This window comes from Phenylobacterium sp. (assembly GCF_020253645.1).
Taxonomy (GTDB): domain Bacteria; phylum Pseudomonadota; class Alphaproteobacteria; order Caulobacterales; family Caulobacteraceae; genus Phenylobacterium.
Map to the genome: position 1 here is coordinate 1 of NZ_JADCBG010000141.1, position 51,081 is coordinate 51,081.

At 66.3% G+C, this 51,081-nt stretch carries 57 protein-coding genes and 1 tRNA gene; 29 read left to right on the forward strand and 29 right to left on the reverse strand.

From position 1 onward, the window contains the following. Positions 1-382 (reverse strand): TetR family transcriptional regulator (locus tag INE98_RS09660; RefSeq protein ID WP_293538552.1); only part of this gene is annotated, 382 nt, incomplete at its 3' end. A 70-nt stretch (positions 383-452) separates the two neighbouring features. Between INE98_RS09660 and INE98_RS09665 the strand changes: the two genes are divergently transcribed. The 4 genes from INE98_RS09665 (at position 453) to INE98_RS09680 (ending at position 2,094) form a co-directional block, all read left to right on the forward strand. After that, positions 453-791, forward strand: coding sequence for a hypothetical protein (locus INE98_RS09665; RefSeq protein ID WP_293538554.1), 339 nt, complete (start codon positions 453-455; stop codon positions 789-791). A 24-nt stretch (positions 792-815) separates the two neighbouring features. Then, complete coding sequence (locus INE98_RS09670) at positions 816-1,199, forward strand: limonene-1,2-epoxide hydrolase family protein (RefSeq protein ID WP_293538556.1); 384 nt, start codon at positions 816-818, stop codon at positions 1,197-1,199. Between the two features lie 61 nt (positions 1,200-1,260). Continuing rightward, positions 1,261-1,650 carry a DUF983 domain-containing protein gene (locus tag INE98_RS09675; RefSeq protein ID WP_365768895.1) on the forward strand — a complete coding sequence of 130 codons (390 nt, stop codon included), beginning with the start codon at positions 1,261-1,263 and terminating at the stop codon, positions 1,648-1,650. Positions 1,651-1,683: 33 nt separating this feature from the next. Continuing rightward, on the forward strand, positions 1,684-2,094 hold the full coding sequence (locus INE98_RS09680; protein WP_293520010.1) for a hypothetical protein: 411 nt from the start codon (positions 1,684-1,686) through the stop codon (positions 2,092-2,094). 12 nt (positions 2,095-2,106) lie between these two features. Here INE98_RS09680 and INE98_RS09685 read toward each other — a convergent pair. The 3 genes from INE98_RS09685 to msrA form a co-directional block, all read right to left on the reverse strand. Continuing rightward, positions 2,107-3,053 (reverse strand): IS630 family transposase gene (locus tag INE98_RS09685; RefSeq protein WP_293538557.1). Its coding sequence is split into 2 segments (ribosomal slippage): positions 2,107-2,717 and positions 2,717-3,053, totalling 948 coding nucleotides; the frame shifts between segments, so codons are not numbered across the junction. Between the two features lie 69 nt (positions 3,054-3,122). Then, positions 3,123-3,482, reverse strand: a complete 360-nt coding sequence (locus INE98_RS09690) for an MmcQ/YjbR family DNA-binding protein (protein WP_293538559.1) — start codon at positions 3,480-3,482, stop codon at positions 3,123-3,125. Further along, positions 3,479-4,132, reverse strand: a complete 654-nt coding sequence (gene msrA / locus INE98_RS09695; RefSeq protein WP_293516384.1) for a peptide-methionine (S)-S-oxide reductase MsrA — start codon at positions 4,130-4,132, stop codon at positions 3,479-3,481. The genes INE98_RS09690 and msrA overlap by 4 nt, the downstream gene beginning before the upstream one ends. A gap of 140 nt (positions 4,133-4,272) precedes the next feature. Here msrA and INE98_RS09700 point away from each other — a divergent pair. Beyond that, a tRNA-Ser gene (locus INE98_RS09700) sits at positions 4,273-4,362 on the forward strand. Between the two features lie 140 nt (positions 4,363-4,502). Here the strand turns inward: INE98_RS09700 and INE98_RS09705 are convergent. The 9 genes from INE98_RS09705 to INE98_RS09735 form a co-directional block, all read right to left on the reverse strand. Beyond that, on the reverse strand, positions 4,503-4,754 hold the full coding sequence (locus INE98_RS09705) for a hypothetical protein (protein ID WP_293538561.1): 252 nt from the start codon (positions 4,752-4,754) through the stop codon (positions 4,503-4,505). Positions 4,755-4,881: 127 nt separating this feature from the next. Then, positions 4,882-5,106 carry an HGGxSTG domain-containing protein gene (locus INE98_RS14555; RefSeq protein WP_367120182.1) on the reverse strand — a complete coding sequence of 75 codons (225 nt, stop codon included), beginning with the start codon at positions 5,104-5,106 and terminating at the stop codon, positions 4,882-4,884. A gap of 681 nt (positions 5,107-5,787) precedes the next feature. Then, entirely contained in the window at positions 5,788-6,300 is a 513-nt protein-coding gene (locus INE98_RS14560; RefSeq protein WP_367120183.1) for a helix-turn-helix domain-containing protein, read from the reverse strand. A gap of 80 nt (positions 6,301-6,380) precedes the next feature. Next, positions 6,381-6,716, reverse strand: coding sequence for a MarR family winged helix-turn-helix transcriptional regulator (locus INE98_RS09710; RefSeq protein WP_293538563.1), 336 nt, complete (start codon positions 6,714-6,716; stop codon positions 6,381-6,383). Further along, the gene (locus INE98_RS09715) at positions 6,709-6,903 is read right to left on the reverse strand and encodes a hypothetical protein (protein ID WP_293538564.1); all 195 of its coding nucleotides are present in this window, start codon (positions 6,901-6,903) and stop codon (positions 6,709-6,711) included. Before INE98_RS09715 ends, INE98_RS09710 begins: the two co-directional genes overlap by 8 nt. After that, on the reverse strand, positions 6,896-7,078 hold the full coding sequence (locus INE98_RS09720; RefSeq protein ID WP_293538566.1) for a hypothetical protein: 183 nt from the start codon (positions 7,076-7,078) through the stop codon (positions 6,896-6,898). Before INE98_RS09720 ends, INE98_RS09715 begins: the two co-directional genes overlap by 8 nt. Position 7,079: 1 nt before the next feature. Continuing rightward, positions 7,080-7,271 carry a helix-turn-helix domain-containing protein gene (locus tag INE98_RS09725; RefSeq protein ID WP_293538567.1) on the reverse strand — a complete coding sequence of 64 codons (192 nt, stop codon included), beginning with the start codon at positions 7,269-7,271 and terminating at the stop codon, positions 7,080-7,082. Positions 7,272-8,293: 1,022 nt separating this feature from the next. Further along, on the reverse strand, positions 8,294-9,079 hold the full coding sequence (locus INE98_RS09730) for an NYN domain-containing protein (protein WP_293538568.1): 786 nt from the start codon (positions 9,077-9,079) through the stop codon (positions 8,294-8,296). 255 nt (positions 9,080-9,334) lie between these two features. Next, the gene (locus INE98_RS09735) at positions 9,335-10,588 is read right to left on the reverse strand and encodes a site-specific integrase (protein WP_293538569.1); all 1,254 of its coding nucleotides are present in this window, start codon (positions 10,586-10,588) and stop codon (positions 9,335-9,337) included. 733 nt (positions 10,589-11,321) lie between these two features. On the opposite strand from INE98_RS09735, the gene INE98_RS09740 reads away from it, so the two are divergent. Further along, positions 11,322-11,711 (forward strand): hypothetical protein, encoded by a 390-nt coding sequence (locus INE98_RS09740; protein ID WP_293538571.1) that lies wholly within the window; start codon positions 11,322-11,324, stop codon positions 11,709-11,711. Positions 11,712-11,803: 92 nt separating this feature from the next. On the opposite strand, the gene INE98_RS09745 is transcribed toward INE98_RS09740, so the two are convergent. Next, a complete protein-coding gene (locus INE98_RS09745; RefSeq protein ID WP_293538572.1) occupies positions 11,804-12,043 on the reverse strand; it encodes a hypothetical protein in 240 nt (79 codons plus the stop codon). Positions 12,044-12,328: 285 nt separating this feature from the next. On the opposite strand from INE98_RS09745, the gene INE98_RS09750 reads away from it, so the two are divergent. Together INE98_RS09750 and INE98_RS09755 are read left to right on the forward strand one after the other, a co-directional pair. Continuing rightward, a complete protein-coding gene (locus INE98_RS09750) occupies positions 12,329-13,264 on the forward strand; it encodes an HNH endonuclease (protein ID WP_293538573.1) in 936 nt (311 codons plus the stop codon). An 8-nt stretch (positions 13,265-13,272) separates the two neighbouring features. Next, on the forward strand, positions 13,273-14,265 hold the full coding sequence (locus INE98_RS09755; protein WP_293538574.1) for an HNH endonuclease signature motif containing protein: 993 nt from the start codon (positions 13,273-13,275) through the stop codon (positions 14,263-14,265). Positions 14,266-14,291: 26 nt separating this feature from the next. On the opposite strand, the gene INE98_RS09760 is transcribed toward INE98_RS09755, so the two are convergent. After that, positions 14,292-14,687: a hypothetical protein gene (locus tag INE98_RS09760; RefSeq protein WP_293538575.1), complete on the reverse strand. Its 396-nt coding sequence runs from the start codon at positions 14,685-14,687 to the stop codon at positions 14,292-14,294. A 5-nt stretch (positions 14,688-14,692) separates the two neighbouring features. Further along, positions 14,693-15,763 (reverse strand): Tox-REase-5 domain-containing protein, encoded by a 1,071-nt coding sequence (locus INE98_RS09765; protein WP_293538577.1) that lies wholly within the window; start codon positions 15,761-15,763, stop codon positions 14,693-14,695. 157 nt (positions 15,764-15,920) lie between these two features. On the opposite strand from INE98_RS09765, the gene INE98_RS09770 reads away from it, so the two are divergent. From INE98_RS09770 to INE98_RS09850, 17 genes are all read left to right on the forward strand, one after another. Continuing rightward, a complete protein-coding gene (locus INE98_RS09770; RefSeq protein WP_293538579.1) occupies positions 15,921-17,147 on the forward strand; it encodes an FAD-dependent oxidoreductase in 1,227 nt (408 codons plus the stop codon). Between the two features lie 174 nt (positions 17,148-17,321). Beyond that, entirely contained in the window at positions 17,322-17,558 is a 237-nt protein-coding gene (locus INE98_RS09775) for a hypothetical protein (RefSeq protein WP_293538581.1), read from the forward strand. 50 nt (positions 17,559-17,608) lie between these two features. After that, entirely contained in the window at positions 17,609-18,211 is a 603-nt protein-coding gene (locus tag INE98_RS09780) for a glutathione S-transferase family protein (RefSeq protein ID WP_293538583.1), read from the forward strand. A 658-nt stretch (positions 18,212-18,869) separates the two neighbouring features. Then, entirely contained in the window at positions 18,870-21,149 is a 2,280-nt protein-coding gene (locus INE98_RS09785) for a methyl-accepting chemotaxis protein (protein ID WP_293538585.1), read from the forward strand. Between the two features lie 3 nt (positions 21,150-21,152). Then, positions 21,153-21,443: an STAS domain-containing protein gene (locus tag INE98_RS09790; protein ID WP_293538587.1), complete on the forward strand. Its 291-nt coding sequence runs from the start codon at positions 21,153-21,155 to the stop codon at positions 21,441-21,443. Between the two features lie 32 nt (positions 21,444-21,475). After that, positions 21,476-21,802, forward strand: coding sequence for a response regulator (locus tag INE98_RS09795; protein WP_293538635.1), 327 nt, complete (start codon positions 21,476-21,478; stop codon positions 21,800-21,802). 4 nt (positions 21,803-21,806) lie between these two features. Continuing rightward, positions 21,807-24,014, forward strand: a complete 2,208-nt coding sequence (locus INE98_RS09800; RefSeq protein WP_293538588.1) for a chemotaxis protein CheA — start codon at positions 21,807-21,809, stop codon at positions 24,012-24,014. 2 nt (positions 24,015-24,016) lie between these two features. Beyond that, positions 24,017-24,484 (forward strand): chemotaxis protein CheW, encoded by a 468-nt coding sequence (locus tag INE98_RS09805; protein WP_293538590.1) that lies wholly within the window; start codon positions 24,017-24,019, stop codon positions 24,482-24,484. Beyond that, entirely contained in the window at positions 24,481-25,368 is an 888-nt protein-coding gene (locus INE98_RS09810; protein WP_293538592.1) for a protein-glutamate O-methyltransferase CheR, read from the forward strand. The genes INE98_RS09805 and INE98_RS09810 overlap by 4 nt, the downstream gene beginning before the upstream one ends. Next, complete coding sequence (locus INE98_RS09815) at positions 25,365-26,393, forward strand: chemotaxis response regulator protein-glutamate methylesterase (protein ID WP_293538593.1); 1,029 nt, start codon at positions 25,365-25,367, stop codon at positions 26,391-26,393. The genes INE98_RS09810 and INE98_RS09815 overlap by 4 nt, the downstream gene beginning before the upstream one ends. Then, the gene (locus INE98_RS09820) at positions 26,394-26,783 is read left to right on the forward strand and encodes a response regulator (RefSeq protein WP_293538595.1); all 390 of its coding nucleotides are present in this window, start codon (positions 26,394-26,396) and stop codon (positions 26,781-26,783) included. It begins immediately after the preceding gene. Continuing rightward, positions 26,783-27,322, forward strand: a complete 540-nt coding sequence (locus INE98_RS09825) for a chemotaxis protein CheD (RefSeq protein ID WP_367120184.1) — start codon at positions 26,783-26,785, stop codon at positions 27,320-27,322. Before INE98_RS09820 ends, INE98_RS09825 begins: the two co-directional genes overlap by 1 nt. Before the next feature lie 35 nt (positions 27,323-27,357). After that, positions 27,358-27,699 carry a hypothetical protein gene (locus INE98_RS09830; protein ID WP_293538597.1) on the forward strand — a complete coding sequence of 114 codons (342 nt, stop codon included), beginning with the start codon at positions 27,358-27,360 and terminating at the stop codon, positions 27,697-27,699. Positions 27,700-27,708: 9 nt separating this feature from the next. After that, a complete protein-coding gene (locus tag INE98_RS09835; protein WP_293538599.1) occupies positions 27,709-28,317 on the forward strand; it encodes a response regulator in 609 nt (202 codons plus the stop codon). 20 nt (positions 28,318-28,337) lie between these two features. Then, on the forward strand, positions 28,338-28,787 hold the full coding sequence (locus tag INE98_RS09840; RefSeq protein WP_293538601.1) for a hypothetical protein: 450 nt from the start codon (positions 28,338-28,340) through the stop codon (positions 28,785-28,787). Positions 28,788-29,091: 304 nt separating this feature from the next. Beyond that, the gene (locus INE98_RS09845; RefSeq protein WP_293538603.1) at positions 29,092-30,183 is read left to right on the forward strand and encodes a M14 family metallopeptidase; all 1,092 of its coding nucleotides are present in this window, start codon (positions 29,092-29,094) and stop codon (positions 30,181-30,183) included. 624 nt (positions 30,184-30,807) lie between these two features. After that, positions 30,808-33,390, forward strand: coding sequence for a cation-translocating P-type ATPase (locus INE98_RS09850; protein WP_293538605.1), 2,583 nt, complete (start codon positions 30,808-30,810; stop codon positions 33,388-33,390). Between the two features lie 114 nt (positions 33,391-33,504). Here INE98_RS09850 and INE98_RS09855 read toward each other — a convergent pair whose 3' ends face one another. From INE98_RS09855 to pyrC, 5 genes are all read right to left on the reverse strand, one after another. Then, positions 33,505-34,242: a hypothetical protein gene (locus tag INE98_RS09855; protein ID WP_293538607.1), complete on the reverse strand. Its 738-nt coding sequence runs from the start codon at positions 34,240-34,242 to the stop codon at positions 33,505-33,507. After that, a complete protein-coding gene (locus tag INE98_RS09860; RefSeq protein WP_293538609.1) occupies positions 34,239-34,715 on the reverse strand; it encodes a hypothetical protein in 477 nt (158 codons plus the stop codon). Before INE98_RS09860 ends, INE98_RS09855 begins: the two co-directional genes overlap by 4 nt. A gap of 198 nt (positions 34,716-34,913) precedes the next feature. Beyond that, positions 34,914-35,606 carry a hypothetical protein gene (locus tag INE98_RS09865; RefSeq protein WP_293538611.1) on the reverse strand — a complete coding sequence of 231 codons (693 nt, stop codon included), beginning with the start codon at positions 35,604-35,606 and terminating at the stop codon, positions 34,914-34,916. Between the two features lie 106 nt (positions 35,607-35,712). Then, positions 35,713-36,231 (reverse strand): hypothetical protein, encoded by a 519-nt coding sequence (locus tag INE98_RS09870; protein ID WP_293538613.1) that lies wholly within the window; start codon positions 36,229-36,231, stop codon positions 35,713-35,715. 300 nt (positions 36,232-36,531) lie between these two features. Beyond that, the gene (gene pyrC, locus INE98_RS09875; protein WP_293538614.1) at positions 36,532-37,620 is read right to left on the reverse strand and encodes a dihydroorotase; all 1,089 of its coding nucleotides are present in this window, start codon (positions 37,618-37,620) and stop codon (positions 36,532-36,534) included. A gap of 172 nt (positions 37,621-37,792) precedes the next feature. On the opposite strand from pyrC, the gene INE98_RS09880 reads away from it, so the two are divergent. Both INE98_RS09880 and INE98_RS09885 read left to right on the forward strand, forming a co-directional pair. Further along, positions 37,793-38,509: a TVP38/TMEM64 family protein gene (locus tag INE98_RS09880; protein WP_293538616.1), complete on the forward strand. Its 717-nt coding sequence runs from the start codon at positions 37,793-37,795 to the stop codon at positions 38,507-38,509. A gap of 5 nt (positions 38,510-38,514) precedes the next feature. Further along, positions 38,515-39,924, forward strand: coding sequence for an FAD-dependent oxidoreductase (locus INE98_RS09885; protein ID WP_293538637.1), 1,410 nt, complete (start codon positions 38,515-38,517; stop codon positions 39,922-39,924). Here INE98_RS09885 and INE98_RS09890 read toward each other — a convergent pair. Genes INE98_RS09890 through INE98_RS09905 form a run of 4 tightly spaced genes read right to left on the reverse strand, consistent with a single transcriptional unit; the run spans position 39,901 to position 43,795 of the window. Beyond that, positions 39,901-41,034, reverse strand: coding sequence for an FAD-dependent oxidoreductase (locus tag INE98_RS09890; protein WP_293538618.1), 1,134 nt, complete (start codon positions 41,032-41,034; stop codon positions 39,901-39,903). The genes INE98_RS09885 and INE98_RS09890 overlap by 24 nt on opposite strands. Positions 41,035-41,046: 12 nt before the next feature. Next, the gene (locus INE98_RS09895) at positions 41,047-41,856 is read right to left on the reverse strand and encodes a DUF1499 domain-containing protein (RefSeq protein WP_293538620.1); all 810 of its coding nucleotides are present in this window, start codon (positions 41,854-41,856) and stop codon (positions 41,047-41,049) included. Positions 41,857-41,906: 50 nt separating this feature from the next. Beyond that, complete coding sequence (locus INE98_RS09900) at positions 41,907-42,509, reverse strand: CDP-alcohol phosphatidyltransferase family protein (RefSeq protein ID WP_293538622.1); 603 nt, start codon at positions 42,507-42,509, stop codon at positions 41,907-41,909. A 5-nt stretch (positions 42,510-42,514) separates the two neighbouring features. After that, positions 42,515-43,795 (reverse strand): nucleoside transporter C-terminal domain-containing protein, encoded by a 1,281-nt coding sequence (locus INE98_RS09905; RefSeq protein ID WP_293538624.1) that lies wholly within the window; start codon positions 43,793-43,795, stop codon positions 42,515-42,517. A 147-nt stretch (positions 43,796-43,942) separates the two neighbouring features. On the opposite strand from INE98_RS09905, the gene INE98_RS09910 reads away from it, so the two are divergent. Continuing rightward, positions 43,943-44,812, forward strand: coding sequence for a sulfurtransferase (locus tag INE98_RS09910; protein ID WP_293538625.1), 870 nt, complete (start codon positions 43,943-43,945; stop codon positions 44,810-44,812). A 9-nt stretch (positions 44,813-44,821) separates the two neighbouring features. Here the strand turns inward: INE98_RS09910 and INE98_RS09915 are convergent, their stop codons facing one another. After that, positions 44,822-46,249 (reverse strand): alginate export family protein, encoded by a 1,428-nt coding sequence (locus INE98_RS09915; RefSeq protein ID WP_293538627.1) that lies wholly within the window; start codon positions 46,247-46,249, stop codon positions 44,822-44,824. Positions 46,250-46,304: 55 nt separating this feature from the next. Between INE98_RS09915 and INE98_RS09920 the strand changes: the two genes are divergently transcribed. After that, complete coding sequence (locus INE98_RS09920) at positions 46,305-47,207, forward strand: SPFH domain-containing protein (RefSeq protein WP_293538629.1); 903 nt, start codon at positions 46,305-46,307, stop codon at positions 47,205-47,207. Here INE98_RS09920 and INE98_RS09925 read toward each other — a convergent pair. The 3 genes from INE98_RS09925 to INE98_RS09935 form a co-directional block, all read right to left on the reverse strand. After that, the gene (locus INE98_RS09925) at positions 47,188-48,240 is read right to left on the reverse strand and encodes an ABC transporter ATP-binding protein (protein WP_293538630.1); all 1,053 of its coding nucleotides are present in this window, start codon (positions 48,238-48,240) and stop codon (positions 47,188-47,190) included. The genes INE98_RS09920 and INE98_RS09925 overlap by 20 nt on opposite strands. Beyond that, positions 48,237-49,748, reverse strand: a complete 1,512-nt coding sequence (locus INE98_RS09930; RefSeq protein WP_293538632.1) for an iron ABC transporter permease — start codon at positions 49,746-49,748, stop codon at positions 48,237-48,239. Before INE98_RS09930 ends, INE98_RS09925 begins: the two co-directional genes overlap by 4 nt. 71 nt (positions 49,749-49,819) lie before the next feature. Further along, a complete protein-coding gene (locus tag INE98_RS09935; protein WP_293538634.1) occupies positions 49,820-50,845 on the reverse strand; it encodes an extracellular solute-binding protein in 1,026 nt (341 codons plus the stop codon). Positions 50,846-51,081: the final 236 nt, after the last annotated feature.

A 51,081-nucleotide genomic window follows, 5' to 3' on the forward strand; every position in this document is an offset into this window, starting at 1 on the left:
CAGTGGTGACCTCACTGGCGATACCGGCATAGGGCGCCTCGCCCCGGGCGGCGGCGGCGATGACCTCCATCCACAGGGCCATGAAGGGGCGGACCTCAGGCTCGGTGGCGATCCGCGCCGCCTCGGCCAGCAGGCGCTCGGGGGGCATGCGCCGCCCGGCCGGCAGGGCCGCCTCCAGCCGCCCGCCCAGCTGGGCCGCCACATGCCCCATGGCCTCGCCCAGGGCCTCGGCCTTGTCCCGGAAATAGTAGAGCAGCATGCGGTCGGAGATCCCGGCCGCCGCCGCCAGCTGGCGGACGCTGGTGCGCGACAGGCCGCTGGCCAGCAAATGCCCCGCCAGCCGCTCCGTCACCACCTGCCTCTGCGCCGCGCGGACCGTCATCACTTCCCCTTGTAGCGCCCGCTACAATATGCCACGAATGTAGCAACCGCTACATTCCGGGGCCTGGGCCATGACCCTGTTCCGCATCTTCCTCTTCACCGCCCTGGGCGTCATCACCGTCTACACGGCGGTGGTGGTTGCAAATCACGGGCTGAACCTCTTCCCGGCCTTTTTCGGCGACATGGCGGCCATGGGCTGGGCGGGGCAGTTCAATCTGGACTTCATGTTCATGCTGGCCTTGTCGGCACTCTGGACCGCGTGGCGCAACGGTTTTTCGGCGGGCGGGCTGGGCCTGGCCGTCGTAGCCTTCTTCGGGGGCATGCCCTTCCTTTGCATCTACCTCCTCTACCTCCTCGCCCGGACGGGCGGCGACATGCGCCGCGTGCTCCTGGGCGATGCCCGCGCCTGACCTGAACTGCGGAGACTTCCGCTCATGAGCGCCCCTTCCGATCCCGCCGCCGTCGTCGACGCCTTCCTGGCCGCCATGGAGGCCAAGGACTACGCCGCCGCCACACCCTTCGTGGCCGCCGACTGCCGCTATGAGAACATGAATGCGCCGGGCACGGTGCATGTGGGCCCGGCCGGGGTGGTGGGCTTCCTGGAGCCCTTCTTCGCCCCGATCTCGAAGAACGAGTTCCACGTCCTGCGCCGCGCCGTCGCCGGCGACGTCGTCTTCATCGAGCGGCTGGACCGCCACCTCTTCGGGACGAAGTGGGTGGAGCTGCCGGTGACCGGCGTCTTCGAGGTGAGGGACGGCAAGATCGTCTTCTACCGCGACTATTTCGACGCCCAGGTCCTCACCGCACAGCTGGCCTGAGGACGCTCGCGCAGGGCGGGGGGCTCTGGCTTTTCGCCCCGCCTGCGCGCATATGGAGCGCATGACCCAGAGCCCCGCCTTCTTCACCGCCTTTTCCCGCGGCCTCCGCGGTCGCTGTCCGCACTGTGGGGAGGGGCGGCTGTTCCGGTCCTACCTCAAGGTGCAGTCCGACTGCCCCGGCTGCGGCGTCGACCTGACCCGCTATCCGGCCGATGACGGTCCGGCCTATTTCACGATCCTGCTGGTCGGCCATCTGGTCATCGTGCCGATCCTCTTCATTCCCTATGTCTGGCAGGGTCCGCCGGTCATCACCGTGCCCCTGGTCCTGACGCCTCTGGCTCTGGTGACCCTCGGTCTCCTGCCCATCGTGAAGGGCGCCTTCATCGGGCACATGGCCTATCTGCGTCTGACGTCCGACCAGGCCGAGCGGCACACCGCCGACCAGGCCTGACGGCGGCGCCCTGGGCGAGGGTACGGAGGCGGCATGAACGACGAAACACCTGCCGAGCCCGACGGGCAAGGCGCGGTCGCACACGATGCGGTCGCAGCGGCTCTGCGCTGCGCCGAGGCGTTCACCGAGCGGTTCAACGCGCGGGACGCCGCCGGCATGGACGCTCTGCTCCACTTCCCCCACGCGATCCTGACCGGCGAGCGCCTGACAGTCTGGGACGGGCCGGGGCGGCTCGCGCCGGACTACTTCGACAAGCTCGCGGCGGAGGGTTGGCGGCGCTCCACCTACCTCTCCCGCGAGCCAGTGCTGGCCAGCCGCCGCAAGGTGCACCTGGCGATCGCCTACACCCGGGACGGCGCAGACGGCGCTCCGCTCAGCCGCCACCAGGGGATCTGGGTCATCACGTTCGAGGACGGGCGCTGGGGCGTGCGCGTGCGCTGCTAGAGCGGATTCCATTCAGTCTGCATCGTATCCGCAGCTCTTGAAGTCGTTGGCGCATTCGGTCGGAGTGAAGAGGTCGATGAAGCGTCCGATGGCGTCCCAGAGGGCGCCGACGGTTCGCTCGGCGGCCTTGCGCAGGAGGGCTTTGAGTTTCGAGAAGGCCTTCTCGATCGGATTGAAGTCGGGGCTGTAGGGCGGCAGGAAGCGCAGCTCTGCGCCGGCCGCCTCGATCATGGCCTGGATGCTCGGGCGCTTGTGGCTGGAGAGATTGTCCATCACCACGATGTCGCCGGGCTTGAGCTCAGGGACGAGGATCTTCTCGACGTAGACCTCGAAAGCGTCGGCGTTGATCGGCCCGTCCAGGACAAAGGGCGCGACCATGCCGCTCGTGCGCAGGCCAGCGACGAAGGTTGTGGTCTTCCAGTGGCCGTGCGGGACGCTGGCCCTGAGCCTCTCGCCGCGGCGGCGCCGGCCATGGGTGCGGGCCATGTTGGTCGAGGCCCAGGTTTCGTCGATGAACACCAGCCGCTCCGGGTCCAGCTCGGGCTGGCCGTCGAACCAGGCCTGGCGGCGGCTCAGGACATCGGGACGCCCCTGTTCCGAAGCATGCCGGGTCTTTTTTTGAGCGTGATCCCGCGCCGGTCGAAGAAGCGCCACAGGGTCGAGACCGCCACGCTGACCCCGCGCCCGGCCAGCAGCGCGCGCAGCTCCTTCAGCGTGATGTCCGGCTGGACTTGCACAGCCTCCAGGATCACCTCGGCATGGGCCTCGATCCTGTGCGAGGTCTTGTCGCCGCCCTGCGGCTTGGGGCGGGCATGGCCCTGCAGGCGGCGCAGCTGGTCCCAGCGGATCACGCTGGCCGCGCTCACCCCGAACCGCTCCGCCGCGTCCCGCCGGCTCAGCCCGGCGTCCACCGCCGCCAACGCCCGATCTCGAAGATCACATGACAAAGGATGACCCATGCATGCCGGCCTCCTTCACCAGCACGCAGCTTGAATCACCCCATCAATGATTTGGGAATCCCTCCCGATTCACAGCGTAGAGAAACCGCTCGAGAGGCCGAGTTCAGCCCGGGCCTTGCGCGTCAAGCGGGCGGCGACCAGGGCGTGCGCCGAGGCCAGCCAGCCGCGCACTTCGTCCTCGTCCAGGGCCTCCAGCCGGTCGAAGGCCACCCACTTCGCCCGGGCGAGGTACGGCGCAGGCCGGGCCTGGCCCGTTTCCACCAGCACGGCGTAGGCGACATCGCTGACCTTGATGGACAGGGCGCCCTCGAGGGTTCTCAGGGCGAACACCCGACCGCCCACCTTGTAGACGTCGGCGCCGCCCCACTGGACGACCTTCTCCGTCGCGGGCAGGGCGAGGGCGGCGGCCTCGAAGGCCTCCGGGCTCACGCCTTCACGCCCACCCCGATGGGGCAGGCCACACCCGTTCCGCCGACGCCGCAATAGCCGTCGGGTACCTTGGCCAGGTACTGCTGATGGTAGGGCTCGGCGTAGTAGAAGGCCGGGGCCGGAGCGATCTCGGTGGTGATGGCGCCGAAGCCCCGCGCCGTCAGGGCGCCCTGGTAGGCGGCCAGGGAGGCCCGGGCCGCCGCCTCCTGGTCCGTGTCGAAGGCGTAGATCCCCGACCGGTACTGGGTGCCGATGTCATTGCCCTGGCGCATGCCCTGGGTGGGGTCGTGTCCTTCCCAGAAGACCTTCAGCAGACCCTCGTAGGAGATGACCTTCGGGTCGAAGTGCACGAGCACGGCCTCGGTGTGGCCGGTGCGCCCGCTGCAGACCTCCTCGTAGGTCGGGTTCGGGGTGAAGCCGTTGACATAGCCCACAGCCGTGGCGACCACGCCCGGCGTCTGCCAGAACTTGCGCTCCACGCCCCAGAAGCAGCCCATGGCGAACAGGGCGACCTGCAGGCCAGGGGCGAAGGGCCCCTTCAGCGGCTGGCCGGTGACGAAGTTCACCGCCGCCGTCGGAATGGCGTCGGGCCGGCCGGGCAGGGCGGTTGCAGCGGTGGGCATGTCGGGCGACTTGCGGAAGAAGACCATGCGGGGCTCCTGGGGGGCAGGGGTGCGTCTGCCGACCAAGATAGGCCCGCCCGCCGCCGATTGCACCTGCCGCCTTGCCCGCCGCCCCGCGCCGGTATATCTGCACCCGTCCACGCCGGAGGCCTGCCGCCGGCCCGTGGGGTGAGGTGGCCGAGTGGTTGAAGGCGCACGCCTGGAACGCGTGTATAGGGGAAACTCTATCGAGGGTTCGAATCCCTCTCTCACCGCCACCGGCTATTGTTTTCAATAAACAATTCGGCTTGAAGGGCGGTTGTCCCCCACAACGTTCCCCATAGAGGGACTTGCTAGGCCATTGCGTGTCAGGCTGTCCCGGGGTCGCCAAACGGCTCCAGACACACCGGCCCGGGCCTTACTCCCCGCCGCTCTTACCTTCGAGAGCCCGGAGCCGGTCAAAGATCGCGCCCAGCATCACATAGAGAAAAACGGGAACGGCGATCAGGCCGATGAACGGGACCAGGGAGACAACGGTCCAGGGCCAAGGGTTCACCCCTCGCTTCTTTGAGATGACGAAGGCACCGATTGCGTAGAAGCACTGGATCACCATCACTGGCAGGATTTGCAGGATCAGGGCCTCAAGACCTCCTGCGCTCGCATCATTCATCTCGTCCGCTCCCGCGTCACATTGCTTACGCAAGAGCCTAAAGATGGATTTTGAAGAGTCGAGAACCGATCAGGTCTCCCCGTAGATCGGTTTCTGTCCCGCTCGCTGTCTCGCTAGTCCATGGCGCTCAGCGGCCTTGCAAAAGGCGGGCGAGCTGGCGGCGGAGGCTTTGAAGGCTCCCGGCATAGAAGCCATGCCTGAGCGCGTTGCGGTTCCCAGCCGGCGGCCCCGGGTTGGTCCCGCCATGCATCCGGCATCTAGCCTTGTCCCGAACCTTCGGAGCCTGGCACTGGCCACCGCTCCGGGTTCTCGCCAGGCATCGCGGGGCCTGGGCCAATCGTTCGGGTTGCATGGGATCGATCCTCCAGAACGGGCGCGCCGGCGTGATGGTGGAATTGGTCGGCTATCACCGCCTGGCCGCCGTCCCTGACTGAAACGTAGCGGGGCGGGGCCGGCGGTGGCTCGCTGAGCCGGTGAAGGGCCTCCAGGGTGGCCCGGCTGTTCGCCTGGGCTTTCAGGGCCAGCCGAAGGTAACGGTCCGCCGCGTCCGGGAATTTCCCAAGGTTGCCCGCCGATCTCCGGAGCATCTCCGAAAACACCGCGTCCAAGGCGATGGCTTGGGCGGCTAGCATCCGCCGCGACGATCCGGGATCGCCAGCCTTCTCCAGCGTCGCCGCGAGCGCGTCCGCGTAATCGCCCAGGCCTGGCCGCTCGACCTCCGGGCCAAGCGCCTGGGCTCCAAAATCTGCCACCGCCACCGAATGCCGCAGGCCCGGCGCGACCAGCGCGCGGGCCAGTGCGAGCGCGTCTGTATCCCCGGGGTCTGGCGCTAGAGAGACCACCGCCTTGGGGCCTTGCGCGGGTTTCGGGTCGCCCTCGCCTTTGGTTATGTTCTCTCCGGTCTTTGGGCCGGCCCGCTTCCGGGTCCGCTCGCTACGGCGCCCATTGAGGGGCGCGCTCGCTCCCCCGTCCGCTGGCGCTGTGCCTTGGCTAGATTGTAGAAGTGTCCGGATTTTGGGGACCGATGGTTGTGTCATGCTGTCTCCGGTGTCCGGATTTTGGGGACGCCTCGACCTGAAACCGGGGCGTCTTGGGCGAGGCTGTCCCCGTGGTGGGGACCATCGCGGAGAATTTTGGGGACCGTGCTTTGCGTCGTCGGGTCGGGTCGCCAGCGCTGAAAGGCATACGTTGGGGCCGCTCCGGTCCGATCGCACCGCAGATCGGTCAGCCGCCAAAGGGTCGCGTGGCGGACCTTGCGAGCATAGCCGCCGGGCTCCGCCACCTCGACAAACCCTAGGGCCACGAGTTGAGCGAGCGCGCGGTTTACGGTGTCTTTGTCGAGCCCGGTCCGCTCCGCCGCCTCCCGGACGCTGAGCCGAAGGGCGCCGTTGTTCTTCCCGTCATAGAGAGCCCGCAGGGCGATATAGACCACTACCGCCGCCGGACGCAGAGCGCGCCAGGCTAGGGTTTCGATTGTGGCATGGTGGATTTGAATAAAGCGGCCACCGCCTCGCGAGCGCCCGCGCCGATCATGTTTCCTAGACATGGGTTAGGACCGCGCCCAGGGCTCCAGGCTGGCCGGTGGCCGCCGTCCGGGGACAGCGCGCCACCGACCGCCGAAGCGCCCTAGGACGCCGTGCCGCCCTCCTTTCTCAAGAACGCCGCGCCCCGCTCGGTCATCCGAAGGATCGCCGCCGACTTGCCGGAGGGGTTGCGCCGGCGCTCGCCGGTAGGCTCGACATGGCCAAGCACCCGGAGCTCGCTGAGCCTTGGATGCATGGCCTCCCTGGCGACCTTGGAAGCCTCACACACCTCCAGGGCGGTTGCCGGACCAATCCGGCCAAGGGTCTCCAAGGCGCGCCACTGAAGCGGGCGAGCATGGCGGGCCATGGCCGCCGCTGCGGCCTGACTGGTTCCGTCCGTGCCTTTGCTCCCGGGATGGGCGGGATACCGGTCAGTCATGCGCGCCTCCCGCCCTAGGGGCATAGCGGCGGACCAGGACCGCCAGCCAATTGGCCTGGCGTTCGGAAATGGGCTCAGCGCGATAGGCCAGGCCGCCCAGGAATTGGCCTTCCTTTTCCCGGAGGGGCGCGTCTGTCCGCAGGATCGCGCGCGCCGTCTCGCGGTGGTCAACGGGGGGCTCAGCCATGGTCAGCCTCCCCGAAGATCAGCGCCGCCAGGACGCCGGCCAGGATCGGGCGGACGCCGTAGCGACATCGAAGGATTTGCGCCTGGCGGGTCGCCGGGTTAGAGAGAGCGCGGACACCGATCAGCAAATCAGTCCGGCCCCTCGCCCTCGTGCGGGGGGTTTTTCTTTGGGTCATGTCAGGCCGCCTCCCCGCTCAGAAGGCGGTGGAGCGATGCAGCCGGGACCAAAGTCCGACCGCCGACCTTCACCACCGCAAGGCGGCCCGCCTTGATGGCGCGATAGACAGAGGATCTCCCCAGGGACGATACGCGGGCGGCCTGGGCGATTGAGTAGCAGAGCCGATCAGGCTCTTTGGAAACAGGGGACATGTAGGGTCTCCATGGTCGGGGCCGGGATTGGCCCGGACGGCATGGAGCGAGTTAGACGGCGGAACATACCGGGAATAGGGTCGCAATTCGCCGCGAATTATGACCCTACGTCGCGAGACCGCCGCTATGTATCCGGAGCGCGCTCAGCCATGGCCACAAGTACCCCCAAGGGGCTATTCATGTCCGGGATGTGGTCGGAGAGTTTGGGCGGCGGCGGAACCCAGGCTCTCAGGGCGGCTTCAATCTCTTGAAGCGTCATCCCGGAGGGAGGCTCCCCCAGGCGCTCGCGGTAACGGGCAATCGTCGCCTCGGCTTCCCGCGCGAAAGTTTCGATCAGGTCACGAAGCGGCCCTGAAACGCTATACCGGCCAGGGTTCCAACGAAGCGCGGTGACATAGTCCGCCGCCGGGTATCCTGACGGTCCCTGCCCGATTACACCCAGCAGGGCACGTTCTGCCCGGGTCTCCTTCAGCTTTCGCTTGATGCGCTGGCCGGTTGGCTCCCGATATTTCTCCAGCTCGGATGAGGCAATTTGCTTCGCAATCGAATAGTCCGTCGGACGCAGGGGCGACCCCCGACCTTCTAGCAGGGCCTTCGCATCCCCAGCGATGTGCGGGAGTATCAGCCTCCAGTCATCGAGCTTCTGGGGTCCCCTGCGTTTGGCCCTTAATCGCTCAAGCTCTGCAATAAGAGCCGCGCGCCCAAAGCGGCGCTCCAGTATGAATAGCTCTGAACGCAAGTCGGGTGTCGGAAGCTCAGGCGCCGGTGTCACGCTAGACTGGGCGTCAGCGGCCTTAGCGCGCCGCCGTCCATGACCGCCGATCAATGCCATTGCCCCGCCTCCCGCAGCGGTCCCGGAGTGTTCGGGGAAGCGCGCCGGGAAACGCGCTTGTCGGCTGGCCGGCCTATCCCCTGAGGCAATCCTGCGGTGGCCGGCGGTGATTGGTCAACGCGCGCGGTCCGGTCTTGTTCTGAACATGGCTATCTCAAAGTCCCCGCTTAGGCGTGGGACTAATTTCAACCTACCAGCCAACTGGCTTTGCCAACCCATTAGGCGAGATTGGGTCAGGAAATTGAGAGTCACGCAACATGTGCGATTTAACGTGCCGGGGATGAGTCGCCACTTTCTTAAGCTTCGCTGCCAAACTCCCGTTGATTTTGGGGCAAGCAACATAGACTGGAATATTTCGTTCTCTTGCGACCATCTCTATAGGAACGCAAAGATCGGTATCATTTGTGATGACAAGAGCCGCTTCGAAAGCGCCTTTCCATGCATCGTTGAGTAGATGCGCTCCCAGATTTACGTCTGAACCCTTCTCCTCCATTGTATGGACCTGCACAACCAATGCGTCATTTTCCGGTTGCGCAGCTTGCCGCCCTCCTTGTCCGTACACACCGGTCGGAAGAATGGCGTTTTTCCTCAGGGATCCGCCTGAGACGGCATGGTTGCCTTGCGTTAAGTTCATTGGAGGCTGAAAATGAACCGTCGCCCCGGCGACCGGAAGGTTCGCTAAGGGACGCCAAGCAGTTTTCGCCATAAAGCTCCCAAATATTACCTCAACCTGGGGAAGGGTGCTTAGGGCAGAAAGATAGGCTTGTTGACGCCCAGGGGCGTCTGGGTCCGCGGCACCGGAAACACGTGCAGTGAAATACTTGACGCGCTCAACTGTATCTTTTGAGGCAATAAGCTTTTGAGAGAGCTTAACTACGTCCAACCATTTGTATGGGCCATTCTTCAGGGCACCATAATACAGGTTGAACCCGTCGATATAAACATGAGTGCGAATGTCTATGCCCTCAAATGGCAAGGGCCGAGGTTTCCCCCGGCCCTCGAACCGCCAGCACGCTGACGGCGGGTATGGCGCGTTATTGCGGACAAGCGATTGGTTGTCAACTTCTGAGGCGACTGCAGGGACGCACAGCGCGCTAGCCGAAGGGCGTATGTTGGGAGGCTAACCGTCGCTACATCGATGAGTGGTGCAAAAGGGTGAACGTCACCCCCAGCGTAGCCACGATCTTCGACCGAAACCCAATAAACCTGCCACCGTGTATGGTGAAGTCCCTCAGGCGGATTGCCTGAGCGGTGTCACGTTGTCGCCGGCGGCCACCGCCTCGCCCTCGCAATAGGCCGCCCAGTCCGCCATAAGCCGCACCCGGCGCTCCAGAAGATCGCCGCGCCGATAGGCGCGCTCGACCGCGTTCGCAATCGTATGGGCCAGGGCCATTTCAAGCGCCTCGTTTGAGTATCCCGTCTGTTCGGAGCCCCAATCCCGGAACGCAGATCGGAACCCATGGACGGTTTCCTCATGGCCCAAGCGCCTAAGCACCATGGCCAGAGCCATGTTTGACAGATGGCCGCCCTTGGGGCCGGGGAAGACGGGCGCATCGGGCTCAGCGCCGGCCTTCCGCATTTCCGCCAGGATCGCCACCGCCCGGGGGGAGAGCGGAACCCGGTGGAGCTTGCCGGCCTTCATGCGCGCCGCCGGGACCGTCCAGACATTGTCTTTCAGATCGACCTCCCGCCAGGTCATGCCCAGGACCTCGCCAGTCCGGGAGGCGGTCAGGATCGCAAACTCCAGCGCGCGGGCGCCGACCGATCGCGCCGCCCGAAGACGCGCCATGAAGGCCGGAACCTTGGCGTAGGGCATGGCCGCATGATGGCCCCGAGTCAGCTTTGACCGGGCGGGGAGGATCATTTTCAGGTGGCCGCGCCAGGTCGCCGGGTTCTCGCCGGAGCGTTGTCCCTTGGCCTTGGCCGCGTTCAGGACCACTTCAATCCGGCCTCGCACCCGGCTTGCCGTCTCCGGCCGATTTTTCCAGATCGGCTCCAGCGCCGCCAGGACATGGGTTGTCGTGACCTCGGAAACCGGAATGTCGCCCATGTGCGGATAGACGTAGGTCTTGAGGGTGCTCCCCCATTGCTTCCGGTGCTTCGGGTTCCGCCAGCTTTCGCCATTGGCCTCAATATGAGCCTCAGCAGCGGCCTTGAAGGTGACGGCGGCTATCTTGTCCGCCTGAGCCCTCGCAAGGGCCTCAGCGGCCTCCCGCTCGCGTTCCTCCAGGGGATCGACGCCGGCCTTGACCTTGAGCCGCAGGGCCGCCGCCAGATCGCGGGCCTCGCTCAGCTTCACGCCGTCCGGCCCGGCATCGCCTAACCCCAGGTCCCGCGTCTTTCCCCGCAGGGTGAAGCGGAAGACCCAGGACCGCGCGCCGGTGGGTTTGACCAGGAGCCGAAGGCCGCCGCCGTCAATGTAGCTCCCGGCCTCCAGGTTCTTGACCTGTAGGGCGGTCAGTTGGTTCTCGACCTTGCGCGGCATGGCGTGGGTTCCCGTTCCCCTATGCGTTCCCCTTAAGATAGCCGCTCTTTAGGGGAACGCAATGGGACGCAACGGGACGGATTGTGACGGGCGACTAGGCTGGAAGGCCCGGTTTTGTTGGGTTTGAGAGACATTGCGGGACGACATGGATCGAGTGTGAGGCGGACTCTCTCACCGCCACCCACCCTCTCGACATCCCTGCCTGAGCAGATGGGTTCCGCCATGTCGCGGAACCTGCGGGCCTATTCGCGCCCGAACCGTCGGTGGAGACGCCCCTGGGGGTGGGGTTCGAGGGGCGGTTTGGTCTCGGAAAGGGGGCGCGTCTCCAGGCCCTCCTGAAAGGTTGGGTCTCCCTGTGAACAGGGAATGAGCAGCGAATGTCTTCGTGCGCTCCGGGACCCCAGACGTGCTGTGGCTCCAGGATGTCCTCGTCAGATCAGAGGGTTCCGACGTGCCCCCTGAAACTCCGCCAGAAACAATTTGCGTCCGCCCCAGGAAGGGGACGGACGGATGAAGCGATCCAGGTTCACTGAAGAGCAGATCATCGGGATTCTGTGAGAGCAGGAGGCCGGGCTTTCGCGTCCGCGACACCTTCGCAATATCCTGGGCGGGACGCTTGCAGAAGCGTCCGGCGGTATCCACGTCTCGCGGCAGATGGGAAACCAATGACCATCAAGCCTGTTCAAGGCCTCCGGCTGACGGGGCTTTTGACAAACACGGACAGAGGGAAAACATGATGCGGACTGTTCTGGTGGCCGGTTTCGCGCTGGTGCTCGCAGCCTGCGGCGATGCCGCCGACCTGCAACCCGTGAAGCAGGGCGCACTCGATCTCGGCGGGCAGGCGCTCGAGGCGGCGAGCGGTGCTGTGGATACCAAGACGGCCTGCATGCTCGCCGGACAGACCGAAGCATTCTGTGGCTGCGTTCAAGACAGCCTGGGGTCCAGGATCACCGGCGAGCATCTGGAAGCGTTGAAGACTGTCTTCAGCGAAAGTCTCAGCGGCGAAGGCATGTCGGCCGCCATCGAAAAAGCCAGCAGTGTCGACGCGCCGACCCGCGAGGCATTGGTGCAATGTGCAACAGCCGCCGCCGTTGAAGGCGCTTTGGCCGAGGCGGGGAACTAGCCTTTCAACCCCTCTGACCGAGCGGCTGCTTGGGGTCAATGGCCGCCCCCCGCCATCCAATCTCGCATGACGGTTGTCGCGCCTAGAGCAGCCTAACGCTCCAGCTCGGTCCTCGACAGCCGTCGCGCAAGACGCTCGCGTTCAGCCTGCTGAGCCACTCGCCGTTCGGCCATCGGCGGCTTGCGGATGTCAGGGTGCAGCTCCATCGCCTTGAGCCAGGCCCGCCAGCCCCGCTCGAACTTCAGCACGCCCCGCCGGACCTCATGAGCCAGGTGTTGTCGCCGGGGAGGCTGTTCACCCGAGGAGGCGCTTGAGCGAAGCTGGAGTTGCAACACACCACTTCCAGCGGAACTCCCCAGATGAACGTGCATCAGAATGCCCGACTGACGCCTTCGGGTCGAGCCTTGATGGCCGCGCAGAACGAAGCGGATGTGCGCGTGACCGGTATCGTGGTGGTTGACTGCGACCCAGGAGAACCGTGCGCCGGGTTCGGCCCCCTCCGCCACCGAGGCAGCGAGAAAGACAGTTAAACTATCCCGCTATAGTCGGGCTTGCGGTGTCCGCCTAAAGGGCGCCGTTCCTGTTCCTATCCTCGCTTGACCCCGAATTCATACTGAATGACCTTGAACGCCATGGGTGTGCGGCTAATCATCGCTGTGACGGACGGCGACTGGTTCGAAACACTGCGTCACAAGCCGAACCTGAGTGAAGTCAACTTCTGGGCGCCTTCGGCGGCCCGGTTCAAGGCCCTACGCCCAGGCGAGCTTTTCCTCTTCAAGCTGCACTCACCCCGGAACTTCATCGTCGGCGGTGGCGTCTTCGCCTATGCAAGCCAGATGCCGGTTTCACTGGCCTGGCAGGCCTTTGGTGAAGCCAACGGAGCCGCCTCGCTTGGCGAAGTGCGGAGCCGAGTTGCGCGATATCGCCGGCAGGACCCGGCGGACCGTGCCGACTTCCAGATCGGCTGCCGCATCCTGACTCAGCCTTTCTTCTTGGATGAGCGCGACTGGCTACCTCTTCCGGCCAGCTGGCAGCCAAACATCGTGCAGTTCAAGACCTACGATACGGCTGAGGCCGAAGGCGCTGTTCTTTGGGAAGCGGTATCGTCGCGGCTGGTAGGGACCGCCTTGCCGGGAGTATCAGAGGACGCAGAGCGCTTTGGCGCGCCGCACTTGATACGTCCGCGCCTTGGGCAAGGCGCCTTCCGGGTGCTGGTCACCGACTCCTATGAGCGTCGCTGCGCCGTGACCCGGGAGAAGACCCTGCCAGCTCTCGAGGCGGCCCACATTCGGCCTTATGCCGACGGCGGCGACCATGCGGCCTCCAACGGTCTGTTGCTGCGCCGGGACATCCACAGCCTCTTTGACTCCGGCTACGTGACGGTGACGCCTGACCTGAGGTTCGAGGTCAGCCGCCGTATCCGCGAGGAGTTTCAGAATGGCCGACACTACTACGAATTGCACGGCGCGCCGATCCACGCCCCGGAGGACCTGAGCCGGAGGCCGGACCCTGCCGCGCTGCGCTGGCACAACGACAACCTCTTCCTCGCCTGAGACGACGAATGCGGTTCTGGTGGGTCAATCATAATCAGACGGCGCGCCAGGAGATCGACGGCGGCTTCCTCTGGTCACCCAAGCGGGAGGCCAGCGGCGCCCGGAGCCGCTTCTACGACAATATGCGCGAGGCGGCGCCTGGCGACCTAGTCTTGTCCTACTCGCAGCAGGCGGTCCGCTTTATCGGACAGGTGGCCGACTACGCCTTCACGGCCCTTAAACCCCCGGAGTTCGAAAGCCTCGGGTCGTATTGGGAGGCCGAGGGCTGGCTCCTTCCGGTCTCCTGGCTTGCTGTTGAACGACCAGTCAGCCCCAAGTCCCTGATTTCCAAACTCGGGCCGCTGCTTCCCGAGAAGTATTCTCCCATCCATCGGGAGACCGGCCATGGGAACCAGAAGGCCTACTTGGCGGAGGTGCCGTCCACAATCTTCCAGATCGTCGCCCAGGCTGCGGAATTCCCAGACATCGACTCCAGCCGTCCCGGCGCCAACACCGCTCCGGGCGACCTGATCCGCGAGCTGATCGAGGACGAAGTCGAGGCGCGGCTGAAGGCAGAGCCCTCCCTCTCCGAGACAGTCCGGAAATCCGTCATCGAGGCCCGGCGCGGTCAGGGGCTGTTCCGGGCGAACGTGATGAAGGTCTGCCCCGCCTGTCCTCTGACTGGGATAAGCAATCCCGCTCTGCTGATCGCCAGCCACATCAAGCCTTGGCGCGTCTGCACGACGGCAGAGGAGCGGCTGGACGGCCTGAACGGCCTGATGCTGACGCCCGACGCCGACCTGCTCTTCGACCGCGGCTTCATTGGCTTTAGAGAGGCAGGGGAGGTGATGGTGTCCGGTCGGGTAGACCGGGAGGACCTGCGGCGACTCGGGCTGGGTCACATCAGCCTGTCACCGTCCGGCCTGCAGGACGCCGGCGCCCTCTGGCGGGAGCAGAACCTCCAGGCGGCCCAGGCTGGCTATCTCGCCTATCACCGGGAGAACGTTTTCCTCGGGGGGTGAGCGATCGTCGCCCGGCCGCATGGGCCTCAGGTCTCCTCCCTCACGAAGCCGGCCACCGCGTGCCAGCTTTGGAAGAAGAGCTCGTCTCCCATGAGGAACAGGGCTGTCTGGCTGTCCTCCTCGTCGTCCTCCGGGAAGACGATTTCGTAGTGGATCTCGTCCGCCGCCACGACCAGGGGCATCTTGTCGAGATAGGGCCGGGGTTCGCCGGCCCAGAGGATCTGGCCGCCCTGGATGATGAGCTCGGTGTCCGAGCCCTCTGCATCCACCCATCGCCCCTGGAGGGCCTCGGGGAAGGCGGCCTCGCGACGCTGGCGAATCTCGGCCTCGGAACTCGACTTGCGCTCTTCCCGCTTTCGCTCGAGCCAGGCCTCGAAGGCGTCTGCATCGTCGTGCGGAGGCCTGTCGTCTTCGGGGGTCATTTCAATCACTTTCTCTTGGGTTGCGGGGCGCCTGGCCGGGGTGAAGTCTGCAGGACCCGGAGGGAGGAGGGGGGGTCGATGATCTCCCTGAAGGTTGGAACCACGGCGGGTTCGGCGACATGCCACTCGACGGTTCGGCCCCGGGCGGCGTTGTTCTGCCGTCGGGCCTGATCCCGCACGCCGTTCCAGATGAACTGCAAGAATGTCGATTTTCGGGCCCTTCGATCCAGGGCTTCATAGCCGGGGCCTTTCGCCTCGAGCAGCGGGCGGCGAGGGTCCCAGACGGCGCAACCATCGAACCGCACCGGCTTTTCCTCCGGATTGCGGACCACATAGTCCAGCCCGGGCGCCCGGGTGATCTGGTCCTCGTAATCCTGGGTCCAGGCCTTGTATCGCGAGAAGGTCGGGTCCCGCTCCCAACCGCCGTGGACGTGACAGGTCGGGTCGATCTCACGCTCTCCCTTGGCCAGTTGCTCCACCCGGGGAATGGCCCCGTCGCGCAAGCGGTCGTCGGAGTGGACCCGCGTCGGAGGCTCGGGCTTGTCCTCTCCCGACAGGCGCAGCTGCTGCTCGACGAAGAGCCTTTCGACTTCATCCGCGCCCCGGACCAGGCGCCCGTCTCCGAGCTCGAACCAGTCGCCGGCCCGAGGCGTCACGAGGTTTAAGGGCCCGGGAAGATCCGTGACATAGGAGGGTCCGAACACGGAGTTTGGTATCGCACGATAGGTCCCGAAGAAGCTTCCTGGATCCCCCGCCGCCCGTCTCGATCCCGCGACAGGGGGAGCTCCGGTGATCGGCCGGGGCCCCGTCGTGATGACCGTAGGCGCCGTCGGATTGGGTCCCCTTCGGGCGAACCGGATGACGTTTGATTCAGGCTCCCCCTGGGACACAGGGCCCGAAAAAATCCCGTTCTCCGGGGTGGCCTCCGGACTCCGGCCGGCTGGACCGAAGAAGGCGTCGTACTGCGCCCGTCGCGCAGCCTCCCGTTCCGCCCGGATCTGCGCCGGGGAGCGCCTGTACCAGCGATCGAGGACCTCGCCCTCAAGGCGGGAAGGATCTGGTTGGCGCTGGTGCATTCTGGTCTCCTCGGCTGGACAGAACCCTCACATGTCGGGCGCGCATTGACAAGAACAAAACAAGAACATTTTCGAGATGGCGGCGTCGCCACTCCTGGCGGATTGCTCCGCCCCCGCCAGGGGATAGACTTGCCCCCGACGAGGGGAGACGCGAGCGATGGGCATCACACGCAGACAGGCCTCAGTGGCGACCGGGGCGGGCCTTGCGGCCGGCGTCCTGGCGGCGGGCGGAGCGAAGGCTGCGGGGGCCCCGGGGATCGTTGACGTCGTGGTGGTGGGCGCGGGGGTCTTCGGCGCCTGGACCGCCTGGCGGCTGAAGCGCAGCGGCCTGCAGGTCGCCCTCCTCGACGCCTACGCCCCTGGCAACGCTCGCTCGTCCTCGGGGGGCGAGAGCCGGGTGATCCGTCTCTCCTACGGCGGCGATCCCCTTTACTCGCAGATGGCGCGGGACTCCCTGGCGGCCTGGGCGGACCTGTCCGCACGCCAGACCCTGCCCCTGCTTCACCGCACCGGGGTGCTTTGGTTCTCCCCTGCCGGCGATGACTACATGGCCCGCAGCCTGACCTGGCTGAAGGCCAATGGCGTCGCGCACCAGGCGGGCGATACGGCCTGGCTGCGCGGTCGCTATCCGCAGATCACCTTCCGGGAGGGCGAGAGCGGCTTTCTGGAGGACGACAGCGGCGCCCTCATCGCAGGGCGCGGCGTGCAGACCGTGGTGGCCGACGCCGGCCTGACGGCGCAACGCGTCCAGGCCGGGCCGCCCGTGCGGCTCTCCGACGGTACGGTGCAGGTCGGCGGCGTGCGCGCCCGCTCGGCGGTCTACGCCTGCGGGCCCTGGCTGCCGAAGATCTTCCCGGACCTGCTCAAGGGGCGGATCGTCGCCACTCGGCAGGAGGTCTATCATTTCGGCCCGGCGGCGGGCGACGGGCGCTTCTCGCCACCCGCCCTGCCGGTCTGGGCCGACTTCAACGCCGGCGACATCGTCTACGGCCTCCCGGGCCTGGAAGGGCAGGGCTTCAAGATCGCCTTCGACCGCCACGGGGTGGAGGTCGACCCGGACGCCCAGGACCGCCGGGTTTCGAGCGAAGGCGTGGCGGAGGCCCGCGCCTACCTCGCCCAGCGCTTCCCCGGCCTCGCCGAGGCGCCCTTCGTCCATGGGCGGGTCTGCCAGTACGAGAACAGCTCCAACGGCGACTTGCTCATCGATCGGCTGCCGGGTTTCGACCAGGTCTGGCTGGTGGGCGGGGGCTCAGGCCACGGCTTCAAGCACGGCCCCGCCGTGGGGGACCGCGTGGCGCGGCATGTGATGGACCCGACCCTGCCGGTCGAGCCGCGCTTCAGCCTGGCGAGCAAGCAGGCCGTCCGGAAGCGGACGGTCTACTGACGCCGGTGTAAGCCTGCGACGACCTCCTGTCCGTCCGGGACGGGCCGTTGAAGGCCTCTGGCGCCTGAAAAGCGGCTGCACTGACACAAGCCCGGCTATAGGCACGGCGCGGACGTGCGAGGTGGGGTCAGACCGCTGCGGAGATCACTGCGGCGAAAGGAACAGGGACCAGACATGACGAGGACGCTTCTCACGACTGCGATGGCGACGGCGACGCTGGGCCTTGCCGCCGCGGGCGCGGCGTTCGCGCAGAGCGCCGAGCGCCGGGTCGACAATGACCGCAACTCGACGAAGACGGCGGAGGTGCCGCGCTGCGCCCGCTCGCTCGGTACGCTGACGATTAAGGACGGAGAAGGCCGCGGCTGGACCCAGTATAACTGGGGGCGCCCTCGACCCTGGAGCTTTACATAGTACGAAATACGCCACAGGTTATCGATCAGCCCTGTTCCCGGGAGGATCCCATGAAGGTCTATTTCGCTCCAAACTCCCGCGCGGTCCGCACGGTCTGGCTTCTTGAAGAGATCGGCAGGACCTATGAGCTGGAGCGCTTCACACTCGGTCAGAGAGAGATGCGGGGCCCGGAGTACAGCCGCATAAACCCGAACGGCCGGGTCCCGACCCTGATCGACGGCGATGTGACGATCTCGGAGAGCACCGCCATCGCCCAGTACCTGGGTGCGAAGTACGCCCCGCACCTGATCCGCGGGCCGGATCATCCTGACTTCGCCCTGTACCTGCAGTGGCTGCACTATGCCGAAGGCATGATCATGCCGCCGATCAACAACTACGTGGTCGAGACCATCCTGCTGCCCCCCGAAAGGCGGAATCCGGAAATGGCGGCGCGCGCCCTGAAGGTTCTGAACCGCACCCTGGACGCCGCCGAGGTCCACATGGCCGGGCGTGAGTACATCGCAGGCGACTTTACCGTGGCGGACACCATCACCGGCCACGCCATCATCATGTCCAGGCGCCTCGGCGCAGACTTCGGGGCGCTTGCGAACCTCTCCGCCTACGCGGACCGGCTGGAAGCCCGCCCCGCATTCAGGTCCGCCGAATCCGCCTGAGCGATAGCTCCGGAGGTCCTTCCGGGGAACCCGTCATCCAATTCACCCGCCGTCCTCCCGCCTGCGGGTGGGGCGACATCCTTGCTCCTCGCCCAAAGCCGGGAGGACGATTGCGTGGGTGTTGAACCTCAGGGCCCCTGCGGGGCCCTAGAGTCACCCAACCGAACACAGGGCCCTTTTCCGGATCCTCGCTTACGGGACCGAGGGCCACCCGCGCGCCCGACCAGCCCCGATCCTCCGGGACCTTAGCCTGACGCCAGAACCGGCGATGCCGTGCACCGGCTGGTGTCAGCCCGCCAGCCACGTGCCGGGAAAGGACCGGGCGCGTCAAGAAATCCCCCCACCCATGCCATCCCTAAGGTCATATAGACCAGCCAATTGATTCACAGTTCAGAAACCTTGTTTGGGCCGAAAAATTATATTCGTCGTTAAACCAGGCGTTAATCGAACCCGATATCTATGTAATCGTAGTCTTCACTCCATGGCATAATTAATGTTTGATAACTTTAATTGGCGTCATGGTCGAAAAGCCCAAGCTCGAGGAAGAGAGCAAACTTTTGGGGAACCATAAATGCTGAATATGCTGAATAACCGCTTGTCCATTATGGCGCGGATTGGTCTCGTCGGCGGGATATTTGTCATCCCAGTCATTATCGCCATGACGCTGATCGTCCTGGAGCGATTTGAGCGGATCAACTTCGCCGAGAAGGAGCAGAGCGGTCGTCTGTACATCGAGCAGGTTTGGCCGGTGGTGCTGGAGAGCGCGCAAGTCAGTGGACAACGGCTCCCTGCGCCGCGCCAGCTCGACAGCGCCGTGATGGCCGGAGCGCAGGCGTTTAACGCCGACCAAGCGGCTTCAGCATTTCAGTCCGCGGCCAGCCATTCTGAACGACTTGCCACAGGACGGTCGCTGATAAGCGCGGTTGCCGATGGGTCGAACCTGACTCTGGATCCGGACCTTGACAGCTTCTACACGATGGACGCCCTGACAGTGCGTCTTCCCGCCCTCCTTGAGGCGGCGACGGGGCTTTACAGCACGATCAATGCAGCCGCACCGGCTGCGGACATCGCCGTTGCGACTGACCGTCTCAAGACAGCCAGCAGTGCGGCTCACGCATCTTTGAGCGCGTCGGTCGCCGCTTCTCCGCCGGGTGAAACCCGGACCAATCTGCAGAACCAGCTCGCCCGGCTGACGCCCGCGACCGAAGCGCTGATCCGCCAGGGTGAATTGGCCATGACAGGTGCGCCCGCCGACGCCACGGGAGCCCAGGCTGCATTCGCATCTGAAATGAAGACGATCTGGCCTGCGGCCTCCGCCGAGCTTGGCCAGATGCTGGAGAAGCGAATTCAGGGCTTCTATCGGGAGCTCGCCCTTCAGTTGGGCGTTGTTTTCGCGATTCTTGCGGTCGCCACATGGTTTGCGGTGACGGTCGCCGGCGGGCTGCGCAAGCGGGAAGAAGCGGACGCCAAGTCGATCTTCGACCTGAAGGCCATGGCGGCGGCGATGGATGAATCCCAAGCCCGGATCGACTTCGACCTCGACGGCGCGATCATCGGGGCGAACGAGAACTTCCTCAGCGCCATGGGCTACTCGGCGAGCGAGATCGTCGGAAGAAAGCACGCCATGTTCCTGGATCCCGCCTACGCCCGCAGTCCGGAGTACGCAGGTCACTGGCAGCGCCTGAGAAGCGGGGAGGCGATTGCAGATGTCTTCACGCGCTACGCGAAGGGCGGACGCAAGGTCATCATCCAGGCGCGTTACACGCCGCTGATCGGAAAAGACGGCAAACCCTACCGGGTGGTGAAGTACGCAACCGACATCACCGCCGCGGAAATCGCACGGGAACAGGCGGAGGCCGAGCGCGCCCAGCGAGCGCAGGAACAGGCGGCTGTCGTCACATCGCTCGCCAGCGCCCTGAGCAGCCTTTCGGAGGGTGACCTTCAATCGCAGATCACCGAGACCTTCCCGGCCGATTACGAGCAACTCCGCAAAGACTTCAATGCAGCCGTCGCGTCCCTCTCTGATACTCTGGGTCAGGTCCGCACCGGGTCGGACGCCATGCGTACCGGGGCGGAGGAGATCGCTCATGCCTCGGACGACCTCTCACGTCGCACCGAGCAGCAGGCCGCCAGCCTCGAGGAGACTGCAGCCGCCCTGGACCAGATCACCGCCACGGTGAAGACGACGGCTGCGGGCGCCCGGAGAGCCAACGAGACCGTGGCCATGGCCAAGTCCGAGGCCGTCCGGTCCGGCGAAGTGGTGGCCCAGGCCGTTCAGGCGATGGGCGACATCAAGACGTCGTCCCAGGAGATCAGCCAGATCATCGGCGTGATCGACGAGATCGCCTTCCAGACCAACCTGCTGGCGCTCAACGCCGGGGTTGAGGCCGCCCGCGCCGGCGACGCCGGCCGCGGCTTCGCCGTGGTCGCGCAGGAGGTGCGCGCACTTGCCCAGCGCTCCGCCCAAGCCGCCAAGGAGATCAAGGCGCTCATCTCAGCTTCCAGCCAACAGGTTGGTCAGGGTGTTGAACTGGTCGGTGAAACCGGCAGGGCGCTCGACAAGATCGTTGCGCAGGTGGCGGACATCGACGCCCTGATCTCCGAGATCGCCGCCTCCGCCCAGGAGCAGGCCACCGGCCTCGCCGAGGTGAATACCGCAGTCAATCAGATGGACCAGGTCGTGCAGCAGAACGCCGCCATGGTTGAGCAATCCACGGCCGCAACTCACGCCCTCAAGTCGGAGACCGCGGAGCTCAACCGCCTGATCTCCCGCTTCCGGACGGGTTCCGGCCAGGGCTCGGCGCATCCAGCCCCGCAGTTGGCGGCTCCGGATGCGACGCCTCGCCCCTCACCTCCACGCGCCGCCACTCGCCGTATCGCCGAGACCTTTGGGGCCACCGCGCTCAAGCCTTCTGAAGATGGCTGGGAGGAGTTCTAGGAGATGACAAACACACTTCGCCTCGACCGGGTGCTGGACCTTAAGGCCGCCCAGCCCCTGAAGGCGGCGCTGGCGGAGCATCGCGGCGCTTCCGTCCGGCTGGACGCCTCAGATGTGGAGCGCCTCGGGGGGCTTTGTCTGCAGGTTCTGATCGCCGCCCGGCGCGCATGGTCCGAGGAGGGTCACGACCTGACGATAGAGCCCTGCTCCTCAGCCTTCTCCGCCGCAACGGCTCTGTTCGGTGCTCAATCCCATCTTGGCCTCCAGGCCGACAAAGACGGAGTCTTCGGGTGATCAAGGTCCTCACAGTGGATGATTCCCGCACGATGCGAGACATGCTGCGCCTGGCTCTGGCCGGGCAGGGTTTCACGGTCACCCAGGCCGTCGACGGGGAGCATGGTCTCGAGGTGCTCAACGAGAGCGGCGCCGATGTCATCATCACGGACATCAACATGCCCAAGCTTGATGGTTTCGGCTTCATCGAGCGGGTAAGGGAGGACGCCGCCCATCGGGCGACTCCGATCCTGGTGCTCACCACGGAGAGTGATCCCGCGAAGAAGGTGCGCGCCCGAGAGGCCGGCGCGACCGGCTGGATCGTCAAGCCCTTCCACCCCGAGAAGCTGCTGGATGTCATCCGCAAGGTGGCGGCCTGAGCCAATGGACGAACTTGAGGAAATCAAGCTCACGTTCTTCCAGGAATGTGACGAGTTGCTGGCTGACCTTGAGGCGGGGCTTCTGAAGATCGACGCCGGGGACGCCGAGCCTGAGCTGGTGAACGCAGTGTTCCGTGCGGTTCACTCTGTGAAAGGGGGCGCGGGCGCCTTCGGGCTTGAGGCCCTCGTGCGCTTCGCTCACGTCTTCGAAACCCTTCTTGAGAATGTCCGCAGTGGAAAGATCGGTCTTCGGTCTGACCTCGTTCAGGTCTTGCTTCGCGCCGCCGATGTTCTCGCAGATCATGTGGCCGCCGCGAAACTTGGCGGCGAGGGTGACATCGCGACGACGGCCGCCATGGTGAAGGAGCTTGAGACCTGGATCTCGGGTGGTCCCATCCTTCCGCAATCGGTCTCGGAGCCGGAACTCCCGCCCAATGACGACGGCATTGTCTTCACGCCGGTCACCCTCACCATACCGGAGGTCGACGACTCACCGAAGGAGCAGGTCTGGACGATCACCTTCCAGCCGATGGATGAACTCTACGTCAAGGCGAACGAGGTGGGGCTCCTCCTCCGCGAAATCGAACGCCTGGGTGAGGTCGAGGTCGAACTCCTCGACGATGCTCTGCCGCCCTTTGATAACCTCGAGCCGGAAACGGCGCACTTCGCCTGGAAGGTTCGTCTCAAGACCGAGGCCACCGAAGAGCGGATCCGCGAGGTCTTCGAGTTTGTAGAGGGCGACTGTTCCACAACGATCGTTCGGGCGGCGTCCCCGCCGATGACGGCGGAACCGGATGCGGGTCCAGACATCGCCGCAATCATCGCTGCGGCGCAGGCCGGGCTCGCTGAGCCGCCTTCGTCCGTTGAGGCTCAGTCGCCCGAGGAGCTGTCCAGCGCGCTAGACCTGATCCCGTCGCTGCCGGCCGTATCCGCAGAAGTTGTGCCTCGTGACAACGCCTTATCCCGCCAGGCGCCCGCCCGAGCAGGGGGTGAAAAGGCCAATCCGGCGACCATTCGTGTCGACCCTGAACGGATCGACAAGCTCATCGATCTTGTCGGGGAACTGGTGATCAACCAGGCGATGCTGGCCCAACGGGTTGCTGGCCACGGCTTTGCGGCGTCTTCGGATGTTGGCAGGGGCCTGGATGAACTGGAGCAACTGACCCGCGATATCCAGGACAGCGTCATGGCGATCCGGGCACAGCCCGTAAAGTCCGTGTTCCAGCGGATGCCCCGCCTTGTGCGTGAGATCGCTGGCCAGACCGGCAAGCAGGTGCGGCTGGTCACCGACGGGGAAACCACAGAGGTCGACAAGACCGTGATCGAGCGGATTTCGGAGCCGATCACGCACATGCTGCGCAATGCGATCGATCATGGTCTGGAAACCCCGGGGGAACGGATCGCCGCCGGCAAGGCGTCGGAGGGAACGGTTCGTTTGGCGGCGCTGCACCGTGGCGGGCGGATCGTCATCGAGGTGGGTGACGACGGCAAGGGCATTGACCGGCCGCGTGTTCGCCAGATTGCGATCAGTCGCGGCCTCATCGCCGCGGATGCTCAGCTGACGGATGAGGAGGTCGACAATCTCATCTTCCTCCCCGGGTTCTCAACGGCAAAGACGGTCTCGGATATTTCGGGCCGCGGGGTCGGCATGGACGTCGTACGCAAGTCGGTTCAGGGCCTCGGTGGCCGGATCTCGATAAGCTCCCGGCCGGGGGTCGGATCGACCTTCACGCTCAGCCTTCCGCTCACGCTTGCGGTGCTCGATGGCATGGTCATCGACGTGGCCGGCCAGACCCTGGTCGTGCCGCTGAGCGCGATTGTGGAGAGCCTTCGCCCGGCTGCAAACGATGTCAAGCGAGTGGGCGTAGAGGGCAGTGTCCTTGCCGTTCGGGACGCCTACGTGCCCCTGGTCGACATCGGCCGGGTGCTTGGCTTCCAGGCCGAAGCGACCAATCCGGCCGAGGGGGTCGTGCTGTTGGTCGATAGCGAGGATGGTGGTCGCGCAGCCCTGGTCGCGGACAGCATTCATGGCCAGAGGCAGGTTGTCATCAAGTCATTGGAGTCGAATTACAAGCAGGTACCAGGAATTGCAGCTGCAACGATCCTGGGTGATGGCCGCGTCGCCTTGATCCTGGATGTCGACGCCCTGGTCGCGATGCGCAAGCGTGAACCTGTCCGGGCACATGAACCTTTAATCGAAGCTGCGGAGTGAACATGAACCAGCAAGTGAATAGCGCGGCTAACGATCGTCGCGAGCTGACATCATTCTGGTCCGGAGAGCAGGAGTACTGCGTCGACATCATGTCGGTGCGTGAGATCAGGGGGTGGAGCGTTGCAACGCCCCTCCCGCAAAGCCCGAACTACATGAAAGGCGTGATCAATCTGCGCGGCGCAGTACTGCCGATCATGGATCTCGCCGAACGGCTGGAGCTGCCGCCTACCCAGCCGTCGGAGCGCTCGGTGATCATAGTGGTGCAGGTGGGAGAGCGTCTGGTTGGACTTCTGGTCGATGCTGTCTCCGACATCCTGTCGATCAATCCGGATCAGATTCAGCCGACACCTGACGTCGGGTGCGATCAGGCGAAGGCCTTTGTCCGCGGCCTGATCACGATCGAAGACCGGATGGTCAGCGAGATCGCTGTCGAGCGCCTGCTGCCGGACCCTGAGAGTCTCGCGGCATGAGTGTCTCTGTGCTCGGTCGTCAGGTCGACTCCGCCACCCTCGTGGAAGGCGAGTATAGCTTCACGGCCGAAGACTTCAGGACCATCGCGGCGCTCATTTACGAGCGGGCGGGGATTGCCCTTACGGAAACCAAGGCCAGCCTCGTCTACTCCCGACTGGCGAAGCGGTTGCGACTTCTCGGTCTCTCTTCGTTCGCCAGTTACTGCGCCCTGGTCGCCTCCCCTGAGGGCGTCGACGAGCAGATTGCAATGTTGAACGCCCTGACAACCAACGTGACCCGGTTCTACCGGGAACCCCACCACTTTGTTCACCTGCGCGACGAGGTGTTGCGACCGGCCATCCCCTACCTGAAGGCCGGGGGCCGCATGCGTCTCTGGTCGGCGGCCTGCTCGAGCGGACAGGAGGCCTACTCCATGGCCCTCACTGTCCTTTCTGTGCTGCCCGATGCGTCCAGGTTCGACATCAAGATCCTCGCGACCGATATCGACTCCCGGGTCCTGGATCAGGCCCGAGCCGGAGTCTATCCGGATGACCTGGTAGAGCCCATTCCGGCGGCGCAACGGGATCGCTGGATGCGGCGAGATCCCAAGGATCGCCATGCCCGGGTCATGGGCGAGGACGTACGCGCCCTGGTCACATTCAAGGAGCTCAATCTGATCGGCGACTGGCCGGTTCGGGGTCCGTTCGACGCCATCTTCTGTCGTAACGTGATGATCTACTTCGACGATCCGACTCAGGAGCGGATCTGTTCGCGGTTCTTGCCGCTTCTGGCCCCTGGGGGCAGGCTCTATATCGGCCACTCAGAGCGTGTCAGCGCGAACATCCCTGCCCTGGTTTCAGATGGTCTGACGGTCTATCGCCGAGATCAGGGGAGCCGGTCATGAGTCCGGTGCGAGTGGTCGTCGTCGATGACTCCCCCACGATGCGGGGGCTCATCGGCGCCTTGCTTCGGCGGGACCCCGAGATCGATGTCGTTGGCTTCGCTGGGGACCCTTACCAGGCGCGTCAGACCATCAAGGAGCTTAACCCGGACGTCATTACGCTCGACATCGAGATGCCCAACATGAACGGCCTCGAGTTTCTCGAGCGCATCATGAGGCTCAGGCCCATGCCGGTTGTGATGGTCTCGACCCTGACCCAGGCTGGTGCGGAGGCTTCGCTTCGCGCGCTTGAGCTCGGCGCGGTGGACTGCGTCGGAAAGTCATCGAACACCATAGACGCCAGGATCGGCCTCGGCGAACTGGCCGAGAAGGTGAAGACGGCGGCCGGGGCTCGTGTCCGGCCCTCCTCGACACCAACGCCGCCGCCGCCAGCGACTGAGTACCGCGGTTCCGACGGTATTGTTGCGATTGGGGCGTCCACCGGAGGAGTCGAAGCGCTTCTGAGTGTGATCTCACACTTTCCGGCCAACTGCCCGCCAACGGTCATCACGCAGCACATGCCGGCTGTCTTTACTGTCAGCTTCGCAGCCAGACTTGATCGGGTGACCCCGGCCAGCGTGTCCGAGGCGTTTGACGGCGCGCCGCTTCGACCCGGGAAAATCTATCTCGCGCCGGGTGGCGAAAGGCATCTCGAAGTGGTGAAGGCCGGTGGCGGTCTGCAATGCCGCCTGCGCGATGGCGAACCGGTCAGCGGACACCGTCCCTCAGTTGACGCCCTGTTCTCATCTGTCGCCTCGGTTTGTGGACCGACCGCCGTGGGGGCCATCCTGACCGGCATGGGCCGCGACGGAGCAGCCTCGCTGAAACTCATGCGGGAGGCGGGCGCCCGTACCGTCGGGCAGGATGAGGAGAGCTGCGTCGTCTATGGTATGCCCAGGGTGGCCAACGAAATGGGCGGTGTCGAGCATCAGGTCCCACTCGAGAAAATCGGTCCACTGTTACTCAAACTTGCCGAAAAGAGGAAGTAAATGCCCGCTGCTTCAGCATTATCAGTACTGATTGTCGACGACCAGGCGACAATGCGGTCGCTGGTTCGTAATGGCCTAAAGCAGATTGGCGTGACGAATATTCGCGAGGCCGGCGATGGAGAGGAGGCGGTTTCCGCTCTTGTGGCGCGTCCCGCGAACCTCGTCATTACGGACTTCAACATGCCGAAACTCGATGGAATGGGACTGCTGCGGGCCATCCGAACCTACGAGCCCATTCGGAACACCGCGGTTATCATGTTGACTGGCCGTGCCGACCCTGAACTCGTGAAGCGCGCTTCACAGTATGGCGTTAACAATTACCTTGTAAAACCCTTCACAGTCGTGACCTTGAGGGGGAAAATTGAAGAAGTATTCGGGGCAATAACATAATGATGGCCACCGATCATTTATCTTTACATATGCCTGTTAAGTTCCATGTTGTTCAGGGAGAACATCGCGTTTCGTCAAATCAAGATGAAATGTTGTTAACAATTCTTGGTTCTTGCGTCTCGGCGTGTCTTTATGACCCGCTTCGGGGAGTGGGGGGGATGAATCATTTTCTCTTGGCGGACGGTGATGGCCAGGAAGCCATGCGGTATGGTGTTTATGCAATGGAAATACTGATAAATGATCTTCTCAAGATGGGAGCGTCCAGGGATCGCCTTCAGGCGAAACTGTTTGGCGGCGCCAAGATCATGGAGCGCCTGAACGATATCGGCGCAGAGAACGCACGCTTCGCCCGGAAGTTCCTTGCCACCGAAGGCATACCGGTCGTCGGTGAGAGCCTGGGAGGTCGCCGCGCCCGGCGGATAGAGTTCTGGCCTGTAGGCGGTCGGGCCAGGCAGCGGGAGATCGATCAGTTTGTGGAGGCGGTCGCGGCGCGTCCGAATCCAAGACAGGTCGCAGACGACGCGATCGAGCTCTTCTGATGTTCGCCCAGGCTCCGACTGCGGGGATGGCGCAGATGAAACCCTCCGGACTTCTCTCTCTCAGGGATTTACTCTCACGGGTAGCCCATGAGATCGAGGTAAACTCTGTTCTTGCCAGTGACTTCCACGATGTGGTGTCCGAGCTGGCGGCCGAGAACATGACCGCCAGTGTCATTGAACGTCTACAGGCGCTTGATCTGATATCTCAGACACTGGCGGAGATCGGTATCTTCCTGACCACTATAAGCGCGATTTGCCCCTCGGATCAGACGGTGCCGGAGAGTGTCCTGGATGACATCAGGCTGGCGGACCTCCGGGACCGCCTTCAGGGTAAGGCGCCGGACGTCACGGGGTCCGTCGACCCAGAGCTCTGGTGAGAACGTCTGATGGCGACCTTGAGGCGCATGCTGGATGGGGACAAGCTCAGGCTTGACGGCATTCATTTCCTGCTGGTCGATGACAATTCTCACGCTCTCCAGATCATGGCTCAGGTTGTTTCGGGGTTTGGCGTCCGAAACATCTCCAAGGCGGACAGCGCTGCGGCGGCCCGTCAGGCGCTCCTGCGCGGCGGAGTGGACATCGTGCTGACCGACGCCCAGATGCCGGGCGAGACCGGTTACCAGTTGACCGAGTGGATCCGTCGTGAGGCCCCGGAGCCCACACGCTTTGTGCCGGTCGTGATCATTACCGGACATACCCCGGAGTCTGATGTGACTCTGGGACGTGACATGGGAGCCCATTTCACCATTGCGAAGCCCTTGCTCCCAAAAGTGCTTCTTCAGCGCCTCTTCTGGATAAGCTACGAAGACCGCCAGTTTGTTCAGGCCGAGGGGTATGTGGGTCCCGATCGCCGGTTCAAGAGGCTGGGGCCCCCGGCGGATACAGATGGCCGTCGAAGCGATGACCTAAAGGGCGAAGTGGGAGAGGCCAGTCAGCCGAACCTCAGCCAGGAGGAGATTGATGCAATGATGAAACCGGCGAAGGTAGTCCTGTGAGCGGAGCGATATTCAGACGGGTGCCCAACAAGCTGGCTCAGCTCGCAGTGGGCCGTGGGGGGATAACGGTCGCTGATGCCGTGAAGCAAGCGAATACTGCGTTGGACGGACTCAAAGACACCAGCATCTCCATCATCGACGAGAAACTACTCGAGATCGACCGCCTGTTCGGGCCGGGAAATCCTGAACGAGCCGGGCTCAGCCTGGATATCCTCTACGAGAAAGCCTCGCGGATCATCGATGCAGGCGGCGGACTGCCAGACTCCGGTCTCGACGAGTGCGCGCGCGCGGTGTGTGATCTCGTTGTCCGCAGTCGTGCGAACCGTATCTGTGACTGGGACGCAATCGACGTCCATATCGCAACGTTGAAGGTCCTTCGCGTACAGGGCCAGAGCCTGAGCGCGACGCAACGGTGGACTGTGCTGAAGGGGCTCAGCGATGTCACCGCCAAGCGCGCGGGTGAAGGCTGAACGGCAGGCTGCGCAACCCGAAGCCCGTCATCGGCTGATCCCGGGGGCGCCCTTCGACCCTCCGCCCGCAGGAGGCTGGTGACGGGGTGGCTGTTGGAGACAGGCAGTTCGTCTTCGGCCGTGCGCATAAGCATCAGAGCCTCGCCTTCCTCGCTGGTGGTCAAAACGGTTTTGGGACCACACCGTCCAAGTCCGTCGCCCAGGGGAACTGTTGTTGATCGTTCCGGTTCGAGGGCCTGTTGCGACCGGTGTAGACCCGTTTAACTTGCCCGGTTTCCCGAACACTCTCCCCGGAGCCATTCCGATGACCTCGACGCCTTTCAGCGCCAGCTACGCCGAGGCCCGCGCCCGGTTTGTTCAGGCCGCGCGGGGGGCAGGGGCGGCGATGTCGTCATGGGTTCATCCCGAGCGGGGGCCTGACGACGGGGAACTCGCGACCGACTGCGCCTGGATCGGGCCGGCCGACGCCCGTCAGGTGCTCGTGCTGGTCTCGGGCACCCACGGGGTGGAAGGGTTCTGCGGGTCCGGGGCCCAGGCGGACTGGCTGCGCCGGGGCGAGGCGGCCCGGCTTGGGCCAGGACAGGCGGCCCTGCTCGTCCACGCCCTCAATCCCTATGGCTTCGCCTGGAAGCGACGGGTGACCCACGAGAATGTCGACCTGAACCGGAACTTCGTGGACTTCGCGGCTCCATTGCCGGCCAACCCGTACTATGAGGTGCTCGCGGCGGCGCTGAAACCTGCGGACTGGAGCCCGCAGACTCAGGCCGCCACCCGCAGGGTCCTGCGTGGGTTCTCCGACGCCCACGGTCCCCGCGCGCTTGCCCAGGCGGTGTCGGGCGGCCAGTACCGGTACCCGGACGGGCTGTTCTACGGCGGCGCGGAGCCCACCTGGTCGCGCCTGACGCTGGAGACGATCTTCAGGACCTTCCTCTCCGCGGCCACCGACATCGCCATCATCGACTATCATACTGGCCTCGGCCCTGAGGGCTATGCAGAACCCATCCTCTGCGCCGCCCCCGGCACGCCGGAATACGACAGGGCCATGCACTGGTATGGCCTCGCAGCGAAGAGCCACCTGGCCGGGGACTCTGTCTCGGCGGAAATCGCCGGCGACTGGTTGGCCGCCGCACCGGCCCTGGCCCCGCAGGCCCGGGTGACGGCGATCGCCATGGAGTTCGGCACCCAGGACGCCAATCGGGTACTCGACGCGCTCCGGGCCGATAACTGGCTCCATGCGCATGGTGATCCCCTTGGTCCCGAGGGCCAGCGCATCAAGGACCAGATCCTCGCCGCCTTCTACGTCGACACGGACCTCTGGCGGGGCATGGTCCTCGGCCAGTCGCTGATGGCGACCCGCGAGGCCCTGGCCGGCCTGAACCTGGCGGACCGGGCCTGAAGACCGAAGCGCTCTCTCGATCCCTCAGTCCAGGAGGCCCCGTTTTCGCCTGCGTCAACGGCGTTCGCCTGTTCGTCGAGGCGCCGGGACCCAAGCTGACGCCCGCCGGCCCTGCGCGGCCGGCCTGGAGACCAGGCCCGCATGATACCCTTGGTCGGGGGACTGACCGGGCTCGCGCAGGTCGTGGTCTATGATCATCGAGGGTGCGGGCGCCGCGAGCACGGGGGCCCGGCCTCCTGAACCATGGACCAGTGGGCCGACGACGTCCGCGGACTCTGCGACGTCCTCGGCACCGAGAAGTCCATCGTCTTCGGATAATCCTTCGGAGGGCTCATCGCCCCGGCGTACGCCATCCGGCATCCAGGCCAGTCGCCCTGTCCTCGCCGGCGAGGGCCCGGCGTTCGGTGCGCCCCTCGCCTCAGACGGGTTCAGGCGGCAGGGCGGAGAGGTGGCCGCGGAGGTGTCTGCGGTCTTCGCCGCCAATCCCGGACCCGCCCTCTCTGAAGCGCTCAGGGGCTGGATAAGCGCAGGACGGGCGCCGCCGTCCTTCGCCTGACAATTGTCAATTGCGCGGCCTCCGGGCCGGGCTAGCCTGCAGGCTCCACCTCCAGGAGGCCCAGAACCGTGAGCCTGCCGCCCCCGGATTTCGCGAATGCGCCGTCTGCAGCGGGCCTCAGCGAGGCCGAGGCCACGGCGCGTCTTGCGGCCTGCGGGCCAAACGCCCTGCCGCGCCAGGGGGGACGGTCCTTCCTGCGGATTCTTGCGGATGTCCTGCGCGAACCCATGCTCGCCCTGTTGCTGGTGGCGGGCGGGGTCTACATGGCGCTGGGCGACCTGGGGGAGGCCCTGGTCCTGGTGGCCTTCGCCGGGCTCTCCATCCTCATCACCGTGGTCCAGGAAACCCGGACCGAGCGGGCCCTGGCGGCCCTGCGCGACCTGACCAGCCCGCGCGCCCTCGTGATCCGCGGGGGGGGCCGGCGACGCATCGCGGGGCGGGAGGTCGTGCCCGGAGACCTTGTGGTCCTGTCCGAGGGCGACCGCGCGCCAGCCGACGGCTGGATCGCCGAGACCACCGGCCTCTGGACGGATGAGTCCCTCCTGACTGGCGAGTCCGTCCCCGTCGCCAAGTCCGCCTGCGGTTGGGTGGGGCCGGGCCCGGCGGGGAGACCCGGCGGCGAGGATGCGCCATTTGTCTGGGCCGGGTCGCTGGTCGTGAGGGGCTCGGGGCTCTGCATCGTCACCGCGACGGGGGCCTCCAGCGAGATCGGCCGGATCGGCAAGGTCCTGGCGACGCTGGAGCCCGTCGCCCCGCGTCTGGCGGTCCAGACCCGGCGCCTGGTCCTGGGCTTCGCCGCGGCGGGCCTGGCGGCCAGCATCCTCGCCACTGTGCTCTACGGCCTCCTGCGCGGCGGCTGGCTGGAGGCCGCCCTCGGCGGCATCGCCCTCGGCATGTCGCTCCTGCCCGAGGAATTTCCCCTCGTCCTGACCATCTTCCTCGCCATGGGCGCCCTCAGAATGTCCCGCGAACGGGTCCTGACCCGCCGCGCGGCGGCTATCGAGACCCTTGGCTCGGCCACTGTCCTCTGTACCGACAAGACCGGCACCCTCACTGAGAACCGGATGCGGATAGAGGAGTTGCGCCTGCCGGACGGCGGGGTCCTGGCCCGGAACGGGGAGGGCGCTCTGCTTCCCCCGGCGGCCTTCAGGCGCCTGGCGGAGCTCGGCGTCCTGGCCAGCGCCCAGCAGCCGACGGATCCCATGGAGGCGGCCTTTCACGCCCTCCTGGAGGCCTCGCCCCCGGTCGATGGCGTACTGGTCCACCCAGCCGACGGACGGGCTCTCCTGCGACACTACCCCCTCGACCCGACCCTTCTCGCCATGACCCATGTCTGGGATGGCGGACCCGAGGGCTCGGCCCGGCTGGTCGCCGCCAAGGGCGCGCCGGAGGCCATCGCCGCCCTCTGCGGCCTTGCGGGCCCGACGGCGGAGTCGGTCCGGGCCTCGGTCGAGGACATGGCCGGCCGGGGACTTCGTGTGCTGGGCGTGGCCGAGGCGGCGTGGGAGGGCGACGACCTGCCCGGGTCACATCGGGACTTCGCCTTCGCCTTCCGGGGCCTGGTCGGCCTCGCCGATCCCCTGCGCGCCTCCGTCCCGGCCGCCGTGCGCCAGTGCCGCCAGGCGGGGGTGCGCATCCTCATGGTCACCGGCGATCACCCCCGCACCGCCCGGGCCATCGCCCTCCAGGCCGGGATCGACCCCGGCGAGGTCCTCACCGGTGAGGAGATGGAACGCCTGGACGAGGCCGGTCTGCGCGAGCGGGTCCGCACGGCCGGGGTCTGCGCCCGGATCCTGCCCGAGCAGAAGCTGAGGCTGGTGCAGGCCCTGAGGTCCGGGGGCGAGGTGGTGGCCATGACCGGCGACGGGGTCAATGACGCCCCGGCCCTTCGCGCCGCCGATATCGGCGTGGCCATGGGCGGCCGGGGGGCGGACGTGGCCCGGGAGGCGGCCGCCCTCGTCCTCCTCGACGACGACTTCGGCGCCATCGCCAGCGCCATCCGGACCGGCCGGCGCATCTGGGACAATCTGCGCAAGGCCATGGGCTTCATCGTCGCGGCCCACATCCCCATCGCCGGGCTGGCCCTCCTGCCCCTGGTGACCGGCATGCCGATCCTGCTGGGGCCCCTGCATATCGCGGTGATCGAGATGATCATCGATCCGGTCTGCGCCCTTGTCTTCGAGGCGGAGACCGACGAGGGCGACGTCATGCAGCGCCAGCCGCGTCCGCCGGAGACGGCCCTCTTCTCCCTGCCGCTTGTCGGCTGGTCGGCCGTCCAGGGCCTGCTGGTCCTTGGCGCCTCGGCGGGCCTGGTGCTGGCCCTGAACCAGGCGGGCGCCGGTCAGGGCGAGGTCCGCGCCGCCGCCTTCCTGTCCCTCGTCCTCGGAATCCTCGCCCTGATCCTGGTCAACCGCAGGTTCAGCGCCTCCCTCGCCTCGGCGGTGCGCCGGCCCAACCCGGCCCTGGCCGTTGTCCTGGCCGTGGTGACCGGTGTCCTGGCCGTCGTCTTCTTCCTGCCGCCCGCGGCGGAGCTGTTCGGGTTCTCGACTCCGGGACCGTGGGCCTTCGCTGCCGCCTGCATGGCGGCCCTTGTCGTCTTCATCGTCCTGGAGCGTCTGAAGCCCGTCCGCGCGCCAACCCTGGCGGGGTAGGGCCTACCGCCTTTTGCGGGCGTCGAGGGTGGAGCAAGCCCGGTCAGACACCTCGTCCTGGCCCTACTGAGCGCCAGCTGCGGTCACGCTGCAAGACAAAGCCTCACCGCCAGCCTAAGCGGCGCGCCGCACAATCTCGCTTTCCGCCAAAGAGAACGGAACAATCGGGGCTGCGATCTGCAGCAATTTGAGATCCGATGAAGACCATTCCTGCGCGTCGTCATAGACGATCAGTTGATCAATCAACGGATCGTTGGCCATGCGGACGTCGAGGTTGGACGCGAGCCTCGCGTTCACGGATGACGGGTCGTTCACCACCGGGTCCACCAGCAAACGGCGCTCGCCCGAAAGCCATATGACGTTACTGAAGGTGTGTGGCTTATTGCTGTGTCCGATCACCTTTGCAGTCTTCAGGTTGTCATGAAAATGGCGCTGCAGCAGTTCCGAAAGGGACGCCTTGAAGTCACGGGTCACTTTCGCGCGAAGGTGGGCCAGTGCCCAGTCGGCCACCTCTTTGCTGGCATTGGCAACCAGCACGACTGCGGCTGGCACGGCGTCAAGCGAAACAGGCGGAGAGTAGATAACCCCGTTTTCTACCTTTAGTCCCTGACGCTTCACCATCCCGCGAATTTGCCGGTCTGTGATCCGGTTTCGGAAGCCAGAGCCTGCAATCTCGTCGATAGCGCCGCCGTCGTCTGACACTACGAACTCTCGGTCGCCGCCGCGCACAAACACCGATACGCCCGCATTTGACGGGTAAAGACAGTCGGTTGCGAGACGCAGAAAGTCGTCCTGCCAAAGCCACGTGCGCGTAGCGGCAAGAGAGTCGATGATGGCCTTTGGCGCGATCACAGCAACATGGTCCGCAGCGGCAATTCGATCAGCCCGGCCGGCGGTTGCGCGATGTTGGTCTGGCTACAAAACCAGCGGAACGTCGCGTCGAACTGCCGAATAGGTGGGAGTATTCTAGCGACAGGAAGCCTGTCTGGCAATGCGTTTTGAGAACTAAACTGACGATTGTCAGCCCACGCATGATAGTGAGGCTGATCGAATCTATGTTCGGTGATATCGGAAGGTCTGACTAAGGGATTAACGTGAGGTTCACGGTCAGTATAGTCGATGCGCCAGATGCAATTCGGCGCACAGATCATCACTCGAAATCTTAAAGGATTGATATTGGGGTAGGCGTTAACTTCAACGTGAGCCCCGCAGCTTACGCCTCCGATCTGAAGGGGGACCAGCAGGCGCGCCTCCCCTCGCTGGTATGGCTCCCAACGCGGCACTCCGCCGAGCGTTTTCGCGGAAGCCAACATCTCGTCGATCAACTCGGCGACTGATCTCATCAGGGGCGACAATGGCAGAGCTTCAACTCGAACGCGACTCGCGCGGTCGCAAGGTGTGCAAAAACTCCGCAATGAGTGACGAACTGAAGACTCAACTCGACGAGTTCCGCGACCTAGCCCGCGAGCTAAAGGCGTACGAAGACGAATCGCGGTTTAACGAGACGGTGAGGAAAGTCGCGCCTAAGAACCCTTCTCAACCCTGATCCGGCGACGCCTAGGCGGGGTCGGCGGTTCGGCGCGACCTACGAACTCGCAGTTCATCAAGCACCACCCTTCTGTGCCACCATGTTCCACTTGACCGGTGAACTCAATCCAGTCTCCAGGCTTCACAACTGAAAGTGCGTCGGCTTGATCCATACGGAAGTACATTGTGATCCAGTTGTACTGCTCGCTCCCTTGGAGAGCTGACACACTGAGTAACTTGACATCAATGCGGTCATGGCTTTCGGAGATGTTCACAACTTGGCCTGACATTCTGGCCAATTGGTTCCTGAACTCTGCGAGCTTTCGCTTCGCCTCAAGTGCCGTTCCACCCTTCGCTATTCCGTAAAAGTAATCCGCTGTTAGCGCAGGGTTGAGCGTTGGTTTTGCCTTTTCCGGCTTTGTCGGTGGTTTGCGCGGCTCCCTGTCACCAACCACCAGCAGACACATAGTGACGGCAACTAATGGGACCAAAGACCACAGCGTCCAGAACGCCAAGGCGGCTGAGTCCGCCGTAGCGAATCGCCAGTAGGCGAGGGCCGCTACAAAGCAGACAACCGAAATGCCCCACAGGATGCGCTGTCGCGCACCCACGGTGGAGAGCGCACCCATCACGCCGGCGATCCCGGTTCCGACGAAGAACAGAAGTAGTGTAAGTTTGTCCCCACCCATGCTGCCATCACATCAGCCGAGTCCCGGCTGTTTTCAAAGCACACAATCTCCAGCCTGAGGGCATGAACAAAAGAGAACAATCCTGTATACGGGTCCTTCTGTTCCGTCAGCGTCTGCCGAACAGTCGCGCCAGGAAACCTGGCCGGGGAGGATCGCCTGCGGGCGGTGTGGTTCCGGGGTCGCGAAGGTCGGCGGCCAGAACCGGATCCCGCAGTTTCATCAGGTCTTTTCGGACGACCTTCAGGCCCGTCATTTCGACCTCGCCCGAGAAGGCGTTGGGGTCGAAGCCGCAAATGGTCGCGGCGAGGTCTACCGGGGCGTTGAAGACGGTGTCCGTGTCCTCCAGGGTCCGCAGTTCCGCCAGCAGCCGGTCTCGGATGTCCTCTAGGGCGGCGGGGGGCTCGCCCCAGACATCGAGGTGCTCGAGGCCTTGCTCCGGGTCGTGCTGAACGGACCAGACAAGACGGCCCTCCTCGGCGCCGAAGGCGCCGCTGACCATGACATGTTCCTCCAGATAGACCCCGATGGCGCTTCCGCCCTCAGCGGCGGCGGCGACCCGTTCGCGGCTGGCGAACCGGTGATCCTCCGACATGAGGAAACGCCAGCCCCCCAGGTCAAAGGCCACGAATTCCTCTGGTGGGGGAAGGGGTTCCCCACGGAACGGTTCGCCTGAGGCCGCGAGGCCTAGGCCCGCCAGGGCGTCTGGCCCCCGGATTGCGATGAAAGATAAGGAAAGTCCCACGGCGGAATCCTTTTTCTGGGAGCGGTCACGCCGATCGCGGGAAGACCGCCCTTCAAGGGCTGGAAATCAGGCTCAGGATACAGAAGCGACAGAGTCTGGGGCCCGGTTCGGGCCGCCTTGAAGGACATAAGGACGTCAGGCTGAGGCGGTTTCGTGACGGAAGGGCGTCAGGAAGGGGGCCGCTCAGGCCATCCCGGCGAAGGTCCAGCCCAGTTCTTCCCCGGCGTGGAAAGGGACGAGGTCTGCGGCGGCCAGCGCCAGCTTCTCCGGGACCCGGGTGGCCCTGCGCTCTAGGACGACCGAGCCGGGGTTCAGGGGCAGGCCATAGAAGCGCGGGCCGTTCTCGGAGGCGAAGGCCTCCAGGCGGTCGAGGGCGCCCTCTTCCTCGAAGACAGTCGCATAGCTCTCCAGGGCGAAGGGGGCGTTGTAGATGCCTGCACAGCCGCAGGACGATTCCTTGTCGCCCACGGCGTGCGGGGCTGAGTCCGTGCCAAGGAAGAACTTGGCCGACCCGGACGTGGCGGCCCGGCGCAAGGCCAGCCTGTGGGGTTCGCGCTTGGCCACAGGCAGGCAATAGAAGTGCGGCCGGATGCCACCCTCGAACATGGCGTTGCGGTTGATGGCCAGGTGATGCGGCGTGATGGTCGCGGCGATGTTGGGGCCGGAGCCCTCCACGAAGGCGACGGCGTCCGCCGTGGTGATGTGCTCGAACACCACCTTCAGAGCCGGGAAGTCGGCGATCAGGCCCTTGAGAACCCGCTCGATGAAGACCGCCTCCCTGTCGAAGATATCAACCTCGTGGTCCGTCACCTCGCCATGGATCAGCAGCGGCATGCCGATCCTCTGCATGGCTTCGAGGACGCCTCGGATATGGCGCACGTCCGTCACCCCGGCGTCGGAGTTGGTGGTGGCGTGAGCTGGATAAAGCTTGCAGGCCGTGAAGACGCCCTCGGCGAAGCCGCGCTCCACCTCGCCGGGATCCATGCCGTCGGTAAGGTAGCAGGTCATCAGGGGTGTGAAGCCGAGACCGGGATCCACCGCCGCCAGGATGCGCTCGCGGTAGGCGCGGGCGGCGGCGACCGTCGTGACCGGCGGCTTGAGGTTGGGCATGACGATGGCTCGGGCGAACTGCCGCGCAGTGTGGTCCACCACTGACGCCAGCATGGCGTCGTCGCGAAGATGGACATGCCAGTCGTCCGGGCGGCGCAGGGTCAGGCGCCCGGTGTCGACTCCGGGGCGTCCGGCGAGGGTGGCGGTCTCAGTTGGCGGCATGGACAGGACTCTCCGAAGCAACTCCCCCGCCTTCCATCATGGACCAGCGGACGCCGCGGACCCAGCGGAATCGAAGGCCTGGACGTGCGTCAGGACACCTCTCCGGCACAAGGCCATGGATCGTTCCGGTCGTCGTCGGTATGACGGTCGGCACAGCCGCATCGGAGACCGGATGGCCCGCTTCAAACGCTTCCTGCCCCTGCTCCTGCTGCTGGCGGGCGCCGTCGCCATCTTCGCCAGCGGCGCTGGCCAGTACCTGAACCTGGACGCCCTCCAGGCGCATGAGGCCGCCCTGAGGGCCTTCGTCGCCAAGCAGCTGCCCCTCGCACTCCTCGCCTTCGTCGCTGTCTACGCCCTGGCCACCGCCGTCAGCCTGCCGGGCGGGACCATCCTGACCCTGGCTGGCGGCTTCCTGTTCGGGACCTGGGTCGGCGGCGCAGCCACGGTGGTGGGCGCCACCCTCGGATCAATCCTGGTGTTCTATGCGGTGAAGACCTCCTTCGGCCAGGCCCTTCGCGAGCGCGCCGAGGCCTCGGGAGGCCGCCTGAAGGCGGTGATTGACGGAGTCCAGGAAGGCGCCTTCGGCTATATCCTGACCCTCCGGCTCATTCCCCTGGCGCCCTTCTGGCTGGTCAACGTGGCCGCCGCCCTGGCCCACGCCCCCCTTCGCGCCTATGCCCTCGCCACCTTCCTGGGCATCATGCCGGCGACCTTCATCTACAGCGGGATCGGCGCCGGGATCGGGGAGATCCTCTCCCGGGGTGGAACCCCCGACCTTGGCGTCATCTTCTCACCCAAGGTCTTGCTGCCCCTCGTCGCCCTCGGTCTCCTGACCCTCGGCGCCACCGTCTTCCAGCGCCTCCGCGCCCGCTCGGGAAAGCCCCTGTGACCCAGATGATCCAGGCGGACATCGCCATCCTCGGCGCCGGCTCCGGCGGGCTCTCCGTCGCCGCAGGCGCAGCCCAGCTGGGCCTGAAGGTCGTCCTCTTCGAGAAGGGCGAGATGGGGGGCGACTGCCTCAACTACGGCTGCGTCCCGTCCAAGGCCCTGATCGCCGCCGCCTCCGCCGCCCACGCGGCGCGTAGCGGCGCCGCCCTCGGCGTCACCGCCGGTCCGGTCGAGGTCGACTTCGCCCGGGTCATGGCCCACGTCCACGAGACCATCCGCACCATCGCCCCGGTCGACAGCCAGGAGCGGTTCGAAGGCCTGGGCGTGAAGGTGGTGCGCGAGGCCGCCCGCTTCGTGGACCGCCGGACCGTCGCCAGCGACAGCGTCCGCGTCACCGCCCGGAAGATCGTGATTGCGACCGGCTCTCGCGCCTCCGTTCCCCCCATCCCGGGCCTCGACGCCACGCCCTACCTGACCAATGAGACCGTCTTCGAGCTCAAGGCCCTGCCGGAGCGTCTGATCGTCCTGGGCGGCGGCCCCATCGGCGTCGAGCTGGGCCAGGCCTTCCGCCGGCTGGGCTCAGAGGTCGTGGTGGTCGAGGCCGGGGACATCCTCGGCCGCGAGGACCCCGGGGCCGCCGGCGTGGTGCGCCGCCAGCTGCAGGCCGACGGGGTCGAGCTCCTGGAGCGGCGCACGGTTGTCCGCATCGAGCCGGGCCCTGTCCTGATCGCAAGGTCTGGAGACAACGAGGTCCGGGTCTCCGGATCGCACCTCCTGGTTGCTGTGGGCCGAACCCCCTCGCTGGAGGGGCTCAACCTGGAGGCCGCCGGCGTCGCCTACGATCGCCAGGGCGTCCGGACCGACAGATCCCTCCTGACTTCCAACCGCCGGGTGTTCGCCATCGGGGACGCCGCTGGGCGGGGCCAGTTCACCCACCTCGCCGGCGCCCATGCCTCGCTGGTCGTCCGGCGGGCCCTCTTCGCCCTGCCGGTCAACGCCGACGCCCTGCATGTCCCGCGCGTGACCTACTGCGATCCTGAGGTCGCCGCGATCGGACTTTCGGAGGATGCTGCGAGACAACGACACGGCGCCGACATCCGGATGCAGACCTTCGAGTTCGCCGAGAACGACAGGGCCCAGGCCGAAGGCGACGTCCGCGGGTTCGGCAAGCTGGTCACCACAAGCCGGGGCAAGGTCCTTGGCGTGACCCTTGTGGGCCGCCACGCCGGGGATCACATCCATCTCTGGTCCCTGGCCCTTTCGACAGGTCTCAAGCTGAGCCAGCTCACGGGGATGATCGCCCCCTATCCGACCCGTGGCGAGATCAGCAAGCGGCTGGCGGGGCAGTTCTTCACCCCGGCCCTCTTCTCAGACCGGACCCGACGGCTGGTCTCAATCCTGAAGCACTTCGCCTGACGCACGCCTCAGGCGTTCGACAAAGCCATGGTCTATCCTGCGCTTGAGCGCCAGGGCGCCGCGCCCCAGGCTCCAGGCCCCGCCGCGGAAGGCGAGACCCGTCCCGTCGCCGAGGTCCAGGATGGAGAGCCAGGTCTTCTGAGGCGCATAGCGCCGTGGGGCGCGGCCATCGCCCAGGGATCTCAGGTTGTCCAACAGCACCGGTGCGGCGCGGACCCCGAACACCCCGGCGGGCGGCCGGGGCGCCTCGCGGATCATTGCGCAGTCGCCGGCCCCGAAGATGGACGGATCCGCCATCGACTGAAGGGTCGGTCCGATCTCAAGCCGACCCTCGTGCGACACCGGAAGACCGAGGTCGCGGATCTCCTGGGGCGCCTCCAGCCCCGTGGCGAGGACAAGGGCGTCGCAGGACAGGGTCTGGCCGTTCGCCAGTCGGCAGTCCCCGGGTCCCCTGCCGACGACTTCGCCCCGGAGGATCTCCACGCCGCGCCGGCGCAGTCTTTCGATTGTGCCCGCGAGCGCGCGCGGGGGCGCCCAGGTCGGAGGCGACCGGCAGATCAGGTGAATGCACGGGCGCGCACCGCTCCGCTCAATCAGCCCGGCTAGGGCGGCGGCGACCTCGAAACCGGTCGGTCCGCCGCCTGCCACGACCACCACCGGGCTCTGACCCTGCATCCGGATGCGCGCCTGCACCCAGTCGCGGAGATCAAGCAGGCGCGCCAGGGGCTTGACCGGCCAGACCGCGTCGAGATCTGCAAGGCCGAAGGGGTCGCGGGTCCGGCTTCCCATATTGAGAGACAGGGCGTCGTAGGACAGCGTGTGTCCGTCGGATAGATGCAGCCGCCGGTTGGATCGGTCTGCGCCGGTCAACTCGGCGACGAAATGGGTCACCCCGGCCCGGGCGGCCAAGGCGGCGACATCGACCCTCATTTTCTGCTGCTCCAAGGCGCCCGAGAGCACGCCTGCCGCCATACCGGAGTACGAGAACAGGCCGGGCGCCACGAGGACCGGCTCCACCCCAGCCGCCCGCAGGAGGCTGGCCCTCTGCAGGACATGCAGGTGGGCGTGGCCTGCTCCCACCAGGATCAGACGCACGGGACTCCGGAGCACGCCCGGAGCGTCTCAGCTGGCGGCTATCCGCGCCTCGAGACCTGCGAGAAAGGCTTCGATGCGCTTGGCGTTGGCGCCGAGATCGCTAAGTCCCACTCGGGAGGTGGAACGGACATCCACGATGGATCCGCCCGTCGGCGAGGGACGCACCCGGATCGCCACATCATCCTCGAAGCCGAACCAGAAGGTCTCGGCCGTCGCTTCAATCACGCCGGAGGCCGGATCGGTGGTGACAAGGGTCCAGCCCTGAGCCTTTGCCTCCTCGACAGCCGCGGCGGCGACTTTGGAGGGCTCCGCCGGAAGGCTCAGCGGACGAAGGTCCGGATAGGCCCCGCGCCCCACCTCGCCCAGAGTCTTGGCGGCGATCGCCGAGAACTCGGGGCCCTTGTAGGCCTCCAGGCTTCCCATCGGCGCGCTCATCGGGTTGACCGGGTTGGCGTCCACGGCCGCGCGGGCGGCCATGACGGTGGCCGAGAAGGCCGGAGGGTCAGCGATATCGGTGGTCACGTCATGGATCGGGGGCACATCCCCCGACCCCTGCCTGAGGGCGCCCGCATAACCCAGTCCGAGCAGGGGGATGAGAAGGCCTATAAGGGCCATCTTCCAGCCGGTGCGCGGTTTGCGGACAAGGCTCGCCACTAGGGCGACCAGGCCGAGGATGAGGCTCAGGCCGAACAGGGGCAGTCCGACCTGCAGGATCAGGGTCAGAAGGCCGACCCGCCAGGACCAGAGGTCGAACTTCACCCCCAGGGCGGCGACCATGAAGTAGACGGGCAGAAACAGCGACAGGGCCATAGAGGCCTGGGCAAGCTTAAGTCTCATCGGAGCCTCCTTCTCGCGCCCGGCGGGGCCGCCGGCTGGGTCTCACCTGTCTATCGAAACACACGCGAAGCGATCAGGCTACGCTGGATCACCGTGAGAATACACAGGGCGGCGAACACCGAGGCGATGATCGGGAACCCGGCTGGCCAAAGACACATCAGGACGAAGGCGAGGAGGGTCTCTCCGCCTTCGGCCAGACCCGTGCTGTAGAAGAAGCTCTTCGGACCATGGGCCTGTGTCTCCAGGCCCCGCTTGGCCGCCAGCGTCGCATAGGCCAGGAAGCTCACCGCCGTCAGGGTGAAGGACGCCGTCAGCACAAGGGCGAAAGGCAGGTTGGCCGGCGCGGCGAAGCCGAAGCCCAGAGGAATGGCGAGGTAGAAGACGTAGTCGCAGACGATGTCGAGGTAACCTCCGAGGTCCGTCGTCCCGCGATGGCGTGCGACGGCGCCGTCAAGCCCGTCAAGGAGGCGGCTGGCGAGGATCAGGGCGAGCCCCGCAAGCGGGTGTCCGAGCCCGATCGCAAGGCCCGCCAGCGCCCCGCAGGCGGCGCCGGCCGCCGAGACCTGGTTGGCGCTGACCCCGCGGCGGGCTAGGGCCGCGCCCATCCGGTTCAGCGCAGGATCGATGAGCGGGCGGAGGCGGGCGTCGAACATGCGGCTCAGAAAACCCCTGAGACGAGACCGATCACCGCTCCCGTCATCGCCGAGGCCATGTTGCCGGCGATCCACGCCTTCATCCCGAGGGCCGCTGCTTCCGAGCGCCGGGAAGGCGCCAGTGCGCCGAGAGTGGACACCAGCAGGCCGACGCTGGCCAGGTTCGCAACTCCACACAGGGCGTAGGTGACGATCAGCTGGCTTCGCGGGTCGAGGGTTCCGGCCGGCAGGGCCGCGAGGTCCAGATAGGCCACGTATTCGTTCAGGATGGTCTTTGTCCCCATCAGGGCGCCAGCCTGGGGAGCCTGGTCCCAGGGTACGCCGAGTGTCCACATCAGGGGCGCGAACAGCCAGCCGAAGATCCGGCGCAGGGTCAGGGCCTCACCTTGGACGGCGGGCGCCAGGGCCAGGGCCTGGTCCACCAGCGAAACCAGCGCAAAGACCACGATGATCATGCCGATCACCGCCAGAAACAGCTGTATCCCGTCCAGGGTTCCCCGAACGATGGCGTCGATGCCGCCCTCGTAGCGCAGCCCCGGCTCCTCCTCCGAGGTTTCGGTCCGCCCCTCTCCAGGAACCATGAGGCGGGCGATCAGCACGGCGGCGGGCAGGGAGATCAGGGAGGCCGAGATCATGTGGCCGACTGCGTCCGGAACGGTCCGAGACAGGGTCTGGGCGTACAGGATCAGGATGGCGCCGGAGATGGTCGACATCGCCAGGGTCATGACGGCGAAGAGTTCGGAACGGCTCATCCTCTCGAAGTAGGCGCGAACCACCAGCGGCGACTCCACGACCCCGAGGAACAGGTTCGCCCCTCCGCTCAGGCCCACCACCCCGCTGACGCCGAGCGTTCTTTGCAGCGCCCACGACAGCCCGCGAACGATCCAGGACAGGACGCCCCAGTGCCAGAGGAGGGCGGCCAGCGCCGAGTAGACGATGATGAGCGGCAGGATCTGGAACGCGATGATGACGGGCGCCGAGGCGCCTTCCTGAAGCTGGAAGGGGGCCGGGGCCCCGCCCGTGTATCCGAACATGTAGCTGGAGCCGACCAGTGTCGCCGTCTCGATGGCGGCCACCGCATGGTTCGCCAGTCCGATCACCGACCAGACCAAAGGCACCCTGACCACCACAGCTGCGATCAGGACCTGAAGAACCAGGGCGCCGAGTATCCACCGCATGCTCGGGCGGGCGCTGCGGTTCTCCGACAGGGCCCATGCCCCCAGGGTGATGAGGCCAAGCCCGATCAGTCCCTGCAGCTGCTGGAGGACCTCCGTGACCACCGACATGCCGTCCTCCCGCGCCCCGTCCCGACTGCATACGCCTGACCGGTGGCCTTCGGGAACCGGAATCCGCGGCGGTCCTCCTTCCCGGCGGGCTTGATCTTCCTGCAGCAGGGCGAGAGGGTCGCTGCGAATGCACAGGGAGGAATGGCCATGGCGGGCTGGGATGGACGGGGTCTGGTGTCGACGGCGTGGCTGGCCGACCACCTGGACGATCCTACAGTACGGATCTTCGACGCCACGGTGCATCTTCGGCCCGCCCAGCCCGGGCCCTACCGGGTGGAGAGCGGACGGGCGGACTACGAGGCGGGACACATCCCGGGGGCGGCCTTCGTCGACCTCGCGAGGGATCTTTCCGACACCTCGGCCGCCCTCGGCTTCACGCGGCTGAAGGGCGAGGCCCTGGCTGAGGCCCTGGGGGCGGCCGGGTTCGACCCGGCCCTGAGGATCGTCGGTTACAGCACCTCGACCCCGATGTGGGCCACCCGGCTCTGGTGGATCCTGAGGGCGGCGGGCTTTCCCGATGTCGCTGTCCTGGACGGCGGGTTCGCCCGCTGGTCGGCCGAGGGTCGCCCGGTCGAGTCCGGGTCGAGGACCTATCCTCCGGCCCGCGTCCGGGTCCCGGAAAGGCCGGATGCGTGGGCCGACCGCGACGATGTCCTCGCCGCCATCGGCGACGGCGGGGTCTGCACCCTCAACGCCCTGCCCGCCGGGGTCCATACCGGCGAGGCTGAGGTCAACTATGGCCGCAAGGGACACATCAAGGGCAGCCGGAACGTGCCCTACGCCGCCCTTCTGGACGATGACGGCCTGTATCGCAGCGATGAGGACCTGCGCGTCCTTTTTGGCGCCGTCGGGGCGCTGGAGAGCCCCCGCGCCATCGTCTATTGCGGCGGCGGCATCTCGGCGACCATGGACGCCCTGGCGCTGGTCCGGCTCGGGCATCCCTCCGTGGCGGTCTATGACGGCTCCATGTCGGAATGGACCCGCGACCCGGACCTGCCGATGGAGACCGGCGCCTGATCCCGTGCGTCAGAAGCTGGCCGTGAGGGCCAGGGAGACATAGTGGGTGTCGCCTGAAGGATTGGCGTTCGGCGCCTCCGCCAGCAGGCCCTCCTTCTTCAGGATCGCGGCGTTCAGCTCCGCCCTCAGGGCGTCGGGTCGTATCCAGTAACGGGCGCGCCCCTCGAACTGGTAGCCCGCGAACCGCCCGGAGGCGCCGGAGGGGTCCCTGACCCCGGTGGTCGAGAAGCTGTCCCTCGCGCTGTCCGCCCAGAGCGCCCGGCCGCTTGCAAAGACATCGAGCCGGCGGGAAGGCGTCGCCTCGAGACGAAGGCCGAGGGTCTCAAGGTTCGTTCGGCCAAGGGCGGCGTAGATGCCTGCGGGAGCCAGGTCCGCCCGCCGCATGCCGAACAGGGTGTCGAAGCGGGTATAGCGCCCGCCGGGATCATCGCCCGTCGCCCGGTCGTACTCCACCGAGAGCCTCGGCCGCCAGACATGCTGGAAGCTGTAGCCCGCATCCGCGTGGACGAACCAGGCGCTGACGTCCAGCAGGGGCGCACTGTCCTGCAGGCTCGCCCGGACATGTCCCGTCTGGCGGATCAGCTCCAGCTCGTAGTCGATCCGGCCGGGCTTCGCGTCGGTGATCACACGGGCGGAGACCGAGTGGAGGTTCCGGTCCCGGGTCGGCCTGTCGCGGCGATCCGTCTCCCGGAACCGGACATAGCCCGCCTCCGCAAGGCCGGCGCCTCCGGGGAGAGGGCGACTGACATACCCGCCGTAGAGCCGCTGGGAGCCATCTTCGCGGTCCAGCTCGAAGCTGTTGTTGCGGAGCGCCTCGGGATCCTCAGGGCGGCGTTGCTGGGGCAGGGTGTAGAAGAGGGTCGCGCCCGACCGGTCGGGGAAGCGAAGGTCTGCCCGCGCGCCGGTATAGCCGTTGGTGGTGTTGCGGTAGTCGTCGGCGGCGACCAGCCGGCGGGATCCCAGGTTCAGGGTGAAGCGTCCAGCCTGCAGGGACAGGCGGCTTTCCTTGCCGAGTGCGTCCTTGAAGTCAGAGGCAAGATAGAGCTGAACCGGCTCGAGGACGTTGACCTCGCCGGTGGTCGGCGCCCTGCCCGCGCCCACTCCGAAGGCGCGGCTGTCATGAATCTCCCCTGCAACCCGGAATGGGCCCGGGTTCCACTCCGCGAAGAGAATCGATCGCAGGCTCCACAAGTCGTCCCTCGGCGGACGCCCCGGTCGGAACTGGCCCTCCAGGGCCTCATACCGGACCCGGATCGAACCGGCGACGCTGACCGCCTCGGCCGGACGCCCTACCGGCTCCTGGCCGTGCGCCGACGGAGCCAGCGCAAGGACGATACCGAGAGAGAGAAGGATCAATGGCGGGTGGTTCATGGTCAGGGCGATCCGTCTGCATCCCGGACGCCGGGGCGTCGAGGACTGGGTGGCGGGGCGGCTCAAGGTATCCTAGCCTGGCCGCGCCATGTATCCTTGCGGCTTGACGAAGCCTGCGGCGATGCACATTTGCGGGTTCGGGGGAAAGCCATGGGGTGCAACCATTCCTGACGTACAGCTCATCCGGCGGATTTCCGCCGCTCTTGCGGCCCTGGCGCTTGTCCTGGTCGTCATCATCGCCGCCGGCACGACGGTGGAGCCCGGCAATGTCGGCGTGAAGATCCGCACACTCGGACCGCAGGCGGGGGTGGACGCTGATCCCCTGCCGTCCGGGTGGCATTTCCGGGGTCTCGGCGAGCGCATTGTCGAGTATCCTGTCATCCAGCGGACCTACAGCTACACCCGTGAGCCCGACGAGCGAGGCCCGCAGAACGACGAGATCGCCTTTGCGGACAACACCGGCCTGCCCATGACGGCGGACGTGGCCATCACCCTGCAGGTCACCCGCGCGTCCGCCCCGAAGCTGTATGAGACCTACCGGTTGACCTTCGACCAGCTGCTCGACGGTCCGATCCGCAATGACGTGCGCTCTGCGATCGCCGCTGAGGCCGAGAAGGTCAACGTCGAGGCTCTCTACTCCGGCGGGCGGCAGGTGGTTATCCAGCGCGCCCTCGCCCGGGTCTCCAACAAGTGGTCCCGTTTCGGCGTGGTGGTCAGCCAGCTCGACTGGATCGGCACCATCCGGTACCCCGACGTCATCCTGCAGGCCATCCAGGCGAAGACCCGGACCGACCAGGAAACCCTGACGGCCCGTTCCCAGGTCGCCAAGGCCCAGGCCCAGGCCGAGGCGCGGATCGCCGCCGCGCGCGGTGAGGCGGAGTCCATCCGGATCATCAACCAGGCCCTGGCTGCGAACCCGCGCTATGTCGACCTCAAGGCGGTCGAGAAGTGGGACGGCAAGCTGCCTCAGGTGACCGGAGCGGCTGGAGCGCCCTTCATCAACCTCAGGGAAGACGCGCGCTGATCGCGGCCTGCCCTCCGGGGCTGAACAGGACGACCTGAGACGGATCACAGCCCACCCGCACCCGATCCCCGGGGGCGGGTGGCGCTTGTCGGTCGGTGACTGTGAGGACCAGGTCATCAATCTGAAGCTGAAGGCGATACCCGTCGCCGGCGAACCGGACTGCCCGGACCAGCGCTTCGGGGCCTGATCCGCCCAGAAGGATCGCTCCCGGCCGCAGGCCCACCTGTACAGGTCCCGCCCGGAGCCCGGGCGCGGGAAGAGGCCCCAGGGGCGTTTCGACATGCCCGCCGCGCGCCGCCCCCGGGATCACGACCAGTTCGCCCAGGAGGCGGGCGGCGATCAGGTTCACAGGCCGTCGGTAGCAGTCCTCCGGAGACCCGGTCTGCAGGATCCGTCCCGCCGACATGAGGATCAGGTCGTCGGCGATGGCCATCGCCTCTTCCGGGTCATGCGTCACCACCAGCACTGTGGCGCCCAGCCTTCGCAGGTCCTCCAGCAGGGCGTCGCGCACCGTCTCGCGGAGACCCTCGTCAAGACCCGAAAAGGGCTCGTCGAGCAACAGCAGGGCGGGCACGCGCGCGAGGGCCCTTGCGATGGCCACCCTCTGCTGCTCCCCCCCGGACAGGCTGTGAGGCCAGGCGTCCGCGAGGCCCTGGATGTGAAACTGCTCCAGCAGGCGGTTCACCCTCGCAAGTCGCTGTGGCCTGGGTTGCCGGGCCAGACCGAAGGCGACATTGTCCCTTACGTTCAGGTGGGGAAAGAGGGCGTTGTCCTGGAAGACCAGGCCCACGCCTCGGGCCTCGGGCGGCAGGGCGCGGCTCGCCGAAGCGGCGATGGCGCCGTTGATGCGGATCTCGCCTTCGTCAAGGGACTCCAGTCCGGCAATCATTTTCAGGAGCGTGCTCTTTCCGCATCCGGAGGGGCCGAGCAGGCAGGCGACGCGGCCTTCGATCAGGCTCAGCTTGGCGGCGGCGACGACGGTGCGTGTCCCAAAGCGCCGGGTCGCCCGCCGCACCTCAAGAACCCGCCTCATCGGGAAAGCTCCTGCGCCGGCGATTCGATCCTGAGGGTGAGCCAGACCACGGCGGGCGCCGAGAGGGCAAGGATCATGAGCGAGGGCAGGCCTGCCTGACCAAGGCGTTCGTCGAGCGCGTAGTTGCTGGAAAGGACGGCCAGGGTGTCAAAGTTGAACGGGCGGAGGATCAGGGTCGCCGGCAGCTCCTTCATGATGTCGACCAGCACGATCAGACCTGCCGTCAGGAGGGATCCGCGGGCCAGGGGAAGACTCACGGAAAGCGCGGTCCCGGCTTCACCGCGGCCGAGGTTCCGGGCGGCTTGGGGAAGGGCGGGATTGACCCTCGCAAGCCCGGCGTCGATCGGCTCCAGGGCGGCGGCCATCAGGCGCGACGCGTAGGCGAGGATCAGGAGCCCCAGGGCCAGTCCGGCCCCGGGGCCGGCGGACAGAGCCCAGACCAGGCTGGCCGGGGCCAGCAGTCCGATCGCCATGACGGCCCCCGGGGTGGCGTAACCCAGGCTGGCCAGACGGGTGGCCATTGGAAGGGTCCGGCCTCCGAGGGCCAGGAGGGTGGCCAGTCCGACCGTCACCACCGCCCCTGCTGCGGAAAGTCCCACAGTGTTCCCGGCGGCGCGCCACAAGCGGGTCCAGTCCGGGTCGGCGAGGGGAAGCTGTGCGACGAGCCAGCCTGCCGGCGCCAGAAGTCCTGCGGTGATCAGAAGGAGGCAGAAGCCACATGCCGCCGCCGCCGGCAGCCCCCGGAGCGCCGTGGCCTGCTGACTGCGCCAGCTGGACTTCCCGGACTCATGGATGCGGCCCGTCCGGCCGGCGCGTTCGACCCAGAGCAGGAGGGCGGCCGCGGCCAGAAGCGGAAGGGCCAGCCGCGCTGCATCGACCGTGGATCCATAGACCGACCAGGCTCGGACCACGCCTGTCGTCAGAGTCTGGACGCTGAGGAACCGCACGGCGCCATAGTCGGCCAGGGTCTCCATCACCGCGAGCGCCACCCCCGCACCGAGCGCCGGGCGTGTCAGGGGAAGGGCCACCGTGAAGAAGGCGCACAGGCCGCGGCGTCCCAGCATGGTCGCCGCATCCAGGGCCGAGCCCGGCAGATTCAGCAGAGCGGCGCGCATGGCCAGGTAGACATAGGGATAGAAGGCCGCGGAGAGCACGAAGGCCGCGCCTCCTGTGGTGCGGATCTCGAAGGGCAGATCGTAACCTGTCCACTCGCGCAGCCCGACCCGCAAAGGCCCGGCGACATCCAGGAGATCGGCGTAGCCGTAGGCCACGGCGAAGGCGGGCATGGCGAGGGGCAGCGCCAGGCCCCAGGCGAACAGGTCGCGGCCCGGAAAACGATGCATGACCACCAGCCAGGCCGCAGCGGCGCCGATCACGCCGGTGACGAGACCCACAAGCCCGGCCAGGACAGCGGTTGTCGTCGCGTATCGCACGAGGTCCCGGGTCGGGATGTCGGCTCCCGACTCGCCCAGCGCCGCCAGAACCACACCCGCCAGCGGGGCCAGCACAAGGGCCGCCGCGACGATGGCGAGGAGGCCGAGACTCCCCGGTCTCGCAACCCGGATGAAGGCTGCGGCGGTCAGCGCCAGCCTGCTGAGCTCATTGCGGTCTGCGCTTCCGGCTGCCGTGCGGCGAAGGCTGCGACGCTCATCGGATGGGCGGGAACAGCCGCGAGGTCGCGCAGGGACTCCGGAGCCGCAACGTCAGGCGAGACAGGAAACTCGAAGTTGCTGGCCGAGATGTGGGTCTGGGCCTCTGCAGACGTCAGGAACTCGAGGAGCCGAACGGCGTTGTCACGGTTCGGCGCGGTCCGTACGACGCCTGCGCCGGCGACGTTCATGTGGGCGCCCTTTCCGTCCAGGCTCGGGAAGGCCAGCTTGACCCTCTCCGTCACGGCCTTGTCCGCCGGATCCTCGCCTGAGGCCATCCGGAGGTAATAATAGCTGTTGGTGATGGCGATTTCGCAAACTCCCGCCGCGACGGCGCGGATCTGGTCGCGGTCGCCGCCTTCGGGCGGCCGGGCCATGTTGGCGACCACGCCCTGCACCCAGGCCTGCGCCCTCTGCGGCCCCCACGCCTCGATCAGGGCGCCGACAAGCGAGAGATTGTAGATGCTGTCCGAAGACCGGACGCAGATCTTTCCACGGAACCGCGGCCCCGCCAGCTTGGCGTAGTCGTCGATCTCCTCGGGTTTGACCTTTCCGGCGTCATAGGCGACGACCCGCGCTCTCCGGGAGAAACCGTACCAGGCGCCCTCGGGCTCTCGCAGACTGGGGGGAACCCTGGAGGTCAGTGTCTCCGAAGTCACCGGCTGGAACAGTCCGGCCTCCTGGGCGCGCCACAGCGCCCCGGCGTCTGCGGCGATGAAGAGGTCGGCGGGGCTGGCCTGGCCCTCCGCTCGCATGCGCGCCACCAGCTCGTCGGCCTTGCCCTCGATCCGGTTGACCTTCACGCCGGTTTCCCGGGTAAACCGCTCATACAGGACGAGATCGCTGTCATAATGGCGGGCGGTGTAGACGTTGACGACCTTTTCGGCCTCGGGTGGCGGCGAGCAGGCCGCCAGCCCGAGGGTCGCAAGAGCGAGGGAGAGCAGGACGGCTTTCAAGGGGCGGACCTCCGGGCGGAACCCGGAGTCGGGCTCAGGCGCCAAATTGCGAAACGTTCTCAACTTACAAACACGCGGGCTGCGAGCGGGTCAAGAGCTTTGGTCCTCAGGTGGCCGGCGCCAGGCCCGGATTCAGACTCGTCCGGGTGTCTCATCCGAGATCCAGTTCCAGCTGGGCCGATCCGGCCGGGCGCGCCCGGCGCTCGCGTCGCTGGACAGCCTGAGGCAGGCCGGAC

Coding starts and splice junctions, on each gene's coding strand:
- INE98_RS09665 (WP_293538554.1), top strand. CDS start 453: ATGACCCTGTTCCGCATCTTCCTCTTCACCGCCCTGGGCGTCATCACC.
- INE98_RS09670 (WP_293538556.1), top strand. CDS start 816: ATGAGCGCCCCTTCCGATCCCGCCGCCGTCGTCGACGCCTTCCTGGCC.
- INE98_RS09675 (WP_365768895.1), top strand. CDS start 1,261: ATGACCCAGAGCCCCGCCTTCTTCACCGCCTTTTCCCGCGGCCTCCGC.
- INE98_RS09680 (WP_293520010.1), top strand. CDS start 1,684: ATGAACGACGAAACACCTGCCGAGCCCGACGGGCAAGGCGCGGTCGCA.
- msrA (WP_293516384.1), bottom strand. CDS start 4,132: ATGGTCTTCTTCCGCAAGTCGCCCGACATGCCCACCGCTGCAACCGCC.
- INE98_RS09705 (WP_293538561.1), bottom strand. CDS start 4,754: ATGAATGATGCGAGCGCAGGAGGTCTTGAGGCCCTGATCCTGCAAATC.
- INE98_RS14555 (WP_367120182.1), bottom strand. CDS start 5,106: ATGCAACCCGAACGATTGGCCCAGGCCCCGCGATGCCTGGCGAGAACC.
- INE98_RS14560 (WP_367120183.1), bottom strand. CDS start 6,300: ATGTCTAGGAAACATGATCGGCGCGGGCGCTCGCGAGGCGGTGGCCGC.
- INE98_RS09710 (WP_293538563.1), bottom strand. CDS start 6,716: ATGACTGACCGGTATCCCGCCCATCCCGGGAGCAAAGGCACGGACGGA.
- INE98_RS09715 (WP_293538564.1), bottom strand. CDS start 6,903: ATGGCTGAGCCCCCCGTTGACCACCGCGAGACGGCGCGCGCGATCCTG.
- INE98_RS09720 (WP_293538566.1), bottom strand. CDS start 7,078: ATGACCCAAAGAAAAACCCCCCGCACGAGGGCGAGGGGCCGGACTGAT.
- INE98_RS09725 (WP_293538567.1), bottom strand. CDS start 7,271: ATGTCCCCTGTTTCCAAAGAGCCTGATCGGCTCTGCTACTCAATCGCC.
- INE98_RS09735 (WP_293538569.1), bottom strand. CDS start 10,588: ATGCCGCGCAAGGTCGAGAACCAACTGACCGCCCTACAGGTCAAGAAC.
- INE98_RS09740 (WP_293538571.1), top strand. CDS start 11,322: ATGATGCGGACTGTTCTGGTGGCCGGTTTCGCGCTGGTGCTCGCAGCC.
- INE98_RS09750 (WP_293538573.1), top strand. CDS start 12,329: ATGACCTTGAACGCCATGGGTGTGCGGCTAATCATCGCTGTGACGGAC.
- INE98_RS09755 (WP_293538574.1), top strand. CDS start 13,273: ATGCGGTTCTGGTGGGTCAATCATAATCAGACGGCGCGCCAGGAGATC.
- INE98_RS09760 (WP_293538575.1), bottom strand. CDS start 14,687: ATGACCCCCGAAGACGACAGGCCTCCGCACGACGATGCAGACGCCTTC.
- INE98_RS09765 (WP_293538577.1), bottom strand. CDS start 15,763: ATGCACCAGCGCCAACCAGATCCTTCCCGCCTTGAGGGCGAGGTCCTC.
- INE98_RS09770 (WP_293538579.1), top strand. CDS start 15,921: ATGGGCATCACACGCAGACAGGCCTCAGTGGCGACCGGGGCGGGCCTT.
- INE98_RS09775 (WP_293538581.1), top strand. CDS start 17,322: ATGACGAGGACGCTTCTCACGACTGCGATGGCGACGGCGACGCTGGGC.
- INE98_RS09780 (WP_293538583.1), top strand. CDS start 17,609: ATGAAGGTCTATTTCGCTCCAAACTCCCGCGCGGTCCGCACGGTCTGG.
- INE98_RS09785 (WP_293538585.1), top strand. CDS start 18,870: ATGACGCTGATCGTCCTGGAGCGATTTGAGCGGATCAACTTCGCCGAG.
- INE98_RS09790 (WP_293538587.1), top strand. CDS start 21,153: ATGACAAACACACTTCGCCTCGACCGGGTGCTGGACCTTAAGGCCGCC.
- INE98_RS09795 (WP_293538635.1), top strand. CDS start 21,476: ATGCGAGACATGCTGCGCCTGGCTCTGGCCGGGCAGGGTTTCACGGTC.
- INE98_RS09800 (WP_293538588.1), top strand. CDS start 21,807: ATGGACGAACTTGAGGAAATCAAGCTCACGTTCTTCCAGGAATGTGAC.
- INE98_RS09805 (WP_293538590.1), top strand. CDS start 24,017: ATGAACCAGCAAGTGAATAGCGCGGCTAACGATCGTCGCGAGCTGACA.
- INE98_RS09810 (WP_293538592.1), top strand. CDS start 24,481: ATGAGTGTCTCTGTGCTCGGTCGTCAGGTCGACTCCGCCACCCTCGTG.
- INE98_RS09815 (WP_293538593.1), top strand. CDS start 25,365: ATGAGTCCGGTGCGAGTGGTCGTCGTCGATGACTCCCCCACGATGCGG.
- INE98_RS09820 (WP_293538595.1), top strand. CDS start 26,394: ATGCCCGCTGCTTCAGCATTATCAGTACTGATTGTCGACGACCAGGCG.
- INE98_RS09825 (WP_367120184.1), top strand. CDS start 26,783: ATGATGGCCACCGATCATTTATCTTTACATATGCCTGTTAAGTTCCAT.
- INE98_RS09830 (WP_293538597.1), top strand. CDS start 27,358: ATGAAACCCTCCGGACTTCTCTCTCTCAGGGATTTACTCTCACGGGTA.
- INE98_RS09835 (WP_293538599.1), top strand. CDS start 27,709: ATGGCGACCTTGAGGCGCATGCTGGATGGGGACAAGCTCAGGCTTGAC.
- INE98_RS09845 (WP_293538603.1), top strand. CDS start 29,092: ATGACCTCGACGCCTTTCAGCGCCAGCTACGCCGAGGCCCGCGCCCGG.
- INE98_RS09865 (WP_293538611.1), bottom strand. CDS start 35,606: ATGGGTGGGGACAAACTTACACTACTTCTGTTCTTCGTCGGAACCGGG.
- pyrC (WP_293538614.1), bottom strand. CDS start 37,620: ATGCCGCCAACTGAGACCGCCACCCTCGCCGGACGCCCCGGAGTCGAC.
- INE98_RS09880 (WP_293538616.1), top strand. CDS start 37,793: ATGGCCCGCTTCAAACGCTTCCTGCCCCTGCTCCTGCTGCTGGCGGGC.
- INE98_RS09885 (WP_293538637.1), top strand. CDS start 38,515: ATGATCCAGGCGGACATCGCCATCCTCGGCGCCGGCTCCGGCGGGCTC.
- INE98_RS09895 (WP_293538620.1), bottom strand. CDS start 41,856: ATGAGACTTAAGCTTGCCCAGGCCTCTATGGCCCTGTCGCTGTTTCTG.
- INE98_RS09900 (WP_293538622.1), bottom strand. CDS start 42,509: ATGTTCGACGCCCGCCTCCGCCCGCTCATCGATCCTGCGCTGAACCGG.
- INE98_RS09905 (WP_293538624.1), bottom strand. CDS start 43,795: ATGTCGGTGGTCACGGAGGTCCTCCAGCAGCTGCAGGGACTGATCGGG.
- INE98_RS09910 (WP_293538625.1), top strand. CDS start 43,943: ATGGCGGGCTGGGATGGACGGGGTCTGGTGTCGACGGCGTGGCTGGCC.
- INE98_RS09920 (WP_293538629.1), top strand. CDS start 46,305: ATGCACATTTGCGGGTTCGGGGGAAAGCCATGGGGTGCAACCATTCCT.
- INE98_RS09925 (WP_293538630.1), bottom strand. CDS start 48,240: ATGAGGCGGGTTCTTGAGGTGCGGCGGGCGACCCGGCGCTTTGGGACA.